53 protein-coding genes, 1 other RNA gene and 6 pseudogenes (1 of these 60 running past the window's edge) are annotated in these 57,671 nt (G+C 37.5%); 49 read left to right on the top strand and 11 right to left on the bottom strand.

Annotated features, from left to right (window positions below; translation table 11 throughout):
• Positions 1-1,002 carry the 5' end (the start) of a bifunctional glutamate--cysteine ligase GshA/glutathione synthetase GshB gene (gene gshAB, locus CCC20_RS05105; RefSeq protein ID WP_287179383.1) on the bottom strand. 1,251 nt of this gene lie to the left of the window's left edge, so only the first 1,002 of its 2,253 coding nucleotides appear in the window; it begins with the start codon at positions 1,000-1,002; its stop codon lies beyond the left edge, outside the window.
• A 500-nt stretch (positions 1,003-1,502) separates the two neighbouring features.
• Here gshAB and CCC20_RS05100 point away from each other — a divergent pair, with 500 nt between their 5' ends.
• From CCC20_RS05100 to CCC20_RS05000, 21 genes are all read left to right on the top strand, one after another.
• Entirely contained in the window at positions 1,503-2,795 is a 1,293-nt protein-coding gene (locus CCC20_RS05100) for an adenylosuccinate synthase (protein ID WP_009855122.1), read from the top strand.
• Between the two features lie 697 nt (positions 2,796-3,492).
• Positions 3,493-4,953 (top strand): PTS ascorbate transporter subunit IIC, encoded by a 1,461-nt coding sequence (ulaA, locus tag CCC20_RS05095; protein ID WP_003066778.1) that lies wholly within the window; start codon positions 3,493-3,495, stop codon positions 4,951-4,953.
• Positions 4,954-5,026: 73 nt separating this feature from the next.
• The gene (locus tag CCC20_RS05090; protein ID WP_003066776.1) at positions 5,027-5,308 is read left to right on the top strand and encodes a PTS sugar transporter subunit IIB; all 282 of its coding nucleotides are present in this window, start codon (positions 5,027-5,029) and stop codon (positions 5,306-5,308) included.
• A 227-nt stretch (positions 5,309-5,535) separates the two neighbouring features.
• Entirely contained in the window at positions 5,536-6,021 is a 486-nt protein-coding gene (locus CCC20_RS05085) for a PTS sugar transporter subunit IIA (RefSeq protein ID WP_013852310.1), read from the top strand.
• A gap of 42 nt (positions 6,022-6,063) precedes the next feature.
• Positions 6,064-6,729 carry a 3-keto-L-gulonate-6-phosphate decarboxylase UlaD gene (locus CCC20_RS05080; RefSeq protein WP_048790994.1) on the top strand — a complete coding sequence of 222 codons (666 nt, stop codon included), beginning with the start codon at positions 6,064-6,066 and terminating at the stop codon, positions 6,727-6,729.
• A gap of 3 nt (positions 6,730-6,732) precedes the next feature.
• Positions 6,733-7,596 (top strand): L-ribulose-5-phosphate 3-epimerase, encoded by an 864-nt coding sequence (locus CCC20_RS05075; RefSeq protein WP_048790995.1) that lies wholly within the window; start codon positions 6,733-6,735, stop codon positions 7,594-7,596.
• Positions 7,596-8,306 (top strand): L-ribulose-5-phosphate 4-epimerase, encoded by a 711-nt coding sequence (locus CCC20_RS05070; RefSeq protein WP_003066767.1) that lies wholly within the window; start codon positions 7,596-7,598, stop codon positions 8,304-8,306. The genes CCC20_RS05075 and CCC20_RS05070 overlap by 1 nt, the downstream gene beginning before the upstream one ends.
• Positions 8,307-8,545: 239 nt before the next feature.
• Positions 8,546-10,204, top strand: a complete 1,659-nt coding sequence (locus CCC20_RS05065) for a BglG family transcription antiterminator (RefSeq protein ID WP_058692563.1) — start codon at positions 8,546-8,548, stop codon at positions 10,202-10,204.
• 173 nt (positions 10,205-10,377) lie between these two features.
• Positions 10,378-10,845 (top strand): PTS sugar transporter subunit IIA, encoded by a 468-nt coding sequence (locus CCC20_RS05060; RefSeq protein WP_003066764.1) that lies wholly within the window; start codon positions 10,378-10,380, stop codon positions 10,843-10,845.
• Positions 10,835-11,113, top strand: coding sequence for a PTS sugar transporter subunit IIB (locus CCC20_RS05055; protein WP_003066762.1), 279 nt, complete (start codon positions 10,835-10,837; stop codon positions 11,111-11,113). Before CCC20_RS05060 ends, CCC20_RS05055 begins: the two co-directional genes overlap by 11 nt.
• Before the next feature lie 25 nt (positions 11,114-11,138).
• Complete coding sequence (ulaA, locus tag CCC20_RS05050) at positions 11,139-12,401, top strand: PTS ascorbate transporter subunit IIC (protein WP_058692562.1); 1,263 nt, start codon at positions 11,139-11,141, stop codon at positions 12,399-12,401.
• 47 nt (positions 12,402-12,448) lie between these two features.
• Complete coding sequence (locus tag CCC20_RS05045; RefSeq protein ID WP_003066760.1) at positions 12,449-13,048, top strand: SIS domain-containing protein; 600 nt, start codon at positions 12,449-12,451, stop codon at positions 13,046-13,048.
• Position 13,049: 1 nt separating this feature from the next.
• Positions 13,050-13,958: a 4-hydroxy-tetrahydrodipicolinate synthase gene (gene dapA, locus CCC20_RS05040; RefSeq protein WP_013852307.1), complete on the top strand. Its 909-nt coding sequence runs from the start codon at positions 13,050-13,052 to the stop codon at positions 13,956-13,958.
• Entirely contained in the window at positions 13,955-14,590 is a 636-nt protein-coding gene (locus CCC20_RS05035; RefSeq protein WP_003066758.1) for a bifunctional 2-keto-4-hydroxyglutarate aldolase/2-keto-3-deoxy-6-phosphogluconate aldolase, read from the top strand. The genes dapA and CCC20_RS05035 overlap by 4 nt, the downstream gene beginning before the upstream one ends.
• Positions 14,591-14,613: 23 nt before the next feature.
• Positions 14,614-16,668, top strand: a complete 2,055-nt coding sequence (locus CCC20_RS05030; RefSeq protein WP_041973084.1) for a BglG family transcription antiterminator — start codon at positions 14,614-14,616, stop codon at positions 16,666-16,668.
• A gap of 138 nt (positions 16,669-16,806) precedes the next feature.
• Positions 16,807-17,898 (top strand): L-ascorbate 6-phosphate lactonase, encoded by a 1,092-nt coding sequence (gene ulaG, locus CCC20_RS05025; RefSeq protein ID WP_041973087.1) that lies wholly within the window; start codon positions 16,807-16,809, stop codon positions 17,896-17,898.
• Positions 17,899-17,959: 61 nt separating this feature from the next.
• Positions 17,960-18,607, top strand: a complete 648-nt coding sequence (gene fsa / locus CCC20_RS05020; RefSeq protein WP_043881192.1) for a fructose-6-phosphate aldolase — start codon at positions 17,960-17,962, stop codon at positions 18,605-18,607.
• A 40-nt stretch (positions 18,608-18,647) separates the two neighbouring features.
• Positions 18,648-20,618: a transketolase gene (gene tkt / locus CCC20_RS05015; protein ID WP_003066754.1), complete on the top strand. Its 1,971-nt coding sequence runs from the start codon at positions 18,648-18,650 to the stop codon at positions 20,616-20,618.
• Positions 20,619-20,836: 218 nt separating this feature from the next.
• On the top strand, positions 20,837-21,781 hold the full coding sequence (locus CCC20_RS05010; protein ID WP_013852302.1) for an AEC family transporter: 945 nt from the start codon (positions 20,837-20,839) through the stop codon (positions 21,779-21,781).
• Positions 21,782-22,180: 399 nt separating this feature from the next.
• A complete protein-coding gene (gene polA, locus CCC20_RS05005; RefSeq protein ID WP_270620153.1) occupies positions 22,181-24,817 on the top strand; it encodes a DNA polymerase I in 2,637 nt (878 codons plus the stop codon).
• Between the two features lie 93 nt (positions 24,818-24,910).
• Positions 24,911-25,333 (top strand): CoA-binding protein, encoded by a 423-nt coding sequence (locus CCC20_RS05000; protein WP_058692557.1) that lies wholly within the window; start codon positions 24,911-24,913, stop codon positions 25,331-25,333.
• Positions 25,334-25,370: 37 nt separating this feature from the next.
• Here the strand turns inward: CCC20_RS05000 and CCC20_RS04995 are convergent, their stop codons facing one another.
• Together CCC20_RS04995 and CCC20_RS04990 are read right to left on the bottom strand one after the other, a co-directional pair.
• On the bottom strand, positions 25,371-25,925 hold the full coding sequence (locus tag CCC20_RS04995; protein ID WP_003066747.1) for a PadR family transcriptional regulator: 555 nt from the start codon (positions 25,923-25,925) through the stop codon (positions 25,371-25,373).
• Between the two features lie 64 nt (positions 25,926-25,989).
• Positions 25,990-26,526 (bottom strand): phenolic acid decarboxylase, encoded by a 537-nt coding sequence (locus CCC20_RS04990; RefSeq protein WP_003066744.1) that lies wholly within the window; start codon positions 26,524-26,526, stop codon positions 25,990-25,992.
• A gap of 269 nt (positions 26,527-26,795) precedes the next feature.
• Here CCC20_RS04990 and perR point away from each other — a divergent pair, with 269 nt between their 5' ends.
• Complete coding sequence (perR, locus tag CCC20_RS04985; RefSeq protein WP_013852299.1) at positions 26,796-27,293, top strand: peroxide-responsive transcriptional repressor PerR; 498 nt, start codon at positions 26,796-26,798, stop codon at positions 27,291-27,293.
• A gap of 77 nt (positions 27,294-27,370) precedes the next feature.
• Here the strand turns inward: perR and CCC20_RS04980 are convergent, their stop codons facing one another.
• A complete protein-coding gene (locus CCC20_RS04980) occupies positions 27,371-28,129 on the bottom strand; it encodes a DUF975 family protein (protein ID WP_013852298.1) in 759 nt (252 codons plus the stop codon).
• Positions 28,130-28,400: 271 nt separating this feature from the next.
• Here CCC20_RS04980 and tgt point away from each other — a divergent pair, with 271 nt between their 5' ends.
• From tgt to CCC20_RS04925, 11 genes are all read left to right on the top strand, one after another.
• Positions 28,401-29,543, top strand: a complete 1,143-nt coding sequence (gene tgt / locus CCC20_RS04975; protein ID WP_287179369.1) for a tRNA guanosine(34) transglycosylase Tgt — start codon at positions 28,401-28,403, stop codon at positions 29,541-29,543.
• Positions 29,544-29,679: 136 nt separating this feature from the next.
• Positions 29,680-29,988, top strand: coding sequence for a CHY zinc finger protein (locus tag CCC20_RS04970; RefSeq protein WP_003066737.1), 309 nt, complete (start codon positions 29,680-29,682; stop codon positions 29,986-29,988).
• A gap of 3 nt (positions 29,989-29,991) precedes the next feature.
• Complete coding sequence (locus CCC20_RS04965) at positions 29,992-30,522, top strand: biotin transporter BioY (protein ID WP_003066736.1); 531 nt, start codon at positions 29,992-29,994, stop codon at positions 30,520-30,522.
• Positions 30,523-30,581: 59 nt separating this feature from the next.
• Entirely contained in the window at positions 30,582-31,358 is a 777-nt protein-coding gene (locus CCC20_RS04960) for an MBL fold metallo-hydrolase (RefSeq protein ID WP_003066734.1), read from the top strand.
• Positions 31,358-31,864 carry a tRNA adenosine(34) deaminase TadA gene (gene tadA / locus CCC20_RS04955; protein WP_003066731.1) on the top strand — a complete coding sequence of 169 codons (507 nt, stop codon included), beginning with the start codon at positions 31,358-31,360 and terminating at the stop codon, positions 31,862-31,864. Before CCC20_RS04960 ends, tadA begins: the two co-directional genes overlap by 1 nt.
• Before the next feature lie 31 nt (positions 31,865-31,895).
• An RNA gene (ffs, locus tag CCC20_RS04950) (signal recognition particle sRNA small type) lies at positions 31,896-31,981 on the top strand.
• A 320-nt stretch (positions 31,982-32,301) separates the two neighbouring features.
• Positions 32,302-33,651 (top strand): glucose-6-phosphate isomerase, encoded by a 1,350-nt coding sequence (locus CCC20_RS04945; protein WP_003066726.1) that lies wholly within the window; start codon positions 32,302-32,304, stop codon positions 33,649-33,651.
• A 290-nt stretch (positions 33,652-33,941) separates the two neighbouring features.
• Positions 33,942-34,640 (top strand): 2,3,4,5-tetrahydropyridine-2,6-dicarboxylate N-acetyltransferase, encoded by a 699-nt coding sequence (dapD, locus tag CCC20_RS04940; RefSeq protein WP_003066724.1) that lies wholly within the window; start codon positions 33,942-33,944, stop codon positions 34,638-34,640.
• A gap of 58 nt (positions 34,641-34,698) precedes the next feature.
• Complete coding sequence (locus CCC20_RS04935) at positions 34,699-35,829, top strand: N-acetyldiaminopimelate deacetylase (protein ID WP_041974266.1); 1,131 nt, start codon at positions 34,699-34,701, stop codon at positions 35,827-35,829.
• Between the two features lie 286 nt (positions 35,830-36,115).
• Positions 36,116-36,643 carry a 5-formyltetrahydrofolate cyclo-ligase gene (locus CCC20_RS04930; protein ID WP_003066720.1) on the top strand — a complete coding sequence of 176 codons (528 nt, stop codon included), beginning with the start codon at positions 36,116-36,118 and terminating at the stop codon, positions 36,641-36,643.
• Positions 36,640-37,311 (top strand): rhomboid family intramembrane serine protease, encoded by a 672-nt coding sequence (locus CCC20_RS04925; protein ID WP_117567448.1) that lies wholly within the window; start codon positions 36,640-36,642, stop codon positions 37,309-37,311. Before CCC20_RS04930 ends, CCC20_RS04925 begins: the two co-directional genes overlap by 4 nt.
• A 49-nt stretch (positions 37,312-37,360) precedes the next feature.
• Here the strand turns inward: CCC20_RS04925 and CCC20_RS04920 are convergent.
• The 6 genes and pseudogenes from CCC20_RS04920 to CCC20_RS04895 form a co-directional block, all read right to left on the bottom strand.
• Positions 37,361-37,539 (bottom strand): annotated as a pseudogene (locus tag CCC20_RS04920) (IS3 family transposase); the annotation flags it as partial.
• Between the two features lie 3 nt (positions 37,540-37,542).
• Positions 37,543-37,922, bottom strand: a pseudogene (locus tag CCC20_RS04915) (transposase); the annotation flags it as partial.
• 73 nt (positions 37,923-37,995) lie between these two features.
• Positions 37,996-38,910: a UTP--glucose-1-phosphate uridylyltransferase GalU gene (gene galU, locus CCC20_RS04910; RefSeq protein ID WP_013852294.1), complete on the bottom strand. Its 915-nt coding sequence runs from the start codon at positions 38,908-38,910 to the stop codon at positions 37,996-37,998.
• Between the two features lie 59 nt (positions 38,911-38,969).
• Complete coding sequence (locus CCC20_RS04905) at positions 38,970-39,986, bottom strand: NAD(P)H-dependent glycerol-3-phosphate dehydrogenase (protein ID WP_003066713.1); 1,017 nt, start codon at positions 39,984-39,986, stop codon at positions 38,970-38,972.
• Between the two features lie 217 nt (positions 39,987-40,203).
• A pseudogene (locus tag CCC20_RS04900) lies at positions 40,204-40,446 on the bottom strand (tyrosine-type recombinase/integrase); the annotation flags it as partial.
• 96 nt (positions 40,447-40,542) lie between these two features.
• A pseudogene (locus CCC20_RS04895) lies at positions 40,543-40,659 on the bottom strand (integrase); the annotation flags it as partial.
• 716 nt (positions 40,660-41,375) lie between these two features.
• Here CCC20_RS04895 and CCC20_RS04890 point away from each other — a divergent pair.
• The 4 genes from CCC20_RS04890 (at position 41,376) to radA (ending at position 45,446) form a co-directional block, all read left to right on the top strand.
• Positions 41,376-41,579 carry a cold-shock protein gene (locus CCC20_RS04890; protein WP_003066706.1) on the top strand — a complete coding sequence of 68 codons (204 nt, stop codon included), beginning with the start codon at positions 41,376-41,378 and terminating at the stop codon, positions 41,577-41,579.
• Between the two features lie 1,220 nt (positions 41,580-42,799).
• Positions 42,800-43,567 carry an epoxyqueuosine reductase QueH gene (locus tag CCC20_RS04885; protein ID WP_003066703.1) on the top strand — a complete coding sequence of 256 codons (768 nt, stop codon included), beginning with the start codon at positions 42,800-42,802 and terminating at the stop codon, positions 43,565-43,567.
• 26 nt (positions 43,568-43,593) lie between these two features.
• Positions 43,594-44,040 (top strand): dUTP diphosphatase, encoded by a 447-nt coding sequence (locus tag CCC20_RS04880; protein WP_058692550.1) that lies wholly within the window; start codon positions 43,594-43,596, stop codon positions 44,038-44,040.
• 44 nt (positions 44,041-44,084) lie between these two features.
• A complete protein-coding gene (gene radA, locus CCC20_RS04875) occupies positions 44,085-45,446 on the top strand; it encodes a DNA repair protein RadA (protein ID WP_287180422.1) in 1,362 nt (453 codons plus the stop codon).
• Positions 45,447-45,481: 35 nt separating this feature from the next.
• Here radA and CCC20_RS04870 read toward each other — a convergent pair.
• Positions 45,482-46,587: pseudogene (locus CCC20_RS04870) on the bottom strand (transposase).
• Between the two features lie 248 nt (positions 46,588-46,835).
• Here CCC20_RS04870 and CCC20_RS04865 point away from each other — a divergent pair.
• From CCC20_RS04865 to CCC20_RS04810, 12 genes and pseudogenes are all read left to right on the top strand, one after another.
• On the top strand, positions 46,836-47,330 hold the full coding sequence (locus CCC20_RS04865; RefSeq protein ID WP_287179362.1) for a beta-class carbonic anhydrase: 495 nt from the start codon (positions 46,836-46,838) through the stop codon (positions 47,328-47,330).
• A gap of 93 nt (positions 47,331-47,423) precedes the next feature.
• Positions 47,424-47,918, top strand: a complete 495-nt coding sequence (locus CCC20_RS04860) for an LURP-one-related/scramblase family protein (RefSeq protein WP_287179360.1) — start codon at positions 47,424-47,426, stop codon at positions 47,916-47,918.
• Between the two features lie 184 nt (positions 47,919-48,102).
• Positions 48,103-49,560: a glutamate--tRNA ligase gene (gene gltX, locus CCC20_RS04855; RefSeq protein ID WP_041974164.1), complete on the top strand. Its 1,458-nt coding sequence runs from the start codon at positions 48,103-48,105 to the stop codon at positions 49,558-49,560.
• A 172-nt stretch (positions 49,561-49,732) separates the two neighbouring features.
• The gene (locus CCC20_RS04850; protein ID WP_058692549.1) at positions 49,733-50,899 is read left to right on the top strand and encodes a CynX/NimT family MFS transporter; all 1,167 of its coding nucleotides are present in this window, start codon (positions 49,733-49,735) and stop codon (positions 50,897-50,899) included.
• A gap of 219 nt (positions 50,900-51,118) precedes the next feature.
• Complete coding sequence (locus CCC20_RS04845) at positions 51,119-52,309, top strand: argininosuccinate synthase (protein WP_012962562.1); 1,191 nt, start codon at positions 51,119-51,121, stop codon at positions 52,307-52,309.
• A gap of 453 nt (positions 52,310-52,762) precedes the next feature.
• Complete coding sequence (argH, locus tag CCC20_RS04840) at positions 52,763-54,157, top strand: argininosuccinate lyase (RefSeq protein ID WP_058692548.1); 1,395 nt, start codon at positions 52,763-52,765, stop codon at positions 54,155-54,157.
• Between the two features lie 128 nt (positions 54,158-54,285).
• Entirely contained in the window at positions 54,286-54,645 is a 360-nt protein-coding gene (rnpA, locus tag CCC20_RS04835; protein WP_003066688.1) for a ribonuclease P protein component, read from the top strand.
• Positions 54,629-55,444, top strand: coding sequence for a YidC/Oxa1 family membrane protein insertase (locus CCC20_RS04830; protein WP_009855060.1), 816 nt, complete (start codon positions 54,629-54,631; stop codon positions 55,442-55,444). The genes rnpA and CCC20_RS04830 overlap by 17 nt, the downstream gene beginning before the upstream one ends.
• 12 nt (positions 55,445-55,456) lie before the next feature.
• Positions 55,457-56,455, top strand: coding sequence for an RNA-binding cell elongation regulator Jag/EloR (gene jag / locus CCC20_RS04825; protein WP_058692547.1), 999 nt, complete (start codon positions 55,457-55,459; stop codon positions 56,453-56,455).
• A 239-nt stretch (positions 56,456-56,694) separates the two neighbouring features.
• Entirely contained in the window at positions 56,695-56,829 is a 135-nt protein-coding gene (gene rpmH, locus CCC20_RS04820; RefSeq protein WP_002885866.1) for a 50S ribosomal protein L34, read from the top strand.
• Positions 56,830-56,936: 107 nt separating this feature from the next.
• Positions 56,937-57,342, top strand: a pseudogene (locus CCC20_RS04815) (V-type ATP synthase subunit D); the annotation flags it as partial.
• Between the two features lie 115 nt (positions 57,343-57,457).
• The gene (locus tag CCC20_RS04810; protein WP_003066683.1) at positions 57,458-57,667 is read left to right on the top strand and encodes a CsbD family protein; all 210 of its coding nucleotides are present in this window, start codon (positions 57,458-57,460) and stop codon (positions 57,665-57,667) included.
• The last annotated feature ends 4 nt before the right edge of the window (positions 57,668-57,671 follow it).

Below are 57,671 nucleotides of genomic sequence, written 5' to 3'. Positions count from 1 at the left end.
AAGAGCGATGCGGTCATTAAGCGCTTTTGCGTCAGCAATATCTTGGTCAATAGTAAAGCTATCATCTAACCAAAGGAGTGCCAAGGAGAAAAGGTGCACCGTATCAAGTGTCTCTTGGGTGATGCCGCGATTGTCAAAAGGATTGATATCAAAACAACGGAACTCAAGGTAAGTAATGCCTTTTTTTAAATAATCGCGATTGTGTTTGCTGCCACGAAGTCGGACAGCTGAGTAAAATTCTTTTTCAGCAATGAGTTGACCAGAATTGACATAATGTTCAATGTCAGAAATATAACGTTCAAGGCTTTGGTAGGATACTTGAATGTCGTCATGATTAACATAGCCAAGGTGACTATTGCGGAGTGAGCGAACAGGCTTATCAAGTGGTTTGTCAAGAAATCCCTGCTCTGCTATTGGCGAAGCCCCATACAAATAAGTCAATAACCAACGAAAACGTAGGAAGTTTTGAGCTAATTTGAGGTAGAGGTCGTTTTTAAAGGCGATTAGAGAGGTATAGTCACTTTCTTCAAAAAGAGCAGTCACAAGGTCAGCCCCAAGCTCCATGTTGTAATGGATTCCAGACATGGATTGAAGCATCTTGCCATACACTTTTGCTAAATGGTCGCGGTATTGGCGTTCCCAGTCATCTTCTAGACTGGCAATAGCAATCTCATCTGCCGATAGTTTCGGTGGTATTGATAAAGGCCAAAGGTACTCATCTTTGTTGATTGATCGCCCAATGACATCTGTGATAGCCCCAAGAAAACGTAGGACTTCACTAGTTGAGTTGGCAATCGGAGTGATTAACTCTATCTGTGGCTCGCTGTAATCCGTCTGAATGTAAGGGTGAAATGAGCGACTCCCCAAAATTTCAGGGTGCTTAGTTTGGGCAACTCTGTGATTTATTTTACTAATGCGAAGGCTCTCTCTTTCTAAGCCAAAAGTTGCTTGAAGGATAGGGAGACTTGCGGGTGATTTTTGTAATAATCCGTTCAATGTCATGGTAATCTCCTCATTAATAATCTATCTGAAATCTGACAGTTCTTTAGTGATAAATATTTGTAAAAAAATAGTCGGTCGTTTTTCATAAATGTAAAACTATTCTAGGGAAAAGTTGCTAAAAAAGCAAGATTTTTGACACGTTTTACCAGAATTTTCAGGCATTTTTTCAGGAAATGCAGTGGCTATCGCATTTGCGGGCAAGGATTACTGGATGAACTTTTAACGGAGGGGCGAAAAAGTATCTGTTTAAAGCTGCTTTTTTTTAAAATCTAAAAACGTTCGGGAAAAATAATATTTTGTCATCAAATATTGAAAAAAAATCAGAAATTGCATATAATAAGTTGTAAGACAAACTCGCAGGTGAGATTCCTGCCATGTTGTACAAGAAAGGATGAAGATACAATTTTATAGCTTGGAGATAGATACGTGACGCTTTGTTTTAGCTAGTATCGTTTTTATTTGCTCGCTGTATAAATGTTAGTATCCATATCGAACAGAATATGACATCAGTAGTAGTTGTTGGTACCCAATGGGGTGATGAAGGAAAAGGTAAAATCACAGACTTTTTGTCTCAAGATGCTGAAGTGATTGCACGTTATCAAGGTGGAGACAATGCAGGTCACACTATCGTTATTGACGGTAAGAAATTTAAGCTGCATTTGATTCCGTCAGGTATTTTCTTCCCAGAGAAAATCTCTGTTATCGGAAATGGTGTGGTTGTCAATCCAAAATCATTGGTAACTGAATTGAAATACTTGCATGATGAGGGAATTACAACAGATAGTCTTCGTATTTCTGATCGTGCACACGTTATTTTGCCATATCATATTAAACTTGATCGTTTGCAAGAGTCTTCTAAGGGTGATAATAAAATTGGGACAACAAATAAAGGAATCGGACCTGCTTACATGGATAAAGCAGCACGTGTCGGTATCCGAATTGCTGACCTTTTGGACAAAGAAATCTTTGCAGAACGCTTGCGCGTGAATTTGGAAGAAAAAAATCGTCTCTTCGAAAAAATGTACGAATGCGAACCAATCAAATTTGAAGACATCTTCGAGGAATACTATGAATATGGTCAACAAATCAAAGATTACGTTACAGATACATCAGTTATCTTGAACGATGCTCTTGACGCTGGAAAACGTGTCCTTTTCGAAGGTGCACAAGGTGTCATGCTTGATATTGACCAAGGAACATACCCATTTGTAACCTCATCTAACCCAGTCGCAGGTGGTGTAACAATCGGTTCTGGTGTTGGTCCAAGTAAAATCAACAAGGTTGTCGGTGTATGTAAAGCTTACACAAGCCGTGTTGGTGATGGACCATTCCCGACTGAACTTTTAGACGAAGTTGGCGACCGTATCCGTGAAGTCGGTCATGAATATGGGACAACAACTGGACGTCCACGTCGTGTTGGTTGGTTTGACTCAGTTGTCATGCGCCACAGCCGTCGTGTATCTGGTATCACGAACTTGTCACTTAACTCAATCGACGTTCTTTCAGGTCTTGATACGGTCAAAATCTGTGTGGCATACGACCTTGACGGTGAACGCATTGACCATTACCCAGCAAGTCTTGAACAATTGAAACGTTGTAAACCAATCTATGAAGAATTACCAGGTTGGTCAGAAGACATCACAGGTTGCCGTAGCCTTGACGAGCTTCCAGAAAATGCTCGTAACTACGTTCGTCGTGTTGGTGAACTTGTTGGTGTTCGCATTTCAACATTCTCAGTTGGACCGGACCGCGACCAAACGAATATTCTTGAGTCTGTTTGGGCAAATATTTAAGAAAAAGACGCTTATCGGAAAAATTTAGGATAGTTTAAGTTGTTCTCGCTATACTAACATTACTCCTAAACTTTTCATATTTATATTTTCTAATACCATCGGAACTTCAGTTTCGGTGGTTTTTAAATATCATGGAATCTATTATATGAAATGTAACTTTCTAATAATTCTATCATTATAAATCTAATAGAGATCCTAAGCTTTAATGTTATGAGCTAATTATGTATTACTGAACGGAAACATGATATAGGATATTTAAATGTTCCAAAAAATCTGGAGCTGTTCTTATGTTGTTGAAATTTATGTTAATAAAAAGTTAGCTAGAATAGTTGACATATCATAACTGGTTTTACCTCCACAAAAGTATGATTCAAAATTAAATATCAGATTTTCGTAAGAATATGTAACTTATAATATATTTTGCACATATGGTGTCTAAGTGATAAAAAAGAAATGTAGGTGATGTGGGAAAAACGATTAGTTAATTTCTACTTAGTTGTAAAAGAATTCCTAATACAGGATAAAAGCTATTTTTTAGAAATGTTAATAGATAAGAGAAAATCAGGGAATTGCTGCATATGGTTCAGTACATTTTTGCACACTTCCTTGTGTTTTTTTTGCCCTTTTTGTTTGCGCTTACATTTTCTATAATAAACATAAAGAAATTACAAAACTAATATAGAAAAGGAGTAATCTCATGGATTTCCTATTATCAATTCTTAACTGGTTTTCACAAAATATTTTGCAAAAACCAGCGTTCTTTGTAGGTATCTTGGTTTTAATCGGATATATTCTTTTGAAGAAACCTTGGTATGATGTGTTTGCTGGATTTGTTAAGGCAACAGTAGGTTACATGATTTTAAATGTAGCTTCTGCGGGACTTGTTAGCACATTCCGTCCAATTCTTGCGGCATTGAATTATCGTTTTAATATTGGTGCGGCAGTTATTGACCCTTACTTTGGTTTGACGGCGGCTAATAATTATATTATGGATAATTTCCCTAAATTCGTTGGGACAGCAACAACAGCTTTGTTGATTGGTTTTTTCTTAAATATCTTCTTGGTGGCGTTTCGTAAGATTACAAAGGTGCGTACTTTGTTTATCACTGGTCATATCATGGTTCAGCAAGCAGCTACGGTTACTTTGATGATTATTCTATTGATTCCAAGCTTCCGCAATCAATTTTGGGGAACGTTGGCAGTAGGTATTGTTTGTGGGCTTTATTGGGCTGTTAGTTCAAATATGACTGTTGAGCCAACACAACGTTTGACTGGTGGCGGTGGGTTCGCTATTGGACACCAACAACAATTTGCTATTTGGTTTGTTGATAAGATTGCTCCGAAAATTGGGAAAAAAGAAGAAAATCTTGATAATCTTAAATTACCAACTTTCTTGAATATTTTCCATGATACTGTCGTCGCTTCTGCGACATTAATGTTGGTATTCTTTGGTGCCATTCTCTATATTTTGGGACCAGATATCATGTCAAATGCAGACGTTATCACATCTGGTACGGTTTATAATCCTGCAAGTCAATCGTTCTTTATGTATGTGATTGAGACATCGTTCACTTTCTCAGTTTATCTTTTCATTTTGATGCAGGGTGTACGTATGTTCGTTGCTGAGTTGACGAATGCTTTCCAAGGAATTTCAAGTAAGCTTCTTCCTGGTTCATTCCCAGCGGTCGATGTTGCAGCATCATTTGGCTTTGGTTCACCTTCAGCGGTACTGTTTGGTTTTGCGACAGGTCTTATTGGACAGTTGATTACCATTCTCTTATTGATTATTTTCAAAAATCCAGTTCTGATTATCACAGGATTTGTGCCAGTATTTTTTGATAATGCGGCTATCGCTGTTTACGCTGATAAACGTGGTGGTTGGAAAGCTGCGGTTGTCCTTTCTTTCCTATCTGGTGTTATTCAAGTGGCACTTGGTGCCGTTGCGGTATCACTTCTTAATCTCGGTGCATATGGTGGTTACCATGGCAATATTGACTTTGAAATTCCGTGGGTTCCATTTGCTTATCTTTTCAAATATGCTGGTGCGATTGGTTATGCTATTGTCTGCCTCTTCTTGCTTGCAATCCCTCAAATTCAGTTTGCAAGAGCAAAAGACAAGGAAGCTTACTATGCTGGTCAAGTTCAGCCTGAAGAGTAACAGTTTAAAAAGTAAATGCTATTTATAATGCTTTTCTATAAAGAAAAAAAGAATTCAAACGGAGGAAAATAAAATGGTTAAAGTTCTTACAGCATGCGGTAATGGTATGGGTTCATCTATGGTTATCAAAATGAAAGTTGAAAATGCACTTCGTCAACTTGGTGTTAGTAATATCGAATCAGCTTCTTGTTCGGTTGGAGAAGCTAAAGGCTTGGCAGCTAATTACGACATTGTAGTCGCTTCAAATCACTTGATTCATGAATTAGATGGTCGTACTAGCGGTAAATTGATTGGTCTTGATAATTTGATGGACGATAATGAAATAAAAACAAAATTGGAAGCAGCTTTAAAATAATTTAGAACTTGGATTCATAAAGGTGGCATTTTCAGGTGACAGATGATTTCCACCAATCTAGGAAGAATTTTGCAGGAATAATGGATGTCTTAAAAAACTTTAACGACGAGTAACAGAAAGCAACTTTCTAGATGGAATGTCATCTATGAATATAAGTTCTGGACATGGGTGTTTTCAGACAAACGAAAACACCTACGATTTTTGATAAGTATGAAAGGAAGCAGTTTATGAATTTGAAACAAGCTTTGATTGATAATGATTCTATTCGGCTAGGGGTGACAGCATCAGATTGGAAAGAGGCGGTTAAGTTAGCGGTTGAACCTCTGGTTGAAAGTGGTGCAGTTAAGGCAGAATATTATGATGCTATTATCGCATCCACGGCTCAGTATGGTCCGTATTATATTTTGATGCCAGGTATGGCGATGCCTCATGCGCGTCCAGAAGCTGGTGTACAACGTGATGCCTTTTCGTTAATCACATTGACTCATCCTGTTAAATTTCAAGACGGTAAAGAAGTTTCTGTACTCCTTGCCTTGGCAGCTACGAGTTCAAAAATCCATACTTCGGTAGCTATTCCGCAGATTATTGCGCTTTTTGAGTTAGAAAATTCAGTAGAACGTCTACAATCTTGTCAGACCAAAGAAGAAGTGTTGGCTATGATTGATGAATCAAAGGACAGTCCGTATTTGGAAGGCTTGGATTTAGAGAGTTAATATCACATTTTTAAAACTAGCAATGAAGAGAAAGGAAATATGATGACAAAACAATTACCAAATTTACAAGTTGCTCTTGATCATTCTGATTTGAAAGGAGCTATTGCAGCTGCCGTTTCGGTTGGCAATGAAGTTGATATTATTGAGGCTGGGACAGTATGTCTTTTGCAAGTCGGCAGCGAGTTAGTCGAAGTGCTTCGTAATCTTTTTCCAGATAAATGGATTGTGGCGGATACTAAATGTGCAGATGCTGGTGGAACAGTCGCTAAAAATAATGCTGTACGCGGAGCAGACTGGATGACTTGTATTTGCTGTGCTACCATTCCAACCATGAAAGCTGCACGTAAGGCCATTGAAGAAGTGCGTGGTGAACGTGGTGAGATTCAAGTTGAACTTTATGGCGATTGGACTTATGAGCAAGCACAACAATGGCTTGATGCGGGGATTTCACAAGTTATTTATCACCAATCGCGTGATGCGCTCCTTGCTGGTGAAACTTGGGGTGAAAAGGATTTAAATAAAGTTAAAAAGCTTATTGATATGGGCTTTCGCGTATCTGTGACTGGCGGTCTTAGTGTTGACACACTCAAACTCTTTTCTGGTGTAGATGTTTTCACTTTTATTGCAGGTCGTGGTATTACAGAAGCAGCAGATCCAGCTGCGGCAGCGCGTGATTTTAAAAATGAAATCAAACGTATTTGGGGGTAGGCTATGACGCGTCCAATTGGTATTTATGAAAAGGCGACTCCTAAGAATTTTACATGGAGAGAACGTCTAGCGTTTGCAAAAGAACTCGGCTTTGATTTTGTTGAAATGTCGGTAGATGAATCGGATAGCCGTTTGGCACGTCTGGATTGGACAAAAAAAGAGCGTTTGGACGTTGTTCAAGCTATTTACGAAACAGGTATTCGGATTCCAAGTATTTGCTTTTCGGGGCATCGTCGTTATCCTCTTGGGTCTAATGACCCTAAAACTGAAGCAACATCGCTTGAAATGATGAAAAAATGTATTGAATTAGCGCAAGACCTTGGTGTTCGTACCATTCAATTGGCGGGGTATGATGTTTATTACGAAGAAAAGTCCCCAGAAACACGCGCTCGTTTTATCAAAAATCTCAGGAAAGCTTGTGATTGGGCTGAAGAAGCTCAAGTTATTCTAGCGATTGAAATTATGGATGACCCTTTTCTCAATTCTATTGAAAAATACTTGGCTGTGGAAAAGGAAATTGATTCGCCTTATCTCTTTGTTTATCCAGATACTGGCAATGTATCAGCTTGGCATAATGACCTTTGGAGTGAATTCTACAACGGTCATAAGTCCATTGCTGCCTTGCATTTAAAAGATACTTATGCTGTCACTGAAAACTCCAAAGGGCAGTTTCGTGATGTCCCATTTGGGGACGGCTGTGTTGATTGGGAGGCTATGTTTGCTATTCTCAAGAAAACAAACTATAACGGTCCATTTTTGATTGAAATGTGGTCGGAAAATTGTGCGACAGTTGAGGAAACAAAACAAGCTATTCAAGTCGCAAAAGACTTTTTATTACCAAAAATTGAGAAAGCGGGGTTACGTTAATGTTAGTTCCTGAATTACGTCAACGTGTTTATAAAGCTAATATGGATTTACCAGTGCATGGTTTGGTCAAATTTACATGGGGAAATGTGTCAGCTATTGACCGTGAAAAAGGATTGATTGTTATCAAACCTTCAGGGGTACCTTATGAAGAATTATCTCCAGAAAATATGGTGGTGTCAGATTTAGAGGGAAATGTGGTTGAGGGTGACTTGAATCCGTCATCTGATTTACCAACGCATGTAGAGCTGTACAAAGCATTTGCAGAAGTTGGTGGGATTGTTCATACCCATTCAACAGAAGGAGTCGCTTGGGCGCAAGCAGGGCGAGATATTCCTTGTTATGGGACCACACATGCAGATACATTTTATGGTGCTATTCCGTGTGCGCGTGCACTTACTCCAGAAGAAATCAATGGTGCTTATGAAAAAGAAACTGGGAAAGTGATTATTGAAGAGTTTCAAAAACGCTCCCTTGACCCAATGGCTGTTGCGGGGGTTACTGTTCGTAATCATGGACCATTTTCTTGGGGAAAAGACGAACAAGCAGCTGTTTATAACGCTGTCGTTCTTGAAGAGACAGCTCGTATGGCACGTTACACAGAAGGCATCAATCCAGATGTCAAAGAAGTGCCACAAGCGCTCAAAGATAAACATTATCTCCGTAAACATGGAAAAAATGCCTATTACGGACAAAAAAGTCTGACACATTAAACCAATGTTTTTATCCAATATTTACAATAGAAGTGACGGCGTGAAATAATTAGTCTGAACGACTGATTTTTGCGTCTCTTCTTTTTTTACAGGTTTTACAGGAAGTACATTATTTGGTATAAAAATATATTCATCAACAAGCTTGATTGGAATATTTGAAAGTAATGTAATGGAAAATTCTACTAGAAAAAGTCTTTGTGATACAATAGGTCTACATAGATATGGAGGAGCTGGTTATCATGCTAGATAAAAAAAGTTATGATCTTCTTTCTTGCTTACTGACTTTGCCCGAGCCAGAGACAGTGACGACTATTTCTAAAGTATTAAATCAGTCACGTCGAAGAATTTACTATCATTTAGATAAAATCAATGATGCTTTGCCAGAGGAAATTGAGAAAATTATTCCTTACCCACGAATCGGAATCCTTCTCAATGATGAACAGCGCCAAGCGTGTCGTACCATGATGGGGGAACTAGACGGCTATTCCTATGTGATGAGTGTGGAAGAACGGTTAGAATTAAGTTTACTATACATTGCAGTTTCTAAGGAAAGAGTAACAATTGATAAACTGATGAAACTGACAGATGTCTCTCGTAATACTATTCTTAACGATTTGAACGATATTCGTCAGAAATTATCAGACGAAGAATATGACATTAGGCTTCGTGTATCAAAAGCACGTGGTTACTATTTAGCATGTCACCCCTTGTCTAAAATACAGTTTTTATATCGCCTGCTTTACAGAGTTTACACAAAGGATAATGAAAAGTTTATTGCGATTATTCGAAAACGTATTATCAATTTATCAGAGGTAATGCCCTATTTTTCTGATGACATCAATGATTATCTTTATACAGAATTGTCAACGATTGAAGAACGCTTGGGTAAAAGACTGAATTCCAAAGACTTGAATTTTATGGTGAAAATTTTGCCCTATCTCTTGTTGAGTTACCATAGTATTGATTTTACTGCTGAAGAAAAAGAACGAGCAAGACGTGATTTTAGCCTAGCTTGGGAACGTTTAGAGTACCAAATGGCTATTAATATCGCTAAAAATTTACGAGAAAAATTTAATCTATCTTTAGATAGCATCGAGATTGGTTTGATTGCCATGTTGTTACTTTCTTTCCGAAAGACATTGGATCTTCATTTAGAAAGTACGGACTATGATGATATGCGAGAGACATTGCAACTTTTTTTGGACACATTACAAACAAAGCATCACCTTTCTTTTCGACATCCTAATGACTTGTTAAACCAACTGTTGACGCATTGTAAGGCATTGCTTTATCGTAAAACCTATGGTATTTTATCAGAAAATCCCTTAACAGAAGATATTAAAATAAAATATAGTCACCTTTTTAATCTGACTAAATCTTGTATTTATATTTTGGAAGAAGCTTGGTTAATTCAAATGACAGACGATGACATTGCTTACTTTGTCATTCATTTAGGCGGCGAGATAGAAAATCATGATGTCAGCGATAGTCAAAAAAATCATGTTGTATTAGTTTGTGATGAAGGAGTGGGTATTCAGAAATTATTAGTCAGCCAATGTAAAAAATGTCTGGAAAATTGTGAAATAGATGCTATTTTCACATTGGAACAATTTTATAGTGTTAGTGATATCATTACATCAAACATGGTTATTTCAACAAGTGATAACGTTGAGACAACATTGCCATTGTTGGTTGTTCACCCCATTTTAACGGATGAAGATATTATCAAAATGCTACATTTCATAAGAACAAAAGGAAGGCAAAAAGAAAGTCACTATGACCGTCAATTGGATAAATTGTTAAAAATTTATGTTCCAGATGATAATGAGCGCTATGGTTTAAAAAATCAAATCGAAAAAATCATTCGACAAGAATTTATTGACATTAGCTTAAATTGAGGAAGGTGGGGAGCTTATTACATTTTTATGTAATGAGCTTTTTTATTTTTTTAAGATGTTTACCTAGTTGGGTGTAATTTTTGTATTATTTTTATCCAAAAGTTAAACCAAAACAGGGGTTCATAAAGCGTTTTCGTTCTGGTAATATAACATTAAAGAAAGGGGGATGAAGCATGTTATCACAAACAATTGATGAACGTTTGATTTTAATTGATGTAAATGCTAAAAATTTTGAAGATGCTATTAGACAAGCAACTAATCCATTAGTACATTGTCATTTTGTTACAAATAATTATGTAGAAAAGATTATTGAAATTTCGCATGATATCGGACCGTACATTGTCATTACTAAAAATGTTGCTTTACCACATGCGCCAAGTGACAGTGGAGCATTAAAAACGGCATTAGGTTTTACAAAATTAAAAAGACCAGTAGTTTCAGGAAATAAAGCCAATGACCCTGTAAAATACCTGTTTCCTTTAAGTGCATCTGATGGGCATTCTCATATCGAAATGTTATCAGATTTAGCAACGTTACTAAGTCATAAAGATTTTGTTAACCAATTAGAAAAAATTAGTACTAAAGAAGATTTCATTACTTTATTAAAGGAATTTGAAGGAGGAGAAAGTCATGATGCATAAAGCATTAGTAGCATGCCGAGCTGGAGTAGGATCAAGTTTAATGTTGAAAATTAAGGTTGAAGAGGTGGTCAGAGAAAATAACTTTCAACTTGAGGTAGAACATTCGTCTTTAGATGGTTTACCAGGTTTTACAGGTGATATTGTTATTACTCTAGTCGATGTTGCAGAAGAGCTAGCTGAAAAACATATCCCACAAAAGATTATTGGTATTAATAGTGTTGTTGATAAAGAAGAAATAAAAGCAAAGTTAGAAAGCGTATTGTTCTAACATTTTAAAAGTTAGGAGAAGAAAAATGGATTTTGTGATTAGTTTTTTAAGTACCCCAGCCATTTTATTGGGACTAGTGGCGATGGTTGGTTTATTGGCTCAAAAGAAAAAAGGATCAGAGGTTTTAACAGGTACATTCAAGACAGTTATTGGTTTCTTAGTCTTTAGTGCTGGTGGGACAATTATGACAAGTGCCTTACAAAATTTTAATACACTTTTTCAAAAGGGCTTTAATATTGTTGGAGTCGTTGCTTCACCAGAGGCTGCAACAGCATTAGCACAAAGTGAATTTGCATTTGTGACTAGTTGTACTTTAATTTTAGGTTTTGTTATGAACTTGGTAATAGCAAGGATTACACCTTTTAAAAATATTTTCTTTACAACAGGTCACAGTTTATTCTTTGCATGTGTATTGTCTCTTGTTCTCAAAGCTCATGGAATTGGTGATATACCAGCAATTATTACTGGTGGTATTATTTTAGGTTTTTGTTCAGCGGCTCTACCACAATTATGTCAACCGTTTATGAGGAAAATTACAGGAAGCGATACAACAGCTATCGGTCACTTTAATATGGTTGGCTATGCGCTTTCAGGTTATATTGGTAAATTATTCCATAAACATGAGGATGAAACAACAGAAGGATTTAACTTTCCAGGTTGGTTATCTATTTTTAGGGACTTTCTAATGGGAGTAGCTGTGGTAATGCTGATACTTTTCTATGTATCAGCTTTGAAGGCAGGACCTAAAGTAACCCAAGAACTTGCAGGAAGTACTCACTGGCTGGTCTTTCCTTTTGTTCAAGCATTCACTTTTACAGCAGGGATGTCTATCTTGATGACAGGTGTACGTATGTTCTTAGCTGAAATTACAGCGGCTTTCGTTTCTATCTCAGAGAAATTCATTCCAAACTCACGTCCAGCTCTAGATGTTCCAACAGTATTCCCATTTGCTCCAACAGCGGTTATTATTGGTTTTGTTTCGTCTTATGTAGCGGGATTATTGGCAGTACTGGTTATGGTCGCTTTTAAGTTCCCTGTTGTCATTATTCCAGCAGCTCACATTTGTTTCTTCTCTGGAGGAACGGCAGCTGTCTTTGGCAATTCGACAGGTGGATGGCGTGGTGCAGTTCTCGGATCGTTTGTTCAAGGATTATTGTTAGCCTTTTTACCAGTTTTATTGTATCCACTTTATGGAAGTCTAGGAATCGAGGGTTCAACATTCCCAAATATTGATTATAATGTTGTGGGGAATCTATTAGATTGGATATTGAAGTTGTTCAATATGTAACGATGTAACGTTACGAGAAGTTAGTCTCTTTAGTTGAGGAGTTTTTTATGAGTAACTTGCAATTAGATTATTTTATCAATACTTTAGATACAGAGTTGCATAATTTTATTAGAAATATTGATAAAGAAAAAATTAACTTAGTAGCTGAATTGATTTTAGATGCTAAACAACATGGGGGACGTGTTCACGTTACTGGTATCGGTAAGCCTAGTCATGTATCTCAGTATATTTCAGCGTTACTATCTTCTACAGGAACACCAGCGTATTTTTTAGATGCTACGGAATCAGTTCATGGTTCAGCGGGTCAAGTGATGGAGGGAGATATTGTTATTGCTATCTCTAATAGTGGAGAAACGCTGGAATTACAACAGACTATTGAAGCATTAAAAAAGTTAAGTATCAAAATTGTATCAGTAACAGGTGGTAACTCTTCTTGGTTAGCTAGAAATACTGATTTGACATTATTTGCAGGTGTTGAAGAGGAAGGGGATAGTTTTAATAAACCTCCTCGTGCTTCAATCATTGCGGAAATATTAATTTTACAAGCGGTATCAATTGTCCTTCAAGAAAAAAGTCATTTGAATATGGAGCAATACCATCTATGGCACCCTGGGGGAAGTCTTGGAAAGTCGCTAGAAAGGAAATAATATGAGAATTACAGGTATTATTACGGCAATGGCGACACCACTTCATGATGATGGTTCATTGTCAAGAGATGGAGTAGTGAGTTTAGTCAATCGTCTGATTAAAAATGGAGTTAGCGGTCTATTTATTTTGGGAACAAATGGAGAATTTTTTGGACTAAGTGATGATGAAAAAGTGGCTTATGCCAAAATGGTTGTTGAAGTTGTCGCAGGTAGAGTTCCTGTTTATGTGGGAACTGGGACAATAGGAACCAAGGAAGTTATTGCTTTAAGTCAAAGAATGGAAGAAGTAGGCGTATCAGCGGTTTCAATTATTACACCTTATTTATTATCATTTTCGCAAGATGAATTATATGCCCACTATAAATTAATATCAGATGCGGTTACACTTCCCATTATTCTATACAATATTCCTCAAAATACAGGGAATAATTTGGAACCCGAGACGGTAGGACGTTTGGCTAAACTCCCAAATATTATTGGTATAAAAGATAGTAGTGGCAATCTTGAACAGTTAGCTAAATATATTGATTTAACAAGACAGGAAGATTTTTCGGTTTTGGTTGGATCGGATTCAAGAATTTTAGCAGCTTTACAATTAGGAGCAGATGGTGCAGTAGCAGCAACATCAAATGTCTTAACAAAAACAGATGTTGGGATTTACAGACATTTTTTGAGCCATCAATTAAAAGAAGCTGAGAAATTACAAGAAAGTATAAACGCCTATCGAAAGGTATTGAAATATTCAACTATACCATCAGTATTAAAATATACTTTAAATCAAATTGGTATTCCTGTAGGTGATTCTCTATCACCAGTTAAGTTGACTTTAACAGCAGATGAAAAAAAGGAAATCAACAAAGTATTAAAATCTTACCAAGAATATGAAAATTTTGAAGGAAAAATAAAATGAAAAAAATAGATGTGCTTAATCGATTGTATGAAGAGAAGTTGATGGGAATCATCCGCGTGACAACTTTTGAACGTGCTAAGGAAATTGCAGAAAGTTGTTTAGCTGGAGGAGTATCTTGTTTGGAAATTAGTTATACTAATTTTAATGCTGGGGATATTATTCAGCAGTTGAAGGAAAAGTATAACCATAGATTGCTGGTAGGGGCTGGAACGGTATTAGACAGTGAAACGGCTAGAGAGGCTATCTTTAATGGTGCAGAATTTATCATTGCCCCTACCTTTAAGGAAGAGGTAGCCAAAATCTGTAATCGCTATCAGATTGCTTATATGCCTGGCTGTATGACAATGACTGAAGTGGTGGAGGCATTAGAAGCAGGAGCATCCATGGTAAAAGCTTTTCCGAGCTCATCTTTGTATGGACCAAATATTATTTCAACTATAAAGACACCAATGCCGTATGTTCCTATTTTATCCTCGGGTGGGGTGACTCTAAACAATGTTAATGAGTGGTTAAAACAAGGAGTAGACTGCATGGGAATTGGCAGTTTATTATCTAAGGGAACTGCACAAGAAATTGAACAAAATGCTAGAGCATTAAGAGAAGCAGTTAATAAGAGTAAAGAACTGCTATGAAATAAATGCAGACGGAGGCGGTTATGCTAGATAAAAAATCAATTCAGATTATGAATTATTTAATTAATGAAGAAGAAATTAGTCTAACCAAACTCATGTCAAAGACTTCTCTTTCTAAAAAACAAATTCTTTACGCATTGGACCATATTAACTCTTTTTTACTAGAGAACGATAGGGCTGCGTTATCAATATTCAAAGAAAATATCATTTTAACCTCAGAGAATAAGCAATTCTTTATTGATTGTTTTATTAACAATACTTTATTTACTGACTATTTGTTAGATGCGGACGAGCGAATCAAATATATCTTCTTTCTAATTTTTAATAAACCATCCGATTATTTATCAATTAGTGATTTTCTAGTGTCACTAAAAGTAAGTAAATCAACTGTTATTAGTGATATTAAGAGATTGCAAAAGGAAATAAAACCATCCGATATTAAAATTAAAAATGATAGAAATGTTGGCTATTATTTATCAGGAGATGAAAATCAAATTCGCTATCTAGCAATGTATTATATTTTGGAAGATCTAGCTTCCGATTTTGGAACATTCTTTTATGACTATTTCTTTTTCAATGAATCTATAGATGTTTTAAAACAGATTTATGAAACTTTTATTGCTTTTTCTAAAAAGTATGATTTTACATTTACAGATAGGCAATTGACAGAAATTGTATACACTTTATCTCTCTTTCTTAATCGCTTAAAAAGTAATTCGTCTGATGATGACAATTATAAATATAAAGCTTTGGAGATATCAAAGGAATTTAAACTATCAAAGGATATCTTAAATCAATTTCTCCCAGATACTAACAAAGAGGCAATTGGCTTTCTAACTTCATGGATACTGACTTTTACCACGGTTCATATTGGTGAAGATGCCTTTGATAGAAAGATCATATTGGAACTTGTTAATAAGGTTATTAAACGCTTTGAACTTTTATCAGGGATTGAATTTTATAACATGAAAGAAGTTGAAAATAATTTATACAGTCACTTTAGAGCGGTTCATCATAGAATGATTTATAAAATACCAATTTTGAACCAATTTTCATCACGTATAAAATCACAATATCCCAACCTTTTTAAAATTGTAGGATTAGCTTTAAAAGAGATAGAAGATTGTTATGATTTTCCGATTCCAGAAGAAGAAATTGCCTATTTAACTTTACATTTCGCGGTTGCTATTGAAGATTATGGTATAAAAGATGATGGTAAATTGGTTGCAGCAGTTGTTTGTCAAAATGGAATTGGAAGCTCTGCACTTGTCTTTCAACAATTAAAACTTTTATTCCCAGATTTTCGCTTCCTTGGTCCATATGATAAAAACAGTTTACTTGTTGAACCTTCGAAAGTTGATATGATTTTTTCAACAGAATCAAACTTAGACCTATTTTCTTTAGCGAAGGAAGTATTTGTTGTTAATCCAGTCATGACGTCAGAGGAACGCTATAATTTATTACGCAAAGTCTATAGTAAATTCGGAATTAATAAAGTTCGTTTACCAAGGGTCACAGACTTAGTTACTATCATCAATAAAAATACTGAGATTAAGGATACTAAGCAATTAGAACAAGAACTTTATACTTATTTGTTAACACCAAATGATAAAAGAATTATTGACTGCAATAGAATTGCAGAGCCCAATTTATCTGACCTTTTAGAAATTAAATTTATTCAGACCAATGTGGAAATTTCAGATTATGAGGAGGGAATTTGTAAAGCAGCTAAACCTTTGCTCCAAAGTGGCATCATCCAAAATCAATATTTGGAAAAACTTATTGATGATTATCATAAAGGGGTAATAATGAGATTAACTTCCTTGTTTTGTATGCCACACGCTACTGATACTGGTGGAAATAATTTGGGGATGAGTTTAGTTGTCTTAAAACATCCATTTATATTTAAAGATAAAAGTAGTGTGAAATATATTTTGCTACTTTCAGCACCTAAAAGTAGTGTCCATTTACTGGCTATGAATCAGTTATTAAAACTGTTAGGTCAGGAAAACTTTTATGAAGCCTTAGATAATTTTTCTCCTAAGGACATTTATCATTATATTTTAGAAAATCAATAGTAAAACCCTATAGCTAAAAACTTTCAGCCCAAAAATGAACACATCATCGTGTAATACTTGGTCTTTTTTGGAATCGCTTTCTAGACTATACTGTTATTGTAAATGAATAACGTAACAATACAAATAGGAGGAAACAAAATGGCTAATGTTAAAGACATCACACGTGAATCATGGATTTTAAATACTTTTCCTGAATGGGGAACTTGGCTCAACGAAGAAATTGAAGAAGAAGTCGTTCCTAAAAATAATTTCGCTATGTGGTGGTTAGGCAATTGTGGTGTTTGGATTAAGACACCAGGAGGTGCAAATATTGTTATGGACCTCTGGTCAAATAGAGGAAAATCAACTAAGAAAGTCAAAGATATGGTTTGGGGACATCAAATGGCAAATATGGCGGGGGTTCGTAAATTACAACCAAACTTGCGCGTGCAACCAATGGTTATTGACCCATTTGCCATTAATGAATTGGATTACTACCTCGTCTCTCACTTCCATAGCGACCATATTGATATCAATACCGCTGCTGCCATTGTAAACAATCCAAAACTTGACCACGTTAAATTTGTGGGACCTTATGAATGTGGGGAAATTTGGAAAAAATGGGGTGTTCCAGAAGAACGTATCATTATTATCAAACCAGGAGAAAGCTTTGAATTTAAAGATGTTAAAGTGACTGCTGTTGAATCTTTTGACCGTACGTGTCTTGTGACGCTTCCTGTTGACGGTGCCAAGGAAAATAATGATAGTCTGAAAGGACTTGCTGTGACAGATGAAGAGATGGCACGTAAGGCAGTTAATTACATCTTTGAAACACCAGGTGGAACGATTTATCATGGTGCCGATTCACATTTTTCAAATTATTTTGCAAAACATGGTAAGGACTTCGACATTGACGTTGCGATTAACAATTATGGGGACAATCCAATTGGTATTCAAGACAAGATGACCTCAATTGACCTTCTTCGCATGGCTGAAAATCTTCGTGCCAAGGTCATCATTCCAGTGCATTATGATATCTGGTCAAACTTTATGGCTTCAACGGATGAAATCCTTGCTCTCTGGAAGATGCGCAAAGAACGCCTACAATATCAATTCCACCCATTTATCTGGGAAGTTGGTGGTAAATATGTTTATCCACAAGATAAAGACCGTATTGAATATCACCACCCACGTGGTTTTGATGATGTGTTTGAGCACGATTCAAATATCCAGTTTAAAGCTTTACTTTAGTAGGATAAAGGGTTGTTATCAGCCCTTTATTTTATCAGAAAAAATGAAAAGGAGACAAACAATGAAATTTTTCTTAGATACAGCTGATGTTTCGGCGATTAAAACGGTTAATGAACTAGGTGTCGTGGACGGTGTCACGACTAATCCAACGATTATTTCCCGTGAAGGGCGTGATTTTGAGACGGTTATCAAGGAAATTTGCCAGATTGTTGACGGTCCCGTATCGGCAGAAGTCACAGGCGTAACAGCTGAAGAAATGATTACTGAAGCGCGTGATATTGCTAAATGGGCAGATAATATTGTGGTCAAAATTCCGATGACAATGGAAGGGTTGAAAGCAGTCAATGTGCTTTCAAAAGAAAACATTAAAACCAACGTCACTCTTATTTTTACGGTATCTCAAGGGCTTATGGCTATCAAAGCTGGTGCAACCTTTATCAGTCCATTTGTTGGACGTTTGGAAGACATCGGCACAGATGCTTACCAATTGATTTCAGATTTGCGAGAAATCATTGATTTTTATGACTTTGATACGGAAATCATTGCAGCAAGTATTCGTAATACAGTTCATGTTGAGAACGTTGCGAAACGAGGTGCTCATATTGCTACCATTCCAGATGCTGTTTTTGATAAAATGACCAAACACCCTTTGACGGATTCAGGGTTAACACAGTTTATGCAGGATTGGAAAATTTTTAAGGGTGAATAATCTTAAAAGTTAGCAGAATGATTTCACAAGGAGAATTATTATGTCACAATTATCTGTTAATGCCATTCGTTTTTTAGGAATTGATGCCATTGAAAAAGCCAAATCAGGTCATCCAGGAGTCGTTATGGGAGCTGCTCCAATGGCATACAGTCTTTACACTAAACATTTGCGTGTCAATCCTGCTGTTTCAAACTGGATTAATCGCGACCGCTTCATTTTATCAGCAGGGCATGGTTCAATGTTGCTTTATGCTCTTCTTCATTTGTCAGGATTCGACGTTACGATTGATGATTTGAAACATTTTCGTCAATGGGGGTCAAGAACGCCAGGTCATCCCGAATACGGTCATACTGATGGTGTGGATGCAACCTCTGGACCACTAGGTCAAGGGATTTCTATGGCTGTCGGACTAGCACAGGCGGAACGTTTCTTAGCTGCAAAATACAATAAACCAGATTTTCCAATTTTCAATCACTATACCTATGTTATCGCTGGTGACGGTGACTTTATGGAAGGAGTGTCTGGCGAAGCATCATCTTACGCAGCTAAACAGCAATTGAATAAGTTGATTGTTCTTTATGATTCAAATGATATTTGCCTAGATGGTGAGACAAATGCTGCTTTTACTGAAAATGTTCGTGCACGCTACAATGCTTATGGTTGGCATACTGCTATTGTTGAAGATGGCACAGATATCAATGCCATTAGTCTTGCTATCGAAGAAGCAAAAGCTTCTAACAAGCCAAGCTTGATTGAAATTAAAACAACGATTGGCTACGGTGCACCAACAAAAGGTGGAACCAATGCGGTTCACGGAGCTCCACTCGGTGCTGAAGAAATAGCTGCCACACGACGTCATCTTGGCTGGGAGTATCCACCGTTTGACGTTCCCGAAGAGGTTTATGATGATTTTAAAGAAAATGTAGAGAAGCGTGGGGTTGCAGCATATCAAAAATGGTTAGAAATGCTCGCAGACTACAAAATAGCCTATCCAAATGAAGCTAAAGAAGTTGAAGCTATTATTAGAGGAGAGGACCCAGCAACGCTCACAGAAGCAGATTTTCCTGTTTTTGACGATGGCTTTTCACAAGCAACACGTCACTCGTCACAAGCTGCGATTAATGCGGCAGCAGCGGTTCTTCCTAATTTTCTTGGTGGCTCAGCTGACCTTGCTCATTCAAACATGACTTATATTAACGATGATGGCTTACAAGATGCTGAACATCCACTTAATCGCAATATTCAGTTTGGTGTTCGTGAGTTTGGTATGGCAACTATTTTGAATGGTATGGCACTGCATGGTGGGCTTCGCGTTTTTGGTGGGACATTCTTTGTCTTTTCTGATTATCTTAAAGCTGCCATGCGTCTGTCTGCTCTCCAAAGCTTGCCAGTTGTCTATGTTTTTACTCATGATTCCATTGCTGTTGGTGAGGACGGACCAACTCATGAGCCAATTGAACAATTATCAGGTTTGCGAGCAATTCCAAATTTGACAGTGCTTCGCCCAGCAGATGCCCGTGAAACGCAGGCTGCTTGGCACTATGCTTTGACACAAAAATCAACGCCGACAGCGCTTGTTTTAACACGTCAAAATCTAGTTGTTGAAAAAGGAACAAGTTTCACTGCCGTCGAAAAAGGTGCTTATGTTGTTTACGAGTCAAGCGCAGATTTTGATACCATTCTTTTAGCATCAGGCTCAGAAATTAATTTAGCGGTAGAAGCGGCTAAAAAATTAGTTGCCCAAGGTGGTAAGGTTCGAGTTGTTTCAGTACCGTCAACAGAATTATTTGATGACCAACCAGCAGAATATAAAGAAATGATTCTCCCAAATGCTGTTCGGAAACGTGTTGCTATTGAAATGGCGGCAACCCAACCATGGTATAAATACGTTGGCTTAGACGGCAAAGTCATCGGTATTGATACGTTTGGAGCTTCAGCACCAGCATCAGAGGTGATTGAACACTACGGTTTCACAGTTGATAATATTGTCAACACTGTCAATCACCTTTAATAATGTTTTATGATACAAAGAAAGTTCCCTATAATTTCCTCAGGAGCTTTCATACCTACTGTATTTGATTACTCCCTTAATACAGCAGTTATTTTTGCTAATATCTAACATTAAAAACGACTGGAAAACAGTCGTTTTTAAGTGATTTTTTAACCGTACTTAAGAAACCTAAGAAAATATGCTATACTGAAAATAATTAGTTTAAAAGGAAGTAAGTAATGACAACGTTTGTGAACAGTATTTCAGGTGTCTTAGTTATTTTGGTCATGGTTATGGTGGGCTATGTTTTAGCTAAAAAAGGTTGGTTTGATGACCAGACCTCCTCTTTGATTGCACAATTAGTTACCAAAGTGGCTTTACCATGTTACATGATTTATACGATTGTTGGTCGTTTCACGGCTGATGAATTGTTAAAAATGCTGCCACAATTGCGTTTTCCTGCTCTTTCGATGATTATTCTACTTGCGATTGCCATGGCGGTAGCGCAGCTATTTGCCGTAGATAAAAAACATCAGGGCTTGTTTGTCTCTATGTTTTTTAATTCCAATACCATTTTTGTGGGATTGCCTATCAATCAAGCCCTTTTTGGTGATAAAAGCATTCCTTACGTTTTGGTTTATTACATGTGCAACACGACTTTCTTTTGGACGATTGGAACTTATTTTATCCAAAAAGATGGACGTCATTCTGCCACGATTGACTTTCGTGATAGTTTACGAAAAATTTTCTCACCACCGCTTTTAGGCTTTATTATTGGGGTGATTTTGGTGCTATTGAACATCCAACTGCCTGCCTTTTTACTTAGCGACTTTCAATATTTGGGCAACCTTACGATTCCGCTATCAATGATTTTTATTGGGATTTCGGTGGCAAATGCAGGGCTGTCACGCCTGCGTTTTAGTAAAGACAATGTTTTGGTTCTTTTAGGACGTTTTGTTGTAGCTCCGCTGTTAATGATGGTGATTGTTAGCCACACGCAAATGCCATTACTAATGAAACAAGTCTTTATCATCCAATCAGCCATGCCTGTTATGACAAACGCCCCCGTTGTCGCAAAACTTTACGGAGCAGACGCAGATTACGCAGCTATTATGGTGACCGAATCAACCCTTCTCACCATGCTCATCGTCCCAATTTTGATGTATTTAGTGAATTATTTATAATGATAAAATGGCACTTCCAGCATAATGGAAGTGTTTTTTCAACACAAAAAGCCTAGCCAAAGGCTAGACTTTAAGGAGATTATGAAAAAGATACATTCACTTAGCTTGGGAGGTGCTAAAGTGAACGTTAGCTAGCAAACCTAGCTGTGAAAGTTTTAGGAATAGTTAAAGTATAAAAAGCTAGCCTTAAAGAAAACTTAAGTGAAAGATTATTTTCTACTAAAGACAGAAAAACCAGAAAATTCACCATAATCTTTGAAATTAATGCCTTTATTAATTCCAATACAAAAAAATGTTATAAAAGTGGAGATTGTGTGTCATTTTAGAGAAATTTGGAAAAAAGGATTTCTTCAACCTTCCAAAGCCAAATGAAAGCTCAAGATATGTTATAATAAAGCCATGGAAAACAAGAAAAAATTACTTTTAATTGACGGGTCATCCGTTGCTTATCGTGCCTTTTTTGCACTGTATAATCAGATTGATCGCTTTAAAAATCGTGCTGGTTTGCATACCAATGCCATTTACGGTTTTCACCTCATGCTCAATCATTTATTAGAAAGAGTTCAGCCAACACACGTTTTGGTGGCTTTTGATGCTGGTAAGACGACTTTCCGTACAGAAATGTACAAAGATTACAAGGCAGGTCGTGCCAAAACGCCAGATGAATTCCGTGAGCAATTGCCTTACATTCGTGAAATGCTTAGTGCGCTTGGCATTACTTTCTATGATTTGGAAAATTATGAAGCCGATGACATCATCGGAACGCTGGATAAATTAGCTGAAAATGAGGACGAGTACGACGTTACCATTGTCAGCGGAGATAAAGACCTTATTCAATTAGCTGATAACAACACAACCGTCGAAATTTCCAAAAAAGGTGTGGCTGAGTTTGAAGAATTCACCCCAACTTACCTTATGGAAAAAATGGGGATTACGCCAAAACAATTCATCGACCTTAAAGCCCTTATGGGTGATAAATCCGATAATATTCCTGGTGTTACCAAAGTTGGTGAAAAAACAGGTCTAAAACTTCTCTTAGAATATGGCAGCCTTGAAGGTGTTTACGAAAACATCGACGGCATGAAGAAATCTAAGATGAAAGAAAACTTGATTAATGATAAAGAGCAAGCTTTCTTATCTAAGACCTTGGCGACTATCAATATCAGTGCACCGATTACCATTGGTTTGGACGACATCGACTATCAAGGACCAGATTTAGACAAATTAGTACCATTTTACGATGAAATGGGCTTCAAGCAATTTAAAGACAATCTAGGTGCTCCGAAGAAACAAGAAAAATTCGACGTTAGCTACACCGAGGTGGATAGCTTGAGTGCGGATATGTTCGCAGATGACCAATTTTTCTATTTTGAAATTTTAGGTGATAATTATCACGTTGAAAATATCATTGGCTTTGCTTGGGGAAATGACAAGGCGATTTATGCGTCAACCAATCTTGACCTTCTCAAGGACGATTTGTTCAAAGCAGCGCTAGCTAAACCAATCAAAACTTACGATTTCAAACGTAGCAAAGTCTTGCTTAGTCATTTTGGTGTTGATTTACCAGCGCCAGCATTTGACAGCCGTTTGGCAAAATACCTCCTATCAACGGTTGATGACAATGAACTGTCAACTATTGCACGACTTTACACGGATTATGTTTTAGATAGTGATGAAGCTGTTTATGGCAAGGGGGTTAAGCGTGCCGTTCCTGAAAAATCGGTGCTGCTCAGCCATTTAGCACGTAAGATTGTGGTTTTGAACCATTCTGAGAAAGTCATGCTAGACAAGTTGACAGAACACCAACAAGCCAGCCTTCTCTTTGACATGGAGCAACCGTTGGCAAATGTCCTTGCTAAAATGGAAATTGCAGGTATTTCGGTTAAAAAAGCAACGCTTCAAGAAATGGAAGCTTCTAATCAGGCTGTTATCGATGAGTTGACACAAGAAATTTACGATTTGGCGGGCATGGAATTTAATATCAATTCGCCAAAACAATTGGGTGAATTGCTCTTTGACAAGATGCAATTGCCAACAAGCTACACGAAGAAAACCAAGACAGGGTATTCAACAGCGGTGGATGTCTTGGAACGATTGGCGCCAATCTCGCCAATCGTGTCTAAAATTTTGGAATATCGCCAAATTGCCAAATTGCAATCAACTTATATCGTTGGTTTGCAGGATTTCATTTTGCAGGATGGTAAAATTCACACCCGTTACTTACAAGATTTGACGCAAACAGGTCGTTTGTCTAGTGTTGACCCTAACTTGCAAAACATCCCAGTACGTTTGGAACAAGGGCGCTTGATTCGTAAAGCATTTGTCCCAGAGACAGAAGATGAAGTGCTTTTAAGTTCTGACTACTCACAAATCGAATTGCGTGTTCTGGCTCACATTTCAAATGATGAGCATTTAATTGCGGCTTTCCGTGAAGGAGCAGACATTCACACGTCAACAGCCATGCGTGTCTTTGGTATTGAAAAAACAGAAGATGTCACACCAAATGACCGTCGTAATGCTAAGGCTGTTAACTTTGGTATTGTTTACGGCATTTCGGATTATGGGCTTGCTAATAACCTCGGCATTCCACGTAAAGTGGCTAAACAATACATTGAAACGTATTTTGAACGCTATCCAGGCATTAAAAATTACATGGAGCGCGTGGTGCGTGATGCCAAAGACAAAGGTTATGTCGAAACGCTTTTCCACCGTCGCCGAGAGTTGCCAGATATTAATTCACGTAATTTCAATATTCGTCAATTTGCAGAACGCACAGCTATCAACTCACCAATCCAAGGTAGTGCAGCTGATATTCTCAAAATTGCCATGATCAACCTTGACAAAGCCTTAGTTGACGGTCAATTCAAGACAAAAATGCTTTTACAAGTACACGATGAAATCATTCTTCAAGTACCAAAAGACGAACTTGAAGCCGTTAAAACATTGGTCAAAGAAACCATGGAATCAGCGATTGACTTATCAGTACCCCTCATTGCAGACGAAAATGCAGGACAAACATGGTACGAAGCAAAATAGAAATAAAGAAACGAGCTACCAAACTTTGGTAGCTTGGTTTTTGCATTAACTATGTTATACTTAAGAAAAACGTCATACAAAGGAGGCAGCCAGATGACAACATTTCAAAATCCTAGTCAAGATGTGATTGCTGATTATTTAAAAAATGCCAAAACCATTGCTGTTGTTGGTTTATCACATCGTGAAAATAGTCCAGCTTATGGTGTTTCAAAAATCATGCAAGAAGCTGGTTATACGATTATTCCTGTCAATCCAAGATTAGCAGGACAGAAAATTTTAAACGAGACAGCTTATGCTAGACTTCAAGACGTTCCTGTCCACATTGACATTGTTGATGTTTTCAGACGAAGTGAATTTCTACCAGAAGTTGCCAAAGATTTCATTGAAACAGATGCCGACATTTTTTGGGTGCAACTTGGTCTAGAAAGTCAAGAAGCTGCTGATATTTTACAAGCCGCAGGACGTGATAAAATTGTCATGAACAAATGCATCAAGATTGAATATCAAGGCTTGTAAGCTAACAAAAAAACTGAGAGTCCGCAAAAAGCGACTCTCAGTTTTTATTCTGTTTCTGCCATTGTTGGATAGTGTCCTCAATCCAGCTCAATTGACTGCTAACACGGGAAATGGCGCGGCTTAGGATAAGGTAGTGACCGTAGGCACGCTCAATATCTTTCGAGCTTGAAAAAAGTAATTTTTCTCGCATTTTAAAATGCGCCAGCTGTTCTAGCAAAATCTGACGTTCTTCCTCTAATAAGGACAAAATTCGCGGGTTAGCTTGGTCGTGGATAAAGAACATTTTTAAAGAGAAAAGGTCCTTTTGAATAGGCGCTTCCTCGACCGTCTCCTCTAACCAGTTAGAAAGAATTGCTTCCCCCTCACTCGTTAATTGGTAATATTTTTCCTTAGCATTATCTTCAGAGGTCGTTTGTTTGAGCCAATTGTCATTGGACATACGTTTTAATTCAGGGTAAATCTGACTATGAGAAGCACGCCAAAATTCGCCAATCTCATTGTCAAATTGTTTCGTAATAGCCTGCCCAGTAATCGGTGAAGAATGTTTGACAATCCCCAAAATGATATAGGGTAAGAGACGTTCTTTAGGCATAAGACCTCCTTGTAATGAATAGTTGTTTATAACTAGTATAGCAAGAATTCATCAGATTAGATAATTATTTTTTCCAACGTTTGTAATTATCATCAAAGTATTTCCCGTTACGAATGTCGTCTGGTAAGCCTTCGTATGGTGCTTCAGAGATGACATCTTCGTTATTTTGCCCCGCATCACCCATATAGGTAATGTGAGCAAATTCAGGAACGACTAATTTTGGATAAGTAGCGTATTTTTCGCGAGATTCTTCCATTAAATCAATGTGTTCATTTTGGAAGCAAACCGTAATTTCAGGATGTTCATGAACCCAAGCAGGAAAGAAAATCGTACCGTTCAATTTTTTCTCATTGGGCACGAAATCAAGGGCAACATCAGTACCAGTTGGTTCTGTCCAAGCAACTTTATAAACGCCTTCTGTGAGCATAACGATATTAGCTTCTTGGTCTTTGACCCAACGCCCAGCAACCATACCGCCATGAATACGATAATCAACAGTGTGTTCATTTTTAGCATACCATTCGTATTCCCAACCATTATCGTAAGTGTAAATAAAGTGAGTTCCTAAAAAATCGTCCAAAGTTTTAAATATTTTTGTCACCTGTTTTTTCTCCTTTTATTTATTTTTATGTCGTTAACGATAAATATATTATAAAACCAAAGGCAAGAAACAGTCAAGAATTTTATGTCGATATTTACAAAAAATCAAAAATAATATCTCAAAAGACAATTTCATCAATTTTTTCTAAAAAATATCTCAGTAACTTGAAATTGTCTGATTTTTATCATAAAATAGGTGAGCGTGTCTTGACATGTACTTTTTTAAACTATGTTATAATTAACTTAGTAAATTAGATAAGGAGAGCTATAATGGATGTTCACACTCACCACCGTCCTTTGGATGCCTATGAGAATGTCATTGAGCATCTCAAAAAGAAACATATCCGTATAACGGAGACTCGCAAAGCCATTATTGCTTATATTATAAATAGTCATGAGCACCCTAGTGTCGATAAAATTTATAGAGACCTATTGCCAGAACACCCTAATATGAGTTTAGCAACGGTTTATAACAATATGAAAGTATTGGTTGATGAAGGATTTGTTGCCGAGTTAAAAGTAACAAACGACACCACAACTTACTATGATTTTATGGGACATCAGCACATTAACATTGTTTGTAAAAACTGTGGTGAAATTGCTGATTTTATGGATGTTGATGCTATTGATATTGGCAAAGAAGCTTATGAACAAATAGGTTATCAAATCACAAAAATTCAACTGACAGCTTACGGCATTTGCCCAAAATGTCAAGAAAAACTAAAAGCAGCAGGCGAATTTTTTATGACTTATCGAGAGGATAAGTAAAGGTTCAAATTGGATTTTGGTCATAAACCTGAATAATATAACAAATCACCTTAGCAAGGCTAGGGTGATTTGTTATATTATTCAGCATTTTCTAGTAAGTCTTCGTAGAAGAAGAGGTTGGCTGTTGTAGTGTATGGTAGTGTGTAGAAGTAAAGCAAACCACAAGTGATTCCTGTTAAGATGTACCAACCAATGAAGCTAAATTGTAAGCAGAAGAAACGCCATCTATTTCCTTTCATCAGTTTTGTACTCTTATCAATAACGCTACGAGGACCTTCATAAGTGCCGTTTTGGACATCATCATAAAGAATATAAGTTGTCATGCAGTATGAATAGTTTTTAATAATAGCAAGTACAAATCCCGCCATCATCGCAATCAAACCGATAATCACAATAATCCATCCTGCAGCAGAATCATCTACAGCTGCATAAGTAACTCCGATAGTAAAAATAAATATTCCGACACCAGCAATCAAAGACCATAAGAAGAGAAATAGCCATTTTAAAATAGCTGTCAAAACGTATTTCCCAAATAGTTCGTTTGAAAAGACAATCATGTTGTCTCCTACTTCGACGTGGTTGCGTTTGAAGCGAATTACGTCAAGTACAGCATAACTTGCCGACGCAAGAAATAGTGCAGATAGAATGCCAATGATACTTGGAACAGATTCTGTGATGCTAAATTCAGTACCGTGGCTTGTTGTGAAAATTGTTTGACGATAAGAAATTGAAACGGTAAGAATCGCTAAAACAATAGAAACAATAAACAGTTGGTATTTACCAGAGAGAGTTTTAAGAAATTCTCTAGCTTTTCGACGTGTTTCTGAAGCTTTCATAATGGTCCTCCTTTATTATCCCTTAAAAAAATAATTACTTCCACGTTTTTAATTATATCATATTGTATTAGATATAACACACTAAACCATAGAGACATGACAAAAGATGTGATTTTTGGTAAAATCGTAGAGGTTGTACTTTGTATTTTTTATAATACAAGGCAAGAGATTAATGAGCTTTTCAGTCTCAAATTCTCAGTCTGATTACTGTTTAATCATGACAATATAAAAAATGCCCACAACTGTTTTTTGTGGTAGCTAGGAGAAAAAAATGACAGATTATCCGATTAAGTATCGCTTAATTAAGAAAGAAAAACACACAGGTGCTCGTTTGGGTGAAATTATCACGCCCCACGGCACATTTCCAACGCCAATGTTTATGCCTGTTGGAACGCAAGCAACAGTTAAAACACAATCGCCAGAAGAACTCAAGGAAATGGGTTCAGGAATTATCTTATCAAATACTTATCACCTCTGGTTACGTCCAGGTGACGAATTAATCGCTCGCGCTGGTGGACTTCATAAATTTATGAATTGGGACCAAGCGATTCTGACTGATAGTGGTGGTTTCCAAGTGTATTCATTGGCTGATACACGTAACATCACTGAGGAAGGGGTGACATTTAAAAACCACCTTAACGGTGCTAAAATGTTCCTCTCACCAGAAAAAGCCATCTCTATTCAAAATAATCTTGGATCGGACATCATGATGAGCTTTGATGAATGCCCTCAATTCCACCAACCGTATGATTACGTTAGAAAATCAATCGAACGTACAAGTCGTTGGGCTGAACGTGGCTTGAAAGCACATCGTCGTCCACATGACCAAGGACTTTTTGGTATCGTGCAAGGTGCTGGTTTCAAAGACCTTCGTCGCCAATCAGCTAGTGACTTGGTCAGCATGGATTTCCCAGGATATTCAATTGGTGGACTTGCCGTTGGAGAATCACACAAAGAAATGAATGAGGTGCTTGATTTCACAGTGCCAATGTTGCCAGAAAATAAACCACGTTACCTTATGGGCGTTGGTGCACCAGATAGTTTGATTGACGGTGTTATCCGCGGTGTGGATATGTTTGACTGCGTACTTCCAACACGTATCGCTCGAAATGGAACCTGCATGACAAGTGAAGGGCGTTTGGTGGTCAAAAATGCAGCCTATGCAGAAGATTTCACACCACTTGACCATGATTGTGATTGCTATACATGTCGCAATTACACACGTGCTTACATTCGTCACTTGCTTAAAGCTGATGAAACCTTTGGGCTTCGTTTGACAAGCTATCATAACCTTTACTTCCTTGTCAACTTGATGAAAAAAGTTCGTCAAGCTATTATGGATGATAATCTTTTGGAATTCCGCGAAGATTTCTTTGAACGCTACGGCTATAACAAGAGTGACCGTAATTTCTAATAGCATACCAAGTCTGGGGCAAAGCTGCTCCAGACTTTTTGCGCTTTATCAGTGAGAAGATTCCAAAAAGAGTCAACCCAAAAAATAAAAAGGTTGACTAAAAACGAGTAAAGTAGTAAACTTTGTTAGGAGGTTGATGATTATGATAATTTATGGAATTAATCTTGATAGTAAAGGAAGATGCAAACATTATCATACAAAGCAGGACATTGTTGCTCTCAAATGTGGTAAGTGCCAAGATTATTTTGCTTGCTATCAATGTCATAATCAGCTACGAAATCACCCTCTTGAATCAGTTTCGGTAAAAGCTGCCTCACCTGTTTTTTGTGGTAATTGCCGCCATTTTTTAACTTACACGGAGTATAAAAAAGGGGCTTGTCCATATTGTTATCATAACTTTAATCCAAACTGTCGCTTACACGAAACCATTTATTTTAAGGAGTAATTTATGAAAAACGTGAGAGATTTACTTTATATTACAATGATGACAACTATTCTTGTCATTTTAGGTTTTATTCCAGCAATTCCACTGGGGTTTATCCCTGTTCCAATTGTTTTGCAAAATTTGGGAATCATGTTAGCAGGTGTGCTCTTAGGTTGGAAAAAAGGGTGCCTGTCGATTCTTCTGTTTTTCCTTTTGGGGATGTTTATTCCGGCTTTTTCTGGTAGTACTTTGTTTGCTGTTTTTGCTGGACCAACGGCTGGTTATGTGGTTGCTTGGTTTTTTGTGCCAATTCTAATCAATGTGATTTTGAAAATTTTTAAGACATCATCTTTTATTAATAATTTAATTGCAATTTTACTAGGTGGTGTTTTATTTGTTGATGTGGTGGGAGCAATTTATCTATCTGTTTATATACACACACCTTTGTTGACTTCTCTTTTATCAAATCTTGTATTTATCCCAGGAGATACGATTAAGGCAATTATTGCTAGTGTTGTAGCCTATAAATTTAAAGATAGACTGATAGTGCCGTAAGAGATAGTTTTCAAAAAATGTTATAATGTGAGTAAGCATTACTAGAGGAGGATTCTACGATGAAACTCACAACACTTGGTTGCTGGGGAGCTTACCCATATAAAGACGGCGGAACGACCTCTTATCTCGTTACGAGTGAGGACGGTTTTCAATTGCTTATGGATTGTGGAAGTCGCGCTGTCACAGAATTAGAAAAAGAAATCAGCCCACTTGACTTGGATGCGGTGATTATTTCACATTATCATCCTGACCATGTTGCTGATTTAGGCGTGCTACGCCATTATTTCCAACTATATCCCAAACATCTCTGGGAGCCTAAAATTTTGCCAATCTACGGACACACCGAAGATGAACAAGAATTTGCTAAACTGACTTTAGACGGTGTTTCTCAAGGGAAAGCCTATGATGTCAACGGCGTTGAGAAGATTGGTCCATTCGACATTACCTTTATCAAAACCGTTCACCCTGTTCCTTGCTACGCTTTTCGTATTGTCGAACATGCAACAGGGCAAACACTTGTTTTCACTGGTGATACGGGCTATTTTGAAGGCTTGGATAAATTTGCTGCAGGCGCTGACCTCTTTTTGGCAGATGTTTACCTTTATGCAGGAAATGAAAATCATCCAGCGCATTTGACAACCAAAGAAGCAGGGCAAATTGCCAAGGTTGCAGGTGTGACATCTCTTGTCTTGACGCACACGCCACCAGTTCCACCGCAAGGCATTGATGCCGAAAATCACCTTCAAATGCTTAAAGAAGAAGCAGAAAATTATGCTGACGGTGTTTCTGTTGATTTGGCTGAGCCACACAAATCATGGCAACTTGGTGAGCTATAATGGCTGAATTTACACAAGAAGAAAAGGAATATTTCATGCGAGAAGCGCTCAAGGAAGCGCAAAAGTCGCTAGCAAAAGAGGAAATCCCAATTGGCTGTGTTATCGTGAAAAACGGTGACATCATTGGACGTGGACATAATGCGCGTGAAGAACGTCAGAAAGCCATTTTGCATGCTGAAATCATGGCGATTGATGATGCCAATGAAAACGAAGGCAATTGGCGTTTGCTAGATAGCACCCTATTTGTGACCATTGAGCCTTGCGTGATGTGTAGTGGAGCTATTGGGCTTGCCCGCATTCCGCAAGTGATTTATGGGGCTGCCAATCAAAAATTTGGCGGTGCAGGCAGTCTTTATGATATTCTGACGGACGTTCGTCTCAATCATCGAGTGGAAGTGGAGACTGGGATTTTAGAGACCGAATGTGCAGCTATCATGCAAGATTTTTTCCGTAAAAACCGTGAAAAGAAAAAAGCAGCCAAGCAAGCTGCCCAAGAACAGTCTTAGTTTGCATAATCTAGAAATTATGATATAATATTCTTCGGAGCAACATCTGCGCGTGAAGTGGGTCAGGGGAGGAATCCAGCAGCCCTAAGCGATTGTAGGTGTGTGCTCTTTTTGTATATAAAACTAAAACCCTTTGAAATCAATCGTTTCAGAGGGTTATTTTTTATTTAAGAGACTAAAAGGGGCGAAAAGGGGCAGGAATTAAAATATTTTAATTGTGTTTAATCGTTTAGATAAATCAAGTGTCATCTGTGTTGTGACGTGGTTATAACTGTAAAAATCTATGAAATTTTCATCACAAAATGGTTGTTCCATGAAAGTTTTCAGCAACTTGGTAAACGCTTTGTTTAAATGAGATAATTTAGTAAAAATCATTGAAAAATCATGCATAAAAGAGTAATATAGAAGAGAAATTTAATTTTTTGAGGAGTATTGTAATGACACATATTAAATTTGATTATTCAAAACTTTTGGGTCAATTCGTCGAACAAGAAGAAATCGACTTCATGCAACCACAAGTCAACGCTGCTGACGAATACTTGCGCAAAGGTACAGGTCCAGGTTCTGACTTCCTTGGTTGGTTAGACCTTCCTGAAAACTACGACAAAGAAGAATTTGCGCGTATCCAAAAAGCTGCTGCAAAAATCCAATCAGACAGCGAAGTTCTTGTTGTTATCGGTATCGGTGGTTCTTACCTTGGAGCTCGTGCGGCTATCGACTTCTTGAGCAACCACTTCTATAACCTTCAAGCATCTGCAGACCGTAAAGGTCCACAAATCCTTTACGCTGGTAACTCAATTTCGTCAACTTACCTTGCAGAATTAGTGGAATACGTTAAAGATAAAGAGTTCTCAGTAAACGTTATCTCTAAATCTGGCACAACAACTGAACCAGCTATTGCTTTCCGTGTCTTTAAAGAACTTTTGATTGAAAAATACGGTCAAGAAGAAGCTAACAAACGTATCTACGCTACAACTGATAAAGCTAAAGGTGCTGTTAAAGTTGAAGCTGTTGCTAACGATTGGGAAACATTTGTTGTTCCAGATAACGTTGGTGGACGTTTCTCAGTATTGACTGCTGTAGGTCTTCTTCCAATCGCTGCCGCTGGTATCGACATCGAAGCTCTTATGACTGGTGCTAACGCTGCACGTCAAGAATTGACTTCTGCTGAAATTTCAGAAAACATCGCTTATCAATACGCTGCTATTCGTAACATTCTTTACCGTAAAGGTTACATCACTGAAATCTTGGCTAACTACGAACCATCACTTCAATACTTTGGCGAATGGTGGAAACAATTAGCTGGTGAATCAGAAGGTAAACACCAAAAAGGTATCTACCCAACATCTGCTAACTTCTCAACTGACCTTCACTCACTTGGTCAATTTATCCAAGAAGGTTACCGTAACATCTTCGAAACAGTTGTTCGTATTGACAAACCACGTAAAAACGTTGTTATCCCTGAATTGTCAGAAGACCTTGACGGTCTTGGATACCTTCAAGGTAAAGACGTTGACTTCGTAAACAAAAAAGCAACTGACGGTGTTCTTCTTGCTCACACTGACGGTGGTGTTCCTAACATGTTCTTGACACTTCCTCAACAAGATGAATTCACTCTTGGTTACACAATCTACTTCTTCGAGTTGGCTATCGGTCTTTCAGGTTACCTTAACGCTGTTAACCCATTCAACCAACCAGGTGTAGAAGCATACAAGAAAAACATGTTTGCTCTTCTTGGTAAACCAGGATTTGAAGACTTGTCAGAAGAATTGAACGCACGTCTTTAATTCATCATTAACATAGATAAAAAAGCTTCCGTAAGGGAGCTTTTTTGCGTGAAAAAATTATTCGGGGTGAATAAATAACCAAATTTCTTTCCAAATTTTCTGAATATTTGTTATAATAGTAAATTATATAATAAAATTTGAATTAGAAGGATTTGAGTGTTTAGCAAGGGGAGTTTTGAATAACTGTATCTGAGCTAAAAGGGAAAATTGGTTAGTAGTAGATGTTCTGCTTTACTTTTTCTCGATTGAAAGGCTCTGTGAGCCGCTTCAACGCTCTGGGTATCTTAAATATGACTGCACAAAAAATGACTGCTCAAGAAATTATCGCATTTATCGGAAATGCTGAGAAAAAAACAAATGTTAAAGTGACATTTGAAGGTGAATTAGCAGCAGCTGTTCCAGAAAGTGTCATTAAGCTTGGTAATGTGCTTTTTGGTGATTGGAAAGACATTGAGCCACTTTTAGCAAACTTGACTGAAAATAAAGATTATATTGTTGAACAAGATGGTCGTAATTCAGCTGTGCCATTGCTTGATAAACGCCGTATTAACGCTCGTATCGAACCGGGGGCTATCATTCGTGACCAAGTGACAATCGAAGACAATGCGGTTGTTATGATGGGAGCTGTGATTAATATTGGTGCTGAAATCGGTGCAGGAACAATGATTGACATGGGTGCTGTTCTTGGTGGTCGTGCCATTGTTGGTAAAAATAGCCATATCGGTGCAGGTGCCGTTCTTGCAGGTGTAATTGAACCAGCTTCAGCTGACCCTGTGCGTATCGGAGACAACGTCCTTGTCGGTGCTAATGCGGTCGTTATCGAAGGGGTTCAAGTCGGTAATGGTTCTGTTGTTGCTGCGGGAGCTATTGTTACCAAAGATGTCCCTGAAAATGTTGTTGTAGCAGGTGTTCCAGCGCGTGTCATCAAAGAAATTGATGCCAAAACACAACAAAAAACAGCACTCGAAGACGCTTTGCGTAATTTGTAATAAAGGAAGTAAAGGCTTGAGAACTTCTCTCAAGCTTTTAAAAAATAAAGGAAAAAATATGACTTTAGATTTAGTTAATATCCGCCGTGATTTGCACCAGATTCCTGAAATTGGTTTGGAAGAATTTAAAACACAAGCTTATCTTTTGGAGCGTATTGCAGAAATTACGGCTGGAAAAGGTTTTGTAGAGCAACGTACTTGGCGAACTGGGATTCTTGTCTTTTTAAATGGCTCAGCTCCTGAAAAGACGATTGGTTGGCGAACAGATATTGATGCTTTGCCTATTGTAGAAGAAACTGGGTTGGCGTTTGCTAGCCAGCATGAGGGGCGTATGCACGCTTGCGGGCATGACATGCACATGACCGTTGCGCTTGGTTTACTTAATGAATTGGTGCAAGTACAGCCCAAAAATAATTTACTCTTTCTTTTCCAACCAGCAGAGGAAAATGAAGCAGGCGGCATGCTCATGTATCAAGATAATGCCTTTGGTGATTGGAAACCAGATGAATTTTATGGACTTCATGTTCGCCCTGATTTCAAGGTTGGTGATATTGCGACCAATACCTCAACATTGTTTGCAGGAACTTGCGAAGTGTTGGTGACTTTTAAAGGAAAAGGAGGACATGCTGCTTTTCCACATGAAGCAAATGATGCTTTGGTTGCTGCTTCGTATTTTGTCACGCAAGTACAGACAATTGTTAGCCGTAATGTTGACCCAATTCAAGGTGGTGTGGTGACTTTTGGTTCTTTCCATGCTGGAACAACTAACAATGTCATTGCCGAGACAGCGCGTTTGCATGGTACCATTCGAACATTGACGCAGGATATGAGCTTGCATATTCAAAAACGTTTAACGGAAATTGCCAAAGGCGTTGCTGCCAGCTTTGACATGGAAGTTGATGTCCATTTGAAGCAAGGAGGCTATTTGCCTGTGGAAAATAATCCAGAGTTGGCACAAGACTTAATGGTGTTTTTCCGAAATCGAGAGGCTGTTAATTTGATTGATTGCCCGCCTGCGATGACTGGAGAAGATTTTGGTTATCTTTTAAATAAAATTCCCGGTGTGATGTTTTGGCTTGGTGTTGATACGCCTTATGCGCTTCATCACCCACAAATGAGTCCAAATGAAGCTGCCTTACCATTTGCGGTTAGTGAAATTTCAGCCTTTCTTAAAGAAAAAGCAAAGTAGTGATAGCTAAAAGAATTTGAGTGTTTCATTCTCGAGTTCTTTTTTAGGGAACAAAAAAAGTCGCCATTGGGAGTTAGCGACTTTAAAAGGGAAGGACATGATTTTATCAATCATGTCCAGGAGATTTATGAAAAGGGAATAAATCCCAAAAGAGTTTATTCCCAGCGGTTTGGGAGAACCGCTATTTAGGATATTTATATTTTATCGGAAAAATCTTAAAGAAACCTTAAAATAAATTTTAAGATTTTTGCTAAGTAAAAATCCAGTTTTGTGTTATCATAATAGCATGGAAAAATCACAGTTAAGAGCAGCTATTCTGACTCAGTTAAAAGAGCATGACAAGGCGGAGAAAGCTACTAAAGATAAGGCTTTGTTAGAAGATTTAGTCGCGTCAGCAGCTTATCAAAATGCGCAAACAATCGCAACGTATTTAGCTTTTGATTTTGAATACGATACGCAATTGTTAATCAATCAAGCCCAAAAAGATGGGAAAAAAATTCTTGTTCCCAAGACTTATTCCAAAGGAAAAATGATTTTTTGCCCTTACGATAAGGATAATTTGGTGAAAACAAGGTTTGGTCTGTGGGAGCCAGCGGTAGCTAATGCTGTGGATAAGTCGCAAATTGATGTCATTCATGTCCCAGGCGTAGGATTCAATCCGGCTGGTTTTCGTATCGGATATGGCGGCGGTTACTATGACCGTTATTTAGCTGATTATGACGGACATACCGTTAGCACGATTTATGAGTTTCAGAAAGTAGAGTTTCAGGCAGATTGTCATGATATGGCTGTGAAGGAGGTTTTTAGTAGATGAAAAATGAAATTAAAAGAAATCCAATAACGATATTTTTACTGGTTTTAACAATACTTGTCTTTTTGGCAATGCAGATTGTTTATTTTGGCAATGCGACCTCTGGGCAAGCGATTCTTAATTTTGGTGGCATGTATGGTGCTTATGTTAGCCTAGTCCCGACACAATTGTGGCGCTTAGTGACACCAATTTTTGTTCATATTGGTTGGGAACATTTTTTCTTTAATGCCTTAACGCTTTATTTTGTTGGGCAAATTGCAGAGCAGATTTGGGGGCATCATAAATTTTTAGCGCTTTATGTGCTATCAGGAGTGGTTGGAAATGCCTTTACCCTTTTCTTTACGCCAAATGTGCTTGCAGCAGGTGCTTCAACATCGCTATTTGGTGTCTTTGCAGCTATTATGGTAGTTGGCTATTTTGGTAGAAATCCTTTTTTGAAAGAATTGGGGCGCAATTACCAATTGTTGATTTTGATTAATTTACTTTTTAATTTATTCACCCCAGGTGTTGGGATTATCGGACATATTGGCGGTCTTGTTGGTGGTATTTTATGTGCTATCTTTTTACCAACAATTGTAGAAAAAGATATGTTTAAACCTTGGCAACGTTGGCTTGCGGCAGGTTCGTATGTCGTTTTAAATCTTATTTTGATTTTGGCTGCGTTGTTATAAAAATCCTCACTTAGACAACTGTACTGGTCCCTAAAAGTTGGACAATTAATTATTGAAAGGATTTAGTTCTATATTGCATAGGGCTGAATCCTTTTCGTTTTGTCTTGATTCGTTTATTGTTATAGTAAAAAATATAGTCTGTAATGGCTTTCTCAAACGCATCAAGAGACTGATAAGACTTCCCGTATAAAACATTTCGGACTTTAGAATGCCAAAGAAAGATTCCATCTATTCCCAAGTTTTCTTTGGTTTTCGCCCCATCTTTGGTGGGCTCCCTCTAGTTTTCTCAACAATAGTATCCCCATTTTTCTTATATTGTGCCAGCCACTTTGCCAGCTGACTATAATTGAGTAAGGCATAATCAAGAGCTAGTTGCTTTTGGGATTGACCTTTAAACAAAACTTTAGCAATCATTTCCTGCTTTAAGTCTGGAGAGTAATAGATATTTTTCCTTTTCTTGACGATACCTATTCCCTACCGATCAATCAGTCGGAGAATATATTTAATATGAGACTTAACAAAATACTAAACTTTTGTTATAAGGATTTAATTGATTCTCCATTTTGTCTCAACTTATAGAGTTGAACCTTGTCTTCGTAACTTAATGTCATACAAAAAGCACTCCGATCGTTAGATGTCGTGTCTAACGATCGGGGTGCAGGTCAAAGTTTTAAGGGGGGGATTTTATTTAGTTTCTTCTCTTTTTGAATCAGCTTCTAATTCTTTACCTAAATCGATAAGATATTGTTTCATGCTATCTTTGATTTGAGGGTGTTGAAGGGCATAGTCAATAGAAGTTTTCATAAAGCCAAATTTGTCACCGACATCATAGCGGTCACCGTTAAATTGGCGGGCGAAAACACGTTGCGTTTTGTTAAGGGTATCAATAGCATCTGTCAATTGAATTTCATTACCAGCTCCAGGTTCTTGTGTTTCAAGGATATTGAAGATTTCTGGAGTAAGAAGATAACGGCCGATGATTGCAAGGTCACTTGGTGCATCTTCAGGGGCTGGTTTTTCAACAAATGTTTCAACGCTATAAAGTCCGTCAATGCCTTCTCCTTGAGGAGCAATAACACCGTAAGATGATACTTCTTCGTGTGGTACAGGCATAACAGCGATAGTTGATGCATGTGTAGTTTCGTAGTCATTGATAAGTTGTTTTGTCAATGGCACAGCGTTGTTATTATTGATGTCCATAAGGTCGTCACCAAGCATAACGACAAAAGGTTCATTACCAACAAAAGCTTTGGCTTGCAGAACAGCATCTCCCAATCCGCGTGGATGACTTTGGCGGATAAAGTGAAGATTGATAGCTGTTGTATCATTCACAAGTTTGAGAAGGTCAGTTTTCCCTTTATGTTCCAAATTGTATTCTAATTCAAAATTTGAATCGAAGTGGTCTTCGATTGAACGTTTTGATTTCCCAGTAACAACCAAAATGTCTTCGATACCTGATTTCAAGGCTTCTTCGACGATAAATTGAATGGTTGGTTTATCAACAATTGGAAGCATCTCTTTAGCGAGTGCTTTAGTTGCTGGCAAGAAGCGTGTTCCAAGACCAGCAGCGGGAATGACGGCTTTTCTAACTTTTCTCATATGAGAACTCCTTTTCATAAATTAACTATACTGGACGAAATTATACTACAATTCTAATATTAGTGCCATTCATTTTCAGAACGGAAATCATTTGACATCATACCTAAGATACTTTCACGGACGTCGCCGCCTTCATAAATCACTTTATAGATAGCGCTAGTAATTGGCATGTAAACACCTAACTCTTTAGCAAGTTCATAAGCAACTTTAGTGGTTGAGATACCCTCGATAACCATACCCATATTTTTTTCGATGTTTTCGAGTTTTTCACCACGTCCAAGTGCATCACCAGCTCGCCAGTTACGAGAGTGAACAGATGTTCCTGTCACGATAAGGTCACCAACACCAGAAAGTCCGCTATAAGTGAGTGGATTAGCTCCCATTTTTACCCCAAGACGAGTAATTTCGGCAAGTCCACGTGTGATAACAGCTGCTTTGGCATTATCACCGTATCCAAGTCCGTGAAGGGCACCAGCACCAACAGCAATGATATTTTTAAGAGCCCCAGCTGTTTCAACACCAACAACATCAGTATTAGTGTAAAGTCGGAAATAATTGTTGCTAAAGAGTTCTTGGACGTATTTAGCGGCGTCTTGGTCTTTTGAAGCGGCTGTAATCAATGTAATATCGCGAACAATTGTTTCTTCAGCATGGCTTGGTCCAGAGACAACAACGATTTCAGAACGCAATTCAGCAGGAATTTCTTCCTCTAAGATAGTAGAAAGGCGTTCGTGTGTTCCAGGTTCAAGTCCTTTAGAAGCGTGCATAATAACAGCTTTGTGGTCAAGTGTTTCAGCTACTTGTTTTGCGACCAAACGTGTTACTTTAGTCGGTACAACAAATAAAATAGCGTCAACGTCTGTGAGTGCCTCTTTTAAGTCGAGTGTCGCTTTGATATTTTCAGAAATTATAATATCTTTAAAGTAGCGAGTGTTTGTATGCTTGGTATTTAATTCTTCGATTTGATCTGGGACATTTCCCCAAAGACAAACGTCATGTCCGTTATCATTTAATACTTGCGCAAGAGCCGTTCCCCATGAACCAGGCCCTAAGACAGCAACTTTTTGTCTTGTCATTTTTTCTCCTCTCTCAAACGAGTAAGATTTCACTCCCCATTATATCACAAGAGCCCTTGTTTGTCTTTGTTTATTGGAAAGGTAATTGGGGAATTATTTGTGATAAGGGGAAATTTCCGGAAGTTTAGATTATATTTTTGAAAAATAACCTAAATGACGATAAGCCTTATAATATCAATGATTTATGGCTTGTCTAATGTAATTTATACTTCCTTTATTATTCCCCAAAAGCATTAATAGCATACTCAAAGAAACTAGCTGAATTTTTAGCACCTTCTTTTGTGACATGAACATACGTGTTAAGTGTCATGCTGATATTGCTATGTTCTAGCCTATATTGTAAATCTTTTGGCTGTATACCAGCATTTAGCATAATAGTAGCGTGAGTGTGTCATAGACCGTGAAAGCCTATGTACGGTACAGCAGCGTGCTTTAAATGCCATTTTAGTCTGTTCTTTAAAAGTGCCATAATAAGGGTGATCGTGAGGAAATACAGAAAACACAACGTCAAATAGATTATAATATTTTGATTTGTTTAGCGTATCCAAGTAGTTATAGTCCGTGCTGTTACGCTTGTTTGTGCTTTCTTTCCTGTAATGCTATCTACTCCCAAATAAACATTTGAGCAGTACACTTTAGCACCGTCTTTTTTAATAACTTCTTTGATATTCATGGTAAAACTTTCTACAGTAGGTAAGCCATTATTAAAAAGGTTTTAGGTTTATATGAATTGTTGGGAAAACAGGTTAGAAATACTTGGATTTTAAATCCAACCTTTTCAAAAATCCTATAAAATCCTACACACACTGTTGGCAGAACACTGGTGAAATAAACATCGCTGTCGGCCCCAATAAAATAACGTTAGCAGAAGCTAAAGGTTTAGAAATTTATTAAGGAAGGGCTACGACTTGAAAAGTGTAAAAAAAGAGAATTACAAAAGGTAAACGGTAGCACCCTGTATTTAAAAAACGTGGCAAATACTAAAAAATAAACACTATCTTCCGTTATACAATATAACCACGCTTATATTACTAATTCGTGATATAATAGAACTAGTGAATTGTAAGAAATGTGGTTTTTTATGGCTTATGATAAAAAGATAAAAATATTAAAAAATTAGATAGGGAAATTTAAGACTTCTTCGAAGTAGCTGACAGAACTTTGTTCCGATTAAAACGAAAAGCACTTCAAGAAATAGCTAAGCAGATTTAAAATATATCACTCAATGGTTCTCTATAATTTGGTAAATGAGAGTTTAGTCTTGACTTATAGTGACTTTACTGTTAGAGTAATGAGTGTAAATAAGATTTGGAGTTTAAGTAATAAGTGGTATCTTTTGTTTTTCCTCTTGAATATTTTTACAAATTTATATAAAAAAGAGGTAACTCAATGGTACAAGGTACAGTAAAATGGTTTAATACGGATAAAGGTTTTGGCTTTATCTCTCAAGAAAATGGAGCTGATGTGTTCGCACATTTTTCTGAAATTAAATCTAACGGTTTTAAATCTTTAGAGGATGGTCAGAAAGTTCAGTTTGACGTTGAACAAGGAAAACGCGGACTTCAAGCAGTCAATATTATTAAAATTTCTTAACGTTTAGGAGGAGCTATTTTGATAGCTTCTTTTTTATTTGGGAATACCTCACTTAATTTTGAACGGGGCATATACCGTTCAAAATAAACAACGCCACCTTCTTTCGTGAGTAATTTCCCTTTTTGATTTTTCTAGCATGTCACTATTAGCCCATAAAATGTACTGTATGACGTTTTAGGGTGATGTGTTTTTTAAATACTCCTTCTCCATGTATGTACCAAGGAGAGTTACAACAAGGTGTTTGCTTATATTGCAGACTAATTCTCAGATTTTTAAAGGGGACATAACTTGCATTAAGTTTTGTTGTTATGCTATTTGTTAATTAGCTAGCAATTAAATTTGTTAAGGTTTTAGATGTTGTCAATTTGTAATGGAAGTAGTAGAATGGAAGAGCAGGCAGGAGGATTTTCCTTTGCAATATAAAAAACATCCATATATTTTTGTATACTCCCTTGCTTGTATGCGGTCAGTTTGTTCTTTTATCGTTGAAAAGCCAAAACCTTTAAACTCTAAATAAACTTTTTCATATAGTTACAATTCCTTGACCGCAGGCGCTCCATTATTGGGGCGCTTTTTAGGTATCAAAAAAGACCATGGATAACCCACAATCTGAAAGAGAAAGCCATGCCACACAAAGTTCTTAAAATATGTTAACCTTATTATATCATAAGCATTTCTATATTTGTTTTGGCTTGTGCCAATAGATGCATGGTATCATGAAAGGGCAGAATATGGAAATTATATCAAACCAGCATTTAGGTTTGATTTAACGCTTGTAGAATGTGTCTAGGAGCAAAAGAAAGATACCCCCTTTTTGGACGGTATCGGTGACAAATGAAACTCAAAAAAATGGATAAGTGAAAAGACTGAGTCTTTTAACTATCTACTTTTATATTCTAACACCGAATAAAATTTTTTCAAGAGAAAGAGTTTTGCCAGTTGCAAAGACCTAGGTTCAGAAAGTTTAACACATGAACAGACCTAGTTTATCAGTATTTAAAAAATTATCAAATAGATTATCAAGAACAACTATGTTATACCACAGCCAAACTAACAAAAGCAGCTTTTGGGTGCTGGTTCCTTGCTTGCTGAACTTATTAAATTTATTCCCTCTTTTATATACCCCAATGATAAAAATGCATAAGGTTGTGTTCCTATATTTTTGAAAAATAACTTGTGGTATAATGAAATGACGTTACTATGAAAGGAAGAAATAAGTTGTGATTGATTTAGAAGAGATTTTATCCAAAATGAATCCCAATCAGAAAATCAACTATGACCGTGTCATGCAACAAATGGCAAAACGGTGGATGCAAGAAGAGACTCGACCACGTATTCTTGTTCATGTTTGCTGCGCACCTTGTTCAACTTATACTTTGGAATATTTGACGCAATATGCTGATTTGACGGTTTATTTTGCCAACTCAAACATTCATCCCAAGGAAGAATATTACCGTAGAGCTTATGTTGTTCAAAAATTTGTATCGGATTTTAATGAAAAAACAGGCAATAACGTTCAATTTATTGAAGCGCCTTACGACCCGTCGGAGTATTTTCAAAAAGTTCATGGTTTTGAGGAGGAACCTGAGGGTGGCGAGCGTTGCCGTGTTTGCTTTGATTACCGTTTAGATAAGGCAGCAAAAATGGCTGTTGAGCTTGGCTTTGATTATTTTGCTAGTGCCTTGACCATTAGTCCGCACAAAAGTTCACAGGTTATTAATAGCGTGGGAATCGAAGTCCAAAAAGTTTATGCAACCAAGTATCTACCAAGTGATTTCAAGAAAAATAATGGCTACCGCCGTTCAGTAGAAATGTGCGAGGAATATGACATCTATCGTCAATGTTACTGTGGTTGTGTTTTTGCTGCTAAAATGCAAGGTGTTGACTTCACCCAAATCAAAAAAGAAGCCAAAGCATTTATGGTCGGAAAAGACGGCGAAAAAGAATTTCCACACATCCGCTTTACCTTCGAAGGAAAAGAAATCTAATACGAATAAATAATTAAGGAGACAAAATGAGTAAAATCAGAGGATTTGAATTGGTTTCACAATTTACTGATGAAACATTGCTACCAAAGCGAGAAACAGCACACGCTGCAGGCTATGATTTGAAAGCTGCGGAAACAACAGAAATTGCAGCTGGTGAGATTAAATTAGTGCCAACTGGTGTCAAAGCTTACATGCAAGCTGGTGAGGTGCTTTATCTTTTTGACCGTTCTTCAAATCCGCGTAAAAAAGGCTTGGTTTTGATTAATTCGGTAGGTGTCATTGACGGTGATTATTATGGCAATCCTGCTAATGAAGGTCACATTTTTGCACAAATGAAAAATATCACTAATGAGACTGTTGTGGTCGAAGCTGGCGAACGCATTGTTCAAGGTGTTTTCATGCCTTTCTTGCTTGCTGACGGTGACGAAGCAGACGGCGTTCGTACGGGCGGATTTGGGTCAACTGGGAAATAAGAGTACAGCAAAACAATTTGAAAATGCAAAGGAGGTAATGGGCTATCGCTAAGAAAAAAACAACATTTATTTGTCAGGAGTGTGGCTATCATTCTCCGAAATATTTGGGACGTTGTCCGAATTGTTCGTCTTGGACGTCTTTTGTTGAAGAAGTTGAGGTGCAAGAAGTCAAAAATGCGCGTGTTAGTTTGACGGGTGAAAAAAGCAAACCGACTAAGTTAAAGGATGTTAGCTCGATTCATTATTCACGCACCAAGACTAGCATGGATGAATTTAACCGCGTGCTTGGTGGCGGTGTGGTGCCAGGTAGTTTGGTGCTTATCGGTGGTGACCCAGGTATTGGAAAATCAACGCTTCTTTTGCAAGTATCTATTCAACTTGCAGATAAGGGAACGGTTCTTTACGTTTCTGGGGAAGAATCAGCAGAGCAGATTAAACTACGTAGTGAGCGTCTTGGCGACATTGACAATGAATTTTACCTTTATGCTGAAACGAATATGCAAGCCATTCGCGCACAGATTGAGCAAATTCAGCCTGATTTCTTGATTATTGACTCGATTCAGACAATTATGAGCCCTGATATTTCTGGGGTTCAAGGGTCGGTATCACAAGTACGTGAAGTGACTGCAGAGTTGATGCAACTGGCTAAGACAAATAATATTGCAACCTTTATCGTTGGTCACGTGACTAAGGAAGGGCAGCTTGCAGGACCGCGCATGCTTGAGCATATGGTGGATACGGTGCTTTATTTTGAAGGGGAACGTCATCACACCTTCCGTATTTTACGTGCTGTGAAAAATCGTTTTGGTTCAACTAACGAAATTGGCATTTTTGAAATGCAATCTGGTGGTCTTGTTGAAGTGCTTAATCCGAGCCAAGTTTTCTTAGAAGAACGTTTGGACGGTGCAACGGGGTCAGCTATCGTGGTTACCATGGAAGGTAGCCGTCCAATTTTGGCGGAAGTCCAAGCTTTGGTAACGCCGACAGTCTTTGGAAATGCCAAACGCACCACGACAGGACTGGATTTTAACCGTGTTAGCCTTATTATGGCGGTGCTTGAAAAACGTTGTGGACTTTTATTGCAAAATCAAGATGCTTATTTGAAATCGGCTGGTGGTGTTAAACTTGATGAGCCAGCGATTGATTTGGCAGTAGCGGTAGCCATTGCGTCAAGCTATAAAGAAAAGCCAACAAATCCACAGGAAGCCTTCATCGGTGAAATTGGTTTGACAGGCGAAATTCGTCGTGTGACACGTATTGAGCAACGTATCAACGAAGCAGCAAAACTTGGTTTTACCAAAGTTTATGCTCCTAAAAACTCACTGTCAGGTATTGATATTCCAGACAATATTCAAGTCATTGGTGTGACAACTGTGGGCGAAGTTCTCAAAAAAGTTTTTGTGTAAAAAGGGCTCTTTGTCAACTGTAGTGGGTGGCAAAGTTAAGCTCTAGCGAGAACAAATGATGTTCTCGCTTTTTTGCAGTTCAAAGCGATGTAAATGCGTTTTTTAAGTTGTCAAAGTTCCTATAACCAAAAGCGTTTCGTTTAATATCTTTGATAAAGGTTGTAGTATTTTTTCAAGTTGCGGAACGTGTTTAAAAATCTTGTCTAAACACTCTTTAAGCGTTAACGTTTCTCTGAAAGTCCTTGAATAAAAAGCATTAGGCGATAGTTTTCGACTATCCTTTTGAATGAGTTTCCAGTAATATTTTAGAACACGATATTCAAGAGATTTCTTCTCAAATTATTTCATTATTTGAATACGTGTCTGTTTTAGCGTTCTGTTCATGTATTGGACAATGTGAAAACGGTCAAGAACAATTTTAGCATTTGGGAGTGAAACAGTCTAGGAATAGACTGTTTCAGCCTGAGCCTAGAAACTGGAGAGCGAAGCAACATGATTAAAGGTATGTAATTACCAGACATGTCCATAGTAACGATTTTCACTCCTTCTCGAGCTTCTTTAGAGTATTTGAAAAAGTGATTGCGAATGGTTGTTTGTCGTCTGTTATCAAGGATCGTAATGATTTTCTTTGTGTTATAGTCTTGAGCAATAAAAGCTAGTTTTCCTTTTTGATAAGAGAATTCATCCCAAGACAGTACTTCAGGTAAGGTTGAAAAGTTATCCTTGAACTGAAATTATTTAAGCTTACGATACACAGTTGAGGTAGAGAAGGCAAGTTTTTCAGCGATGTGCGTTAAAGCTTCTCGCTTAAGTAAGAGTTGAGCTGTTTTCTGCTTCACTAGCTCAGAGATTTGACAGTTCTTCTGAACAAGGGAGGTCTCAGAAACCGTCACTTTACGACAGACTTTGCATTGAAATCTTCTCTTTTTCAAACGAATCAGACTGGGAAGACCACCAATTTCGATAAAAGGAATCTTAGAAGGTTTTTGAAAGTCATATTTAATTTGTTTTCCTTGACAATAGCAACACTTAGGAGGAGTGTAATCAACCTCAATATGTGTCTCGTGTTGAAAAACTTTAGTTAAAGTGATATTTTGTCTTTAATTCCGATTACTTCTGTAGTATGATAGAGTTGTCTCATATGATTCTTTCTATTTATGGTTTTGTCGCTTTAAATTTTAAGTCATATGGGACTTTTTGTATACTCAAAAACTCCATAACTTCTTAGCAGGATTTTACCCACTACAGAAGTTATAGAGCCGTAAAAAGTGGGAGAGTATTTCCGCTTTTTTTATTTCCTCATTGTAAAGTCATTTTAGGAGACAAGAGGTATGAAAAATGATAATATAAGAAAAACTTTATTAGTCATGTAGTCAAGGAGGACTTTTGATGTCTTATTTTGAAAATTTTTTGAAAACTAACCAAGCTTATGCTGATTTACATGGTACAGAGCATTTGCCACAGAAGCCCAAAACGCATGTTGCTATTGTGACTTGTATGGATTCTCGTCTACATGTGGCACAGGCTTTGGGGTTAGCGCTTGGTGATGCTCATATTTTGCGTAATGCTGGCGGTCGTGTGACTGATGATATTATCCGTTCTTTGGTGATTTCTCAGCAACAATTGGGGACACGTGAAATTGTAGTTCTTCATCACACAGATTGTGGGGCACAAAGTTTTACAAATGAAGCTTTTGCAGCGCAGTTAGAGCGTGATTTGGGTGTTGATGTCCACGATAAAGATTTTTTACCATTTTCTGATGTGGAAGAAAGTGTGCGTGAGGACATTGCTATTTTGCGAAATTCTCCCTTAATCCCAGAGGATGTTGTGATTTCGGGAGCTATTTATGATGTGGATACAGGACGCATGAGAGAAATCAAATAAAGATGGGTTTTTGTTGACAGTTTTTCAGGGAAGTAATATAATTTTTGTATTAGTATATCGGTACAAACGAATTGAAATATTGAGGTGTACAAGATGAGAAGTTTTGAGATTAAACAAAAACTTTGGTCATTAGCTGGCAAATTTGATATTAAAGATGAAACTGGTCAACTTGCCTATCACGTTCAAGGATCATTTTTAAAGTTTTTAAAGGAATTCACAATTTCTGACAGTCAAGGGCAGTTTGTTAGTCATATCAAACATCATTTTAGCTTTCCTTTTCAACGGTTTACGGTGACTTTTGTGGACGGTAAACAGATTACAATTCAACAGCGTTTTTCATTGCTTAAAGCTAAATATGATATTTCTAATTTTGGTTTGGAAGTGGCTGGAGACATTTGGAATATGAATTTTAGTCTGCTTGACCAAGGGCGTGAAGTGGCAAGTATTCATCAAGAATGGTTCAAGATAGCCTCGACTTACCATGTTGATATTTACGATGACAGTCTTGCTGATTTAGTGATTTCGCTAGTGATTGCTATCGACTATGTCAAAGCAATCGAATCATCAAGTAGCTCTGCCTCAAGCTGATTATAGAGTTGGAAAGTAATGGTCTGGAAATAGACCGTTTTAGGTTAACAACAAGAAATCAAAATTTGCTGGAAATCAAATGTTGAAAAATACGTAGGAAATCAGCTGTTTTCAGCTGATTTTTTGTTCCAAGGATAAATATTGTGCTATAATAGAAATGATTGAAATTCAACAGGAGACGAAAATGCCTAAGAAAATTCGCGTGCGTTATGCACCAAGTCCAACAGGACTTTTACACATCGGAAATGCGCGTACTGCGCTCTTTAATTATCTTTATGCTCGTCACCATGGTGGTGATTTTGTTATTCGTATCGAAGATACTGACCGTAAACGTCATGTCGAAGACGGTGAACGTTCACAATTGGAAAACCTTAAATGGTTGGGAATGGATTGGGATGAAAGCCCACAAACTCATGAAAAATATCGCCAATCAGAACGTTTGGACATTTACCAAAAATACATTGACCAATTGTTGGCAGAAGGTAAAGCTTACAAATCATACGTTACTGAAGAAGAATTAGCTGCAGAACGTGAACGCCAAGAAGCTGCTGGTGAAACACCTCGTTATATCAACGAATTCCTTGGTATGTCAGAAGACGAAAAAGCTGCTTATATCGCAGAACGTGAAGCTAAAGGAATCGTTCCAACTGTTCGTTTGGCTGTTAACGAATCAGGCATTTACAAATGGCATGATATCGTTAAAGGCGACATCGAATTTGAAGGTGGTAACATCGGTGGTGACTGGGTTATCCAGAAAAAAGATGGTTACCCAACATACAACTTCGCCGTTGTTGTTGATGACCATTTGATGGAAATTTCTCATGTTATCCGTGGGGATGACCATATCGCAAACACACCAAAACAATTGATGGTTTACGAAGCACTTGGTTGGGAAGCACCAGAATTCGGTCACATGACATTGATTATCAACTCTGAAACTGGTAAAAAATTGTCAAAACGTGATACAAATACCCTTCAATTTATTGAAGACTACCGTAAAAAAGGTTACATGCCAGAAGCAGTCTTTAACTTTATCGCTCTTCTTGGTTGGAATCCTGGTGGTGAAGACGAAATCTTCTCACGTGAAGAATTAATCAAACTCTTTGATGAAAATCGTTTGAGCAAATCTCCAGCTGCCTTTGACCAAAAGAAAATGGACTGGATGAGCAACGAATACATCAAGAATGCTGATTTTGATACAATCTTTGCAATGGCGAAACCATTCTTGGAAGAAGCTGGTCGTTTGACTGACAAAGCTGAAAAATTGGTTGAACTTTATAAACCACAAATGAAATCTGTTGACGAAATCATTCCATTAACAGATTTGTTCTTTGAAGATTTCCCAGAATTAACAGATGCTGAAAAAGAATTCATGGCTGGTGAAACAGTTCCAATAGTTCTTGAAGCTTTCAAAGCTAAACTTGAAGCGATGAGTGACGAAGATTTCAAATCAGAAAATATCTTCCCACAAATCAAAGCCGTTCAAAAAGAAACAGGTATCAAAGGTAAAAACCTCTTTATGCCAATTCGTATCGCTGTTTCAGGTGAAATGCACGGTCCAGAACTTCCAGATACTATCTACCTTCTTGGTCGTGAAAAATCAATTGAACACATCGAAAATATGCTTAACAGCTTGAAATGATAGAATAAAAGCCTGAGATGTAAATCTCGGGCTTTTTGCTTAAAATAATGAATTTTGAGAAATATTTAAATTTGTTGTAAAAACCGTTTTTTGATAATGTCTATTCTAAACGTGTGTAGTTCTTGTTATAATAGGCATTGAATTTGTTTATTTCTAAGTTAAGAGGGGTTACATGAAAAAAGATTATTCGAGCTTTTTTGTTCTTGGTATCATCTTAGTGGGAGCTGTTTTGCGGATCCCATTTACAACGATACCAACGGTTTTGAGCTATGTTGCAGACGGTTTGGGCGTTTCGGTCAATTCACTAGGGATTCTAACGAGTATTCCGTTGATTATGTTTGCTTTTTGTTCGTCTTTGGCACCGCGCTTGGCAGATAAATTTGGGCTTGAAAAATTATTCACCATGGTTTTGATTGCCATGTTTATCGGCTCAAGTATGCGCGTGATTAATTTACCAAGTCTTTATATCGGTACTATGATTATTGGAGTTAGTATTGCCATGATGAACGTTTTACTACCAAGCGTTATCTTGGCTAATCAACCGTTGCGTATTGGGCTTTTGACGACTGTTTATACGACAGCTATGGGTTTAGCTTCTTCGGTCGCTTCATCTGTGGCTGTGCCAATTGTCAAGATGACATCATGGAAAGGGTTGATTTTACTTCTTAGTTTCTTGATTTTGCTTGCTTTGGTGGTCTGGTTTCCAAATACATTTCATAATCATGTGACTGAAAAGGATGAAGAAGCACACGTTGGCTCACTTTGGAAGAATAAGCGTGCGCTGGCATTGCTTGTTTTTGGTGGTTTGCAATCTCTTCTTTTTTACACAGGAATGACTTGGTTACCAACAATGGCAAGTCAAGCTGGTGTATCAAGCGAAGCAGCAGGTATCTTGGCTTCTATTTATTCATTGATTAGTTTGCCATTTTCATTGACAATTCCAACTTTAGCCACTAATTTATCGGCTAAGAATCGTAAAATCATGTTAGCGATTGTCTCTGCTTGTGGTATCATCGGAACTGGTATGCTGTTATTCCAATCAAGTAGTTTTGTCTATTGGTTGCTTGTTAATGTTTTAATCGGAATTGCTGTTAGCGCCCTTTTCCCATATCTGCTTGTCGCTTTCTCAATGAAATCTCATACACCAAGCCAAACCGCTCAATTATCTGGTATGGTACAATCAGGAGGTTACTTCCTAGCAGCTTTTGGACCAACACTGTTTGGTTATAGCTTTGATCTCTTTGGTTCATGGACAGTAGCAGCCCTTTGCCTATTCATCTGTACAATTATCATGACAGTAGCTTTGTTCTACACCGAACGTTTTGAAAAAATATTATAAATAGATGAAAAATAATATCTTCCTAGATTAGATAGGAAGATATCATTGCATAAAATCGCTCATTTTTTGTATATATACTGTATATTTGTTATAAAATCGTAAAAATTTCGCTTTTTTTGAAAAAATATTCAAAAAAGTGTTGACAGGATTGTTTTTGATATGTATAATTATACACATAAAGTTGATAAAAACACAAAAATAAGAAAAGAGAGTATTCCTATGTCAAAAGAAAAAGTTATCCTTGCTTACTCAGGTGGTCTTGATACTTCAGTTGCCATTACTTGGCTCATGAAAGATTATGATGTTGTTGCTGTTTGTATGGACGTCGGCGAAGGTAAAGACCTTGATTTTATTCATGATAAAGCTCTTAAAGTCGGTGCGGTTGAATCTTACGTCCTTGACGTTAAAGATGAATTTGCTGAAGAATATGTGCTTCCAGCACTTCAAGCTCACGCTTACTACGAACAAAAATACCCATTGGTATCAGCGCTTAGCCGTCCAGTCATTTCTAAAAAATTGGTTGAAATTGCTCATAAAACTGGTGCGACTACTATTGCTCACGGATGTACTGGTAAAGGTAATGACCAAGTTCGTTTTGAAGTGGCAATCGCTGCGCTTGATCCAAACTTGAAAGTTATTGCTCCAGTTCGTGAATGGAAATGGTCTCGTGAAGAGGAAATTGAATACGCTAAAGCAAACGGTGTGCCAGTTCCTGCTGACCTTGACAATCCATATTCAGTTGACCAAAACCTTTGGGGTCGTGCTAATGAATGTGGTGTCCTTGAAAATCCATGGAATCAAGCACCAGAGGATGCTTTTGGTATCACAACTTCTCCAGAAGAAGCTCCAGATACACCAGAATTTGTTGATATTGAATTTAAAGAAGGAAAACCAGTTGCACTTAACGGCGAAGAGCTAAAATTGGCAGACCTTATCCAAAAATTAAACACAATCGCTGGTAAACACGGTGTTGGACGTATTGACCACGTTGAAAACCGTTTGGTTGGTATCAAATCACGTGAAATTTACGAATGCCCAGGTGCTATCACACTTTTGACAGCTCACAAAGAAATCGAAGACATCACATTGGTACGTGAAGTTTCTCATTTCAAACCAATTCTTGAAAATGAATTGTCAAACCTTATCTACAATGCTTTGTGGTTTAGCCCTGCGACAGAAGCTATCATTGCTTACATCAAAGAAACACAAAAAGTGGTTAACGGTACCGCTAAAGTGAAACTTTACAAAGGTCATGCTCAAGTTGTGGCTCGTAAATCACCAAACTCACTTTACGACGAAAACTTGGCAACTTACACATCAGCTGACAGCTTTGACCAAGACGCAGCTGTAGGATTCATCAAACTTTGGGGACTACCAACCCAAGTTAATTCACAAGTAAACAATAAATAATTAACAGAAAACAAAAAAATAGTTTCTAAGGCGATAACTTTGATGTCAATCAAGGAATTGAGCCGTAGAAAAAATCTTAATAAGTAAGAAAAGAATTGGTGAGAAATTTTCAAGGCTAATCAAGGAAGAATGGCGCAGGCAGTACTTAGGGTATGGCAAGCCATGATGACGATAATTAGTACCGAAAATTTCCACCAAGCTTCAGATAAAAGGGGACAGGGAGCCCCATCTGAGACTCTTTTCTTATAACTTACCTATCCTCGTTAATGTCAACAGAGAGTGGCATCGAGCTTAAATAATGATATCCTGTGAGAATCATTTAAGGCCAACGCCCCGTGAGGCAACACCCTATAAGTCCTAGGTCGCTCCTTGGACTTATTTATTAATTAAACAAATAAGAAAAGAGAAAGGCTTTGAACGCCACGTGTTTTGGTGGTTCATTGTATCATTGTTATGGCAACAGAAAATCATAAATTATGGGGCGGGCGTTTTGAAGCTGGTCTTGAAAAATGGGTTGAAGAATTTGGAGCATCGATTTCTTTTGACCAAAAAATGGCAGAATTTGATTTGAAAGGCTCAATTGCTCATGTGATCATGCTTGGTGAAACAGGCATTATTGCAAAAGACGAAGCTGCGCAAATCAAAGAAGGTCTTGAAGAATTGCTTGCAGAATACAAGGCTGGAAAAATTGAATTTGACGTGTCAAACGAAGATATTCACATGAATATGGAAAGTCTCTTGACTGCTAAAATCGGTTCTGTGGCTGGAAAATTGCATACGGCGCGTTCACGTAATGACCAAGTGGCAACTGATATGCACTTGTACTTAAAAGCTAAGCTTGATGAAGTGATTGAAAAGCTTGGCAATTTACGTCAAACGTTGGTGGACTTGGCTGATGAGCATGTCTATACTATCATGCCAGGTTATACACACTTGCAACACGCACAGCCGATTTCATTTGGGCATCACTTAATGGCGTATTATAATATGTTTACGCGTGATAGTGAACGTTTTGAATTTAATGTGAAACATACGGATATATCACCGCTTGGTGCGGCTGCTCTTGCTGGAACAACTTTTCCAATTGACCGTGAGATGACAGCGGAGCTTATGGGCTTTGCCAAACCTTACAGCAACTCCCTTGATGCAGTGTCTGACCGTGATTTTATCTTGGAATTTTTGGCAAATAGTTCGATTTTGATGATGCATATGAGCCGTATTTGTGAAGAAATCATCAGCTGGTGTTCAAATGAATTTAAGTTTGTGACGCTTTCAGATACGTTCTCAACAGGTTCATCAATCATGCCGCAAAAGAAAAATCCTGATATGGCAGAATTGATTCGTGGAAAATCTGGTCGTGTTTATGGTAATCTTTTTGGGCTTTTGACGGTTATGAAATCTTTGCCTTTGGCTTATAATAAAGATTTGCAAGAAGATAAAGAAGGTATGTTTGATACGGCTGAAACCATTACGGTGGCTATTGATATTTTGGCTGGTATGCTTAAAACCATGACGGTCAATAAAGAGCATATGGCTGAATCAACTGAAAAAGATTTTTCAAATGCAACTGAATTGGCTGATTATCTCGCAAGCAAAGGGCTTCCATTCCGTCAAGCTCATGAAATCGTTGGTAAATTAGTATTAGAATGTACTAAAGCTGGCTATTATTTGCAAGACGTGCCGTTTGAACGTTACCAAGAAATTTCTGATTTGATTGATGAGGACATTTATGAAACTCTTAAATCACACACCGCTGTTGAGCGTCGCCATTCTCTTGGTGGGACTGGATTTGACCAAGTCAAATGGCAAATTAAAGAAGCCAAAAACAGTCTAAAAGCGACTCATTAACAATTTTTTCTACTTCCTAAAGCATTTTCCAATAAAATATTTAAAGATATTAAGCCCAAAATCCTTAGAGGTTAGGGCTTTTTAAATTTTTATGGTATAATAAAAATAATTTAGAATGGAGTCGTACGTTGAAGAAAACCTATCGTGTCAAAAGTGACAAAGATTTTCAGGCAATTTTTAGCAAGGGAACAAGTGTTGCCAATCGAAAATTTGTCGTCTATCAATTAGAAAAAAATCAAGGCCACTATCGTGTAGGGCTTTCTGTAAGCAAAAAACTTGGTAATGCTGTTACCCGAAATAGCATCAAGCGAAAAATTCGACATGTTGTCATGGAATTGTCACCAAATTTACGACATCATGATTTTGTTATCATTGCTCGTAAAGGTGTCGAGGAACTTGATTATCATGAAGTGAAGAAAAATTTACTCCATGTTTTAAAACTTGCCAATTTATATCAGGAAGGTCTAAATAGTGAAAAGAAAGATTAAATTATTAGGGTTAAGTAGTCTTACTTTAATACTTTTGGCTGCTTGTGGTCGCAGTGAAGTAACCGCTTCATCAACTAATGGCTGGGATCAAATTGTTTATTTCTTTGCCAAAGCTATTCAGTGGCTATCGATTAATGGTCGAATCGGAGTTGGGATTGTTCTCTTTACCATTATCATTCGAGCAATCATGATGCCGCTTTACAATATGCAAATCAAATCAGGGCAAAAAATGCAAGACTTGCAGCCAGAGCTTAAAAAGTTGCAAGAAAAGTATCCTGGTCGTGATACAGACAGCCGCATGAAGTTGACAGAGGAAAGCCAAGCGCTTTACAAGGAATACGGTGTTAATCCATATGCGACGATGCTCCCACTAGTCGTTCAATTGCCGATTTTGATGGCTTTGTATCAAGCCTTAACACGTGTTGCCTTTTTGAAAACAGGTACATTTTTATGGATTGAATTATCAAAACCAGACCCATATTTTATTTTGCCTGTTTTAGCCGCTTTGTTCACATTCCTTTCATCTTGGTTAACAAACAAAGCAGCGCGTGAGAAAAATATTGCCATGACGGTGATGACTTATGTGATGCCAATTATGATTTTCTTTATGAGTTTCAGATTGGCTTCAGGGGTTGTGCTTTATTGGTCAGTTTCTTATGCTTTTCAGGTATTCCAAATTCTTTTGTTGAATAATCCTTTCAAAATCATTGCCAAACGATTGGAAGAGGAACAAGCTGAAAAAGAACGTGCGGCTAAGATTCGTCGTGCTAAGAAGAAAGCGCAAAAGAGAAGAAAGTAAGAGGAAGAAAGTATGGTAATATTCACAGGTAGAACTGTTGAAGATGCTATTGAAAAAGGCTTGAAGGAGTTGCATTTGTCACGCCTTAAAGCCCACATTAAAGTGGTTTCTCGTGAAAAAAAAGGGTTCTTAGGTTTTGGTAAAAAGCCTGCTCAGGTTGATATCGAAGGGATTAATGAAGTGACGGCTCACCGAGCTAACCAAAAAGTGGTTAAGGGTGTGCCAGAGGAAGTTAATCAAAAAAATGAACCTGTGTCATCAAAATTTGAAGATACAATGGAACTTCGAAAAGTTGCCAGCATTATTAAAAAAATGGAAGAGCGTGGCGAAGTCATTGACGATTCGGTTAAAGAAGATATTGTCATGCACAAGAAAAAAACACAAACCATTCTTGAAGAAGCTGGGCATACAGAGGTTTTAGAAGCACTTGAAAAGGCTAAAGAACCAGTTGAAGAAGATGTTCAGGTTGACGAAAGCCCAGAAGTGGCTAAAACTGAGCAATCTTTTGAAGAATTTGTTGCTAGTGAATTTCCAGCTCAACGTGAATTGAGTAAAGACATCGAAAAAGCTACGGAAGAAGTTGCAGAATATGTCAAAAAAATCATCTATGAAATGGACATTGATGCAACGGTTGAAACTAGCCACAATCGCCGTCAAATCAATTTGCAAATTGAAACGCCAGAAGCTGGTCGTGTCATTGGTTATCACGGAAAAGTTTTGAAATCTCTTCAATTACTTTCACAAAATTTCTTACATGACCGTTATTCAAAGAATTTTTCTGTCATTTTGAATGTTCATGATTATGTGGAACACCGCACAGAGACATTGATTGAATTTACTCGCAAAGCAGCCAATCGTGTTCTCGAAACTGGTAAAGATTATGTCATGGACCCAATGAGCAATAGCGAGCGAAAAATTGTTCACAAAACAATCACAAGCATTGATGGTGTGGATAGTTATTCAGAAGGTAACGACCCAAATCGCTACGTTGTTGTGACAGCTGTTCAATAAATTTACAGAGCCGTTAAGGCTCTTTTTTTACCGCTTACCGTAAGATGGCTTTATATACTAGAGTATTTTTAAACTATAAAAGCTCTTTGGGGTCATCTTTTAAAAGAGAGACATTGAAATAAAAACCAAGTAGTCCTTGACAGCTTTCTATTCTTATTATAAAATAGTATGGTATGTTTAGTAACTGATCAAATATAGCCGGCTAAACGAATACGAAAATCTATGAGGAGGTATTCATCGTGAAACGTACTTATCAACCAAGTAAAATCCGTCGTCAACGTAAACACGGATTCCGTCACCGTATGTCAACTAAAAACGGACGTCGCGTGCTTGCTGCTCGCCGTCGTAAAGGACGTAAAGTTTTATCTGCTTAATTGATAGAATATAAAAAGTCACCGTCAGTGCTCGAGTCTGACGGTTTTTTATTTTCTTGAAAATCAGTCTTATTTTTTGGGTGTTCATGAAAAAGATGATCTAATAAGATTTTGTTATAGCGAAATTTCTTGAAAACACACTTATGGTAGAAGAAAGTTTTTCAGTTCCGATAAAAGAGGTTCAACTATTTATTGAAATAAAAAATATCATGAGCGTTACTGTTTCAAAATGCACAGTCATATTGAAAATCCGTATGGTAATGATAACGGTAACGTTGTGTACAGCTATCAAGCCTCTAATAGTGAAATGGACGACACCTTGCCGTTGAGGGATTGACAGAGAATTTGTTTCATCTGGCTGAAATCGAAAAATCTTGTCAATTGATGGCCAATGAAATTGAAAAAACACGCCGTCGTGTCAATGGTTTGGAATACACAACCATTCGTTATATCGAACTAAAAATCGAAGAAGCAGAACGCGCTAACCTAATCCGCATTATGAAAGTTAAATAAAACAAAAAGTGTCTTTTAGACGCTTTTTTGTTAGGTTAAATTTGTAATCGAATTCTTTTACTTATAGGCTGTAAGGTGATAAACTATAGGTAATTTAAGGGCAGGAGGAAATAATATGTCTGAAAAAAAATATGATGCAAAATTAGAACAAGTCAAAGGAAATCTTAAAAAAGGTTTTGGAAAAGTAACAGGTGATAAGGAACTAGAAACAGAAGGTCTTGCCGAAAAGACTATCGCCAAAGGAAAAGAATTAGTCAGTGATGTCAAAGAAAGCGCGGAAGGTGCTATTGAAGGTGTCAAAAAAGCTCTTCATAAAGATAACTAAATAC

Origin of the sequence: Streptococcus sp. LMAG:39, from assembly GCF_008680485.1 — a bacterium.
In the GTDB taxonomy this organism is placed as follows: Bacteria; Bacillota; Bacilli; order Lactobacillales; family Streptococcaceae; genus Streptococcus; species Streptococcus pasteurianus.
Note: the sequence above shows the minus strand (reverse complement) of the source record. Positions and strands in the feature narration are given on the sequence as shown.

Bases quoted from the DNA above. Each gene is read 5' to 3' on its own strand.
- CCC20_RS05100 (WP_009855122.1), top strand. From the start codon at position 1,503: ATGACATCAGTAGTAGTTGTTGGTACCCAATGGGGTGATGAAGGAAAA.
- ulaA (WP_003066778.1), top strand. From the start codon at position 3,493: ATGGATTTCCTATTATCAATTCTTAACTGGTTTTCACAAAATATTTTG.
- CCC20_RS05090 (WP_003066776.1), top strand. From the start codon at position 5,027: ATGGTTAAAGTTCTTACAGCATGCGGTAATGGTATGGGTTCATCTATG.
- CCC20_RS05085 (WP_013852310.1), top strand. From the start codon at position 5,536: ATGAATTTGAAACAAGCTTTGATTGATAATGATTCTATTCGGCTAGGG.
- CCC20_RS05080 (WP_048790994.1), top strand. From the start codon at position 6,064: ATGACAAAACAATTACCAAATTTACAAGTTGCTCTTGATCATTCTGAT.
- CCC20_RS05075 (WP_048790995.1), top strand. From the start codon at position 6,733: ATGACGCGTCCAATTGGTATTTATGAAAAGGCGACTCCTAAGAATTTT.
- CCC20_RS05070 (WP_003066767.1), top strand. From the start codon at position 7,596: ATGTTAGTTCCTGAATTACGTCAACGTGTTTATAAAGCTAATATGGAT.
- CCC20_RS05065 (WP_058692563.1), top strand. From the start codon at position 8,546: ATGCTAGATAAAAAAAGTTATGATCTTCTTTCTTGCTTACTGACTTTG.
- CCC20_RS05060 (WP_003066764.1), top strand. From the start codon at position 10,378: ATGTTATCACAAACAATTGATGAACGTTTGATTTTAATTGATGTAAAT.
- CCC20_RS05055 (WP_003066762.1), top strand. From the start codon at position 10,835: ATGATGCATAAAGCATTAGTAGCATGCCGAGCTGGAGTAGGATCAAGT.
- ulaA (WP_058692562.1), top strand. From the start codon at position 11,139: ATGGATTTTGTGATTAGTTTTTTAAGTACCCCAGCCATTTTATTGGGA.
- CCC20_RS05045 (WP_003066760.1), top strand. From the start codon at position 12,449: ATGAGTAACTTGCAATTAGATTATTTTATCAATACTTTAGATACAGAG.
- dapA (WP_013852307.1), top strand. From the start codon at position 13,050: ATGAGAATTACAGGTATTATTACGGCAATGGCGACACCACTTCATGAT.
- CCC20_RS05035 (WP_003066758.1), top strand. From the start codon at position 13,955: ATGAAAAAAATAGATGTGCTTAATCGATTGTATGAAGAGAAGTTGATG.
- CCC20_RS05030 (WP_041973084.1), top strand. From the start codon at position 14,614: ATGCTAGATAAAAAATCAATTCAGATTATGAATTATTTAATTAATGAA.
- ulaG (WP_041973087.1), top strand. From the start codon at position 16,807: ATGGCTAATGTTAAAGACATCACACGTGAATCATGGATTTTAAATACT.
- fsa (WP_043881192.1), top strand. From the start codon at position 17,960: ATGAAATTTTTCTTAGATACAGCTGATGTTTCGGCGATTAAAACGGTT.
- tkt (WP_003066754.1), top strand. From the start codon at position 18,648: ATGTCACAATTATCTGTTAATGCCATTCGTTTTTTAGGAATTGATGCC.
- CCC20_RS05010 (WP_013852302.1), top strand. From the start codon at position 20,837: ATGACAACGTTTGTGAACAGTATTTCAGGTGTCTTAGTTATTTTGGTC.
- polA (WP_270620153.1), top strand. From the start codon at position 22,181: ATGGAAAACAAGAAAAAATTACTTTTAATTGACGGGTCATCCGTTGCT.
- CCC20_RS05000 (WP_058692557.1), top strand. From the start codon at position 24,911: ATGACAACATTTCAAAATCCTAGTCAAGATGTGATTGCTGATTATTTA.
- CCC20_RS04995 (WP_003066747.1), bottom strand. From the start codon at position 25,925: ATGCCTAAAGAACGTCTCTTACCCTATATCATTTTGGGGATTGTCAAA.
- perR (WP_013852299.1), top strand. From the start codon at position 26,796: ATGGATGTTCACACTCACCACCGTCCTTTGGATGCCTATGAGAATGTC.
- CCC20_RS04980 (WP_013852298.1), bottom strand. From the start codon at position 28,129: ATGAAAGCTTCAGAAACACGTCGAAAAGCTAGAGAATTTCTTAAAACT.
- tgt (WP_287179369.1), top strand. From the start codon at position 28,401: ATGACAGATTATCCGATTAAGTATCGCTTAATTAAGAAAGAAAAACAC.
- CCC20_RS04970 (WP_003066737.1), top strand. From the start codon at position 29,680: ATGATTATGATAATTTATGGAATTAATCTTGATAGTAAAGGAAGATGC.
- CCC20_RS04965 (WP_003066736.1), top strand. From the start codon at position 29,992: ATGAAAAACGTGAGAGATTTACTTTATATTACAATGATGACAACTATT.
- CCC20_RS04960 (WP_003066734.1), top strand. From the start codon at position 30,582: ATGAAACTCACAACACTTGGTTGCTGGGGAGCTTACCCATATAAAGAC.
- tadA (WP_003066731.1), top strand. From the start codon at position 31,358: ATGGCTGAATTTACACAAGAAGAAAAGGAATATTTCATGCGAGAAGCG.
- CCC20_RS04945 (WP_003066726.1), top strand. From the start codon at position 32,302: ATGACACATATTAAATTTGATTATTCAAAACTTTTGGGTCAATTCGTC.
- dapD (WP_003066724.1), top strand. From the start codon at position 33,942: ATGACTGCACAAAAAATGACTGCTCAAGAAATTATCGCATTTATCGGA.
- CCC20_RS04935 (WP_041974266.1), top strand. From the start codon at position 34,699: ATGACTTTAGATTTAGTTAATATCCGCCGTGATTTGCACCAGATTCCT.
- CCC20_RS04930 (WP_003066720.1), top strand. From the start codon at position 36,116: ATGGAAAAATCACAGTTAAGAGCAGCTATTCTGACTCAGTTAAAAGAG.
- CCC20_RS04925 (WP_117567448.1), top strand. From the start codon at position 36,640: ATGAAAAATGAAATTAAAAGAAATCCAATAACGATATTTTTACTGGTT.
- galU (WP_013852294.1), bottom strand. From the start codon at position 38,910: ATGAGAAAAGTTAGAAAAGCCGTCATTCCCGCTGCTGGTCTTGGAACA.
- CCC20_RS04905 (WP_003066713.1), bottom strand. From the start codon at position 39,986: ATGACAAGACAAAAAGTTGCTGTCTTAGGGCCTGGTTCATGGGGAACG.
- CCC20_RS04890 (WP_003066706.1), top strand. From the start codon at position 41,376: ATGGTACAAGGTACAGTAAAATGGTTTAATACGGATAAAGGTTTTGGC.
- CCC20_RS04880 (WP_058692550.1), top strand. From the start codon at position 43,594: ATGAGTAAAATCAGAGGATTTGAATTGGTTTCACAATTTACTGATGAA.
- CCC20_RS04865 (WP_287179362.1), top strand. From the start codon at position 46,836: ATGTCTTATTTTGAAAATTTTTTGAAAACTAACCAAGCTTATGCTGAT.
- CCC20_RS04860 (WP_287179360.1), top strand. From the start codon at position 47,424: ATGAGAAGTTTTGAGATTAAACAAAAACTTTGGTCATTAGCTGGCAAA.
- gltX (WP_041974164.1), top strand. From the start codon at position 48,103: ATGCCTAAGAAAATTCGCGTGCGTTATGCACCAAGTCCAACAGGACTT.
- CCC20_RS04850 (WP_058692549.1), top strand. From the start codon at position 49,733: ATGAAAAAAGATTATTCGAGCTTTTTTGTTCTTGGTATCATCTTAGTG.
- CCC20_RS04845 (WP_012962562.1), top strand. From the start codon at position 51,119: ATGTCAAAAGAAAAAGTTATCCTTGCTTACTCAGGTGGTCTTGATACT.
- argH (WP_058692548.1), top strand. From the start codon at position 52,763: ATGGCAACAGAAAATCATAAATTATGGGGCGGGCGTTTTGAAGCTGGT.
- jag (WP_058692547.1), top strand. From the start codon at position 55,457: ATGGTAATATTCACAGGTAGAACTGTTGAAGATGCTATTGAAAAAGGC.
- CCC20_RS04810 (WP_003066683.1), top strand. From the start codon at position 57,458: ATGTCTGAAAAAAAATATGATGCAAAATTAGAACAAGTCAAAGGAAAT.